Origin of the sequence: Halomonas sp. 3A7M (assembly GCF_014897875.1) — a bacterium.
GTDB lineage: Bacteria > Pseudomonadota > Gammaproteobacteria > Pseudomonadales > Halomonadaceae > Vreelandella.
In genome coordinates, this window is the sequence record NZ_JABUZD010000069.1 from 1 (window position 1) to 47,086 (window position 47,086).

The 47,086-nt window shown below is 51.9% G+C and carries 40 protein-coding genes; 27 read left to right on the plus strand and 13 right to left on the minus strand.

Translation table 11 applies throughout. The annotated features are described in order from the left end of the window. The 3 genes from INT19_RS06015 to INT19_RS06025 all read right to left on the minus strand — a co-directional run. Positions 1 to 874 (minus strand): DedA family protein (locus tag INT19_RS06015; protein ID WP_193060116.1); only part of this gene is annotated, 874 nt, incomplete at its 3' end. 27 nt (positions 875 to 901) lie between these two features. Beyond that, positions 902 to 1,834 carry a GGDEF domain-containing protein gene (locus INT19_RS06020; RefSeq protein WP_193060117.1) on the minus strand — a complete coding sequence of 311 codons (933 nt, stop codon included), beginning with the start codon at positions 1,832 to 1,834 and terminating at the stop codon, positions 902 to 904. After that, entirely contained in the window at positions 1,827 to 2,684 is an 858-nt protein-coding gene (locus INT19_RS06025; protein ID WP_193060118.1) for a hypothetical protein, read from the minus strand. The genes INT19_RS06020 and INT19_RS06025 overlap by 8 nt, the downstream gene beginning before the upstream one ends. Positions 2,685 to 2,870: 186 nt before the next feature. Between INT19_RS06025 and INT19_RS06030 the strand changes: the two genes are divergently transcribed. The 11 genes from INT19_RS06030 (at position 2,871) to lipB (ending at position 13,330) form a co-directional block, all read left to right on the plus strand. Beyond that, entirely contained in the window at positions 2,871 to 4,178 is a 1,308-nt protein-coding gene (locus INT19_RS06030) for a glutamate-5-semialdehyde dehydrogenase (RefSeq protein ID WP_193060119.1), read from the plus strand. Beyond that, positions 4,175 to 4,834: a nicotinate-nucleotide adenylyltransferase gene (gene nadD, locus INT19_RS06035; protein ID WP_193060120.1), complete on the plus strand. Its 660-nt coding sequence runs from the start codon at positions 4,175 to 4,177 to the stop codon at positions 4,832 to 4,834. Before INT19_RS06030 ends, nadD begins: the two co-directional genes overlap by 4 nt. 107 nt (positions 4,835 to 4,941) lie before the next feature. Then, positions 4,942 to 5,328 carry a ribosome silencing factor gene (gene rsfS, locus INT19_RS06040; RefSeq protein ID WP_038483599.1) on the plus strand — a complete coding sequence of 129 codons (387 nt, stop codon included), beginning with the start codon at positions 4,942 to 4,944 and terminating at the stop codon, positions 5,326 to 5,328. Beyond that, positions 5,325 to 5,792, plus strand: a complete 468-nt coding sequence (gene rlmH, locus INT19_RS06045) for a 23S rRNA (pseudouridine(1915)-N(3))-methyltransferase RlmH (protein WP_038483601.1) — start codon at positions 5,325 to 5,327, stop codon at positions 5,790 to 5,792. The genes rsfS and rlmH overlap by 4 nt, the downstream gene beginning before the upstream one ends. Positions 5,793 to 5,827: 35 nt before the next feature. Then, a complete protein-coding gene (gene mrdA / locus INT19_RS06050) occupies positions 5,828 to 7,735 on the plus strand; it encodes a penicillin-binding protein 2 (RefSeq protein ID WP_193060121.1) in 1,908 nt (635 codons plus the stop codon). Next, a complete protein-coding gene (gene rodA, locus INT19_RS06055; RefSeq protein WP_193060122.1) occupies positions 7,735 to 8,898 on the plus strand; it encodes a rod shape-determining protein RodA in 1,164 nt (387 codons plus the stop codon). The genes mrdA and rodA overlap by 1 nt, the downstream gene beginning before the upstream one ends. Before the next feature lie 47 nt (positions 8,899 to 8,945). Beyond that, positions 8,946 to 9,962, plus strand: coding sequence for a lytic murein transglycosylase B (gene mltB / locus INT19_RS06060; RefSeq protein ID WP_193060123.1), 1,017 nt, complete (start codon positions 8,946 to 8,948; stop codon positions 9,960 to 9,962). A gap of 2 nt (positions 9,963 to 9,964) precedes the next feature. Beyond that, complete coding sequence (locus tag INT19_RS06065) at positions 9,965 to 10,942, plus strand: septal ring lytic transglycosylase RlpA family protein (protein WP_193060124.1); 978 nt, start codon at positions 9,965 to 9,967, stop codon at positions 10,940 to 10,942. Positions 10,943 to 11,011: 69 nt separating this feature from the next. After that, positions 11,012 to 12,211 (plus strand): D-alanyl-D-alanine carboxypeptidase family protein, encoded by a 1,200-nt coding sequence (locus tag INT19_RS06070; protein ID WP_193060125.1) that lies wholly within the window; start codon positions 11,012 to 11,014, stop codon positions 12,209 to 12,211. Positions 12,212 to 12,356: 145 nt separating this feature from the next. Then, positions 12,357 to 12,668 (plus strand): HP0495 family protein, encoded by a 312-nt coding sequence (locus INT19_RS06075; RefSeq protein ID WP_089038102.1) that lies wholly within the window; start codon positions 12,357 to 12,359, stop codon positions 12,666 to 12,668. Further along, entirely contained in the window at positions 12,665 to 13,330 is a 666-nt protein-coding gene (lipB, locus tag INT19_RS06080; protein WP_193060126.1) for a lipoyl(octanoyl) transferase LipB, read from the plus strand. The genes INT19_RS06075 and lipB overlap by 4 nt, the downstream gene beginning before the upstream one ends. A gap of 101 nt (positions 13,331 to 13,431) precedes the next feature. Here lipB and lipA read toward each other — a convergent pair whose 3' ends face one another. Together lipA and INT19_RS06090 are read right to left on the minus strand one after the other, a co-directional pair. Further along, a complete protein-coding gene (gene lipA, locus INT19_RS06085; protein WP_193060127.1) occupies positions 13,432 to 14,490 on the minus strand; it encodes a lipoyl synthase in 1,059 nt (352 codons plus the stop codon). A gap of 248 nt (positions 14,491 to 14,738) precedes the next feature. Then, a complete protein-coding gene (locus tag INT19_RS06090; protein ID WP_193060128.1) occupies positions 14,739 to 15,725 on the minus strand; it encodes a LysR family transcriptional regulator in 987 nt (328 codons plus the stop codon). Positions 15,726 to 15,953: 228 nt separating this feature from the next. Here INT19_RS06090 and INT19_RS06095 point away from each other — a divergent pair, with 228 nt between their 5' ends. From INT19_RS06095 to INT19_RS06120, 6 genes are all read left to right on the plus strand, one after another. Next, positions 15,954 to 18,512: a DUF3141 domain-containing protein gene (locus tag INT19_RS06095; protein ID WP_193060129.1), complete on the plus strand. Its 2,559-nt coding sequence runs from the start codon at positions 15,954 to 15,956 to the stop codon at positions 18,510 to 18,512. A 303-nt stretch (positions 18,513 to 18,815) separates the two neighbouring features. After that, on the plus strand, positions 18,816 to 21,443 hold the full coding sequence (gene topA / locus INT19_RS06100) for a type I DNA topoisomerase (RefSeq protein WP_193060130.1): 2,628 nt from the start codon (positions 18,816 to 18,818) through the stop codon (positions 21,441 to 21,443). Beyond that, positions 21,440 to 21,901 (plus strand): DUF6586 family protein, encoded by a 462-nt coding sequence (locus INT19_RS06105; RefSeq protein WP_193060131.1) that lies wholly within the window; start codon positions 21,440 to 21,442, stop codon positions 21,899 to 21,901. Before topA ends, INT19_RS06105 begins: the two co-directional genes overlap by 4 nt. 53 nt (positions 21,902 to 21,954) lie before the next feature. After that, positions 21,955 to 22,419 (plus strand): 2-hydroxyacyl-CoA dehydratase, encoded by a 465-nt coding sequence (locus INT19_RS06110; RefSeq protein WP_193060132.1) that lies wholly within the window; start codon positions 21,955 to 21,957, stop codon positions 22,417 to 22,419. 173 nt (positions 22,420 to 22,592) lie between these two features. Further along, the gene (locus tag INT19_RS06115; RefSeq protein ID WP_193060133.1) at positions 22,593 to 23,225 is read left to right on the plus strand and encodes a L,D-transpeptidase family protein; all 633 of its coding nucleotides are present in this window, start codon (positions 22,593 to 22,595) and stop codon (positions 23,223 to 23,225) included. A gap of 222 nt (positions 23,226 to 23,447) precedes the next feature. Then, positions 23,448 to 23,711: an Lpp/OprI family alanine-zipper lipoprotein gene (locus INT19_RS06120; RefSeq protein WP_009723517.1), complete on the plus strand. Its 264-nt coding sequence runs from the start codon at positions 23,448 to 23,450 to the stop codon at positions 23,709 to 23,711. 89 nt (positions 23,712 to 23,800) lie between these two features. Here the strand turns inward: INT19_RS06120 and INT19_RS06125 are convergent, their stop codons facing one another. Continuing rightward, positions 23,801 to 24,928, minus strand: a complete 1,128-nt coding sequence (locus INT19_RS06125) for a L,D-transpeptidase family protein (protein ID WP_193060134.1) — start codon at positions 24,926 to 24,928, stop codon at positions 23,801 to 23,803. A 106-nt stretch (positions 24,929 to 25,034) separates the two neighbouring features. Then, entirely contained in the window at positions 25,035 to 28,484 is a 3,450-nt protein-coding gene (gene mfd, locus INT19_RS06130; RefSeq protein ID WP_193060135.1) for a transcription-repair coupling factor, read from the minus strand. A 254-nt stretch (positions 28,485 to 28,738) separates the two neighbouring features. On the opposite strand from mfd, the gene INT19_RS06135 reads away from it, so the two are divergent. The 9 genes from INT19_RS06135 (at position 28,739) to sthA (ending at position 38,448) form a co-directional block, all read left to right on the plus strand. Next, the gene (locus tag INT19_RS06135) at positions 28,739 to 30,193 is read left to right on the plus strand and encodes a glyceraldehyde-3-phosphate dehydrogenase (RefSeq protein ID WP_193060136.1); all 1,455 of its coding nucleotides are present in this window, start codon (positions 28,739 to 28,741) and stop codon (positions 30,191 to 30,193) included. A gap of 317 nt (positions 30,194 to 30,510) precedes the next feature. Continuing rightward, a complete protein-coding gene (locus tag INT19_RS06140; protein ID WP_038483635.1) occupies positions 30,511 to 31,860 on the plus strand; it encodes a Na(+)-translocating NADH-quinone reductase subunit A in 1,350 nt (449 codons plus the stop codon). Beyond that, a complete protein-coding gene (locus tag INT19_RS06145) occupies positions 31,860 to 33,086 on the plus strand; it encodes an NADH:ubiquinone reductase (Na(+)-transporting) subunit B (RefSeq protein WP_193060137.1) in 1,227 nt (408 codons plus the stop codon). Before INT19_RS06140 ends, INT19_RS06145 begins: the two co-directional genes overlap by 1 nt. After that, positions 33,086 to 33,907 (plus strand): Na(+)-translocating NADH-quinone reductase subunit C, encoded by an 822-nt coding sequence (locus INT19_RS06150; protein WP_089038115.1) that lies wholly within the window; start codon positions 33,086 to 33,088, stop codon positions 33,905 to 33,907. Before INT19_RS06145 ends, INT19_RS06150 begins: the two co-directional genes overlap by 1 nt. A 2-nt stretch (positions 33,908 to 33,909) precedes the next feature. Next, the gene (locus INT19_RS06155) at positions 33,910 to 34,578 is read left to right on the plus strand and encodes an NADH:ubiquinone reductase (Na(+)-transporting) subunit D (RefSeq protein WP_089038116.1); all 669 of its coding nucleotides are present in this window, start codon (positions 33,910 to 33,912) and stop codon (positions 34,576 to 34,578) included. Between the two features lies 1 nt (position 34,579). Then, positions 34,580 to 35,197: an NADH:ubiquinone reductase (Na(+)-transporting) subunit E gene (nqrE, locus tag INT19_RS06160; protein ID WP_009723509.1), complete on the plus strand. Its 618-nt coding sequence runs from the start codon at positions 34,580 to 34,582 to the stop codon at positions 35,195 to 35,197. 68 nt (positions 35,198 to 35,265) lie between these two features. Next, positions 35,266 to 36,498 carry an NADH:ubiquinone reductase (Na(+)-transporting) subunit F gene (gene nqrF, locus INT19_RS06165; RefSeq protein ID WP_193060138.1) on the plus strand — a complete coding sequence of 411 codons (1,233 nt, stop codon included), beginning with the start codon at positions 35,266 to 35,268 and terminating at the stop codon, positions 36,496 to 36,498. Positions 36,499 to 36,701: 203 nt separating this feature from the next. Then, a complete protein-coding gene (gene nqrM, locus INT19_RS06170) occupies positions 36,702 to 36,956 on the plus strand; it encodes a (Na+)-NQR maturation NqrM (RefSeq protein WP_009723507.1) in 255 nt (84 codons plus the stop codon). A 100-nt stretch (positions 36,957 to 37,056) separates the two neighbouring features. After that, positions 37,057 to 38,448 carry a Si-specific NAD(P)(+) transhydrogenase gene (gene sthA, locus INT19_RS06175; protein ID WP_038483647.1) on the plus strand — a complete coding sequence of 464 codons (1,392 nt, stop codon included), beginning with the start codon at positions 37,057 to 37,059 and terminating at the stop codon, positions 38,446 to 38,448. Positions 38,449 to 38,489: 41 nt separating this feature from the next. Here sthA and INT19_RS06180 read toward each other — a convergent pair whose 3' ends face one another. The 5 genes from INT19_RS06180 to leuS all read right to left on the minus strand — a co-directional run bounded on the left by INT19_RS06180 (position 38,490) and on the right by leuS (position 44,114). Further along, entirely contained in the window at positions 38,490 to 39,431 is a 942-nt protein-coding gene (locus INT19_RS06180; RefSeq protein ID WP_442311553.1) for a PA2778 family cysteine peptidase, read from the minus strand. Positions 39,432 to 39,441: 10 nt separating this feature from the next. Continuing rightward, positions 39,442 to 39,855, minus strand: a complete 414-nt coding sequence (locus tag INT19_RS06185; RefSeq protein ID WP_193060139.1) for a PA2779 family protein — start codon at positions 39,853 to 39,855, stop codon at positions 39,442 to 39,444. A 100-nt stretch (positions 39,856 to 39,955) separates the two neighbouring features. Beyond that, complete coding sequence (holA, locus tag INT19_RS06190; protein ID WP_193060140.1) at positions 39,956 to 41,023, minus strand: DNA polymerase III subunit delta; 1,068 nt, start codon at positions 41,021 to 41,023, stop codon at positions 39,956 to 39,958. Beyond that, a complete protein-coding gene (locus INT19_RS06195) occupies positions 41,020 to 41,532 on the minus strand; it encodes an LPS-assembly lipoprotein LptE (RefSeq protein WP_089038121.1) in 513 nt (170 codons plus the stop codon). Before INT19_RS06195 ends, holA begins: the two co-directional genes overlap by 4 nt. Continuing rightward, positions 41,529 to 44,114 carry a leucine--tRNA ligase gene (leuS, locus tag INT19_RS06200; RefSeq protein ID WP_193060141.1) on the minus strand — a complete coding sequence of 862 codons (2,586 nt, stop codon included), beginning with the start codon at positions 44,112 to 44,114 and terminating at the stop codon, positions 41,529 to 41,531. Before leuS ends, INT19_RS06195 begins: the two co-directional genes overlap by 4 nt. 164 nt (positions 44,115 to 44,278) lie before the next feature. Between leuS and INT19_RS06205 the strand changes: the two genes are divergently transcribed. Beyond that, the gene (locus INT19_RS06205) at positions 44,279 to 44,797 is read left to right on the plus strand and encodes a zinc ribbon-containing protein (protein WP_009723500.1); all 519 of its coding nucleotides are present in this window, start codon (positions 44,279 to 44,281) and stop codon (positions 44,795 to 44,797) included. A gap of 20 nt (positions 44,798 to 44,817) precedes the next feature. Here the strand turns inward: INT19_RS06205 and INT19_RS06210 are convergent, their stop codons facing one another. Continuing rightward, positions 44,818 to 46,131 carry a hypothetical protein gene (locus INT19_RS06210; RefSeq protein WP_193060142.1) on the minus strand — a complete coding sequence of 438 codons (1,314 nt, stop codon included), beginning with the start codon at positions 46,129 to 46,131 and terminating at the stop codon, positions 44,818 to 44,820. Positions 46,132 to 47,086 lie beyond the last annotated feature (955 nt).

Here is a 47,086-nt window from a genome sequence, read left to right on the forward strand (position 1 = left end):
GCGACGATATTGGCTGGATGAAATCTTTCATGCGTTTGCCCTGATTGGTTAACCAGCTAAACAGTCGCTGTGCTTGTAGGTCTATTGCCAGCGGGCCTTGATGATTGATTACTAGCAGAGTCCAGGCGGAGACACTTGCCAACGTGATCAAAAACAGCAGTAACGAGGCTAGCGGCACTTCATCATTAAGGCTCATTGAGAGCCACGACCGACGCATAAAGGGGATACGGCGAATAAGACGTGCTGTTGCCAAGTAGATGAAACCGTGGCGTCCAACCTGGGCTCTTCCCCAGGAAAAAATCACTGCAAGCACGATGATACAGGCGCTTAATGTAATGATTGCCGTTTCTATATTTGGGGGGAGGTTGAGGTGCTGTTGCCAGGTTCTTCCTAGTAAGTAGCCAGGCAACACATAAGCGGGAGCCCACAGGGCTGCGGAGGTGATATTGGCCCACAAAAAAGTGCGCTTTGGCATCCGCATCATACCTGCAATAAGCGGAATAATGGGGCGGACTGGACCTACAAACCGACCAATAAATACTGAATGGATACCATAACGGTTAAAAAAACGTACGCCGCGTTCCAGCCATTCTGGGTGCATGGATAAAGGCCAACGGTTAGTGACCTGTTCACGATGGTGATAGCCGAGCAGGTAGCTAATGCTATCCCCCAGAATGGCGCCTATTAACGCAGCACCGATTAGCCATGGCAGGGCAATGGCTTCATGCCCCGCCACGGACGAAGCGGCGGTAATTAACACAACACCAGGCACCAATAAGCCAACCAGCGCAAGGGATTCAAGCAGCGAAATCAGTGCAACCAACAGTAGTAACATAGCTGGCGAGAGTGACAGGGCAAAAAGCGCATCAGCCATGAAAAATACTGCTCCATTTAATCCGCATTAGGCGATAGATAATGCGTTTGCACGAGCTTCCAGGCGATTTATGTAGCGTTCAAAGCTCTCATTTCGGCATGGTAGGCAAACAGCAATACGGGTTTCTAACTGCCCCGTTTCTACTAGAACACGTTGTGATAGTGCGCGTTGAAGCCGCTCGCGCACCAACATAGCACCGCTCTCACTTGTGTCGGGCAGCACTAACCAGAACGTGGCGTTGCCTGCCCGGCCTAACAGATCGTGGTCGCGGCAACGGCTATTGACTTCGTTACAGAGCGCACCCAGCAGCGCCGTTTTTGCGCGTGAACCAAATTGCTCTTCCGCCATATCAAGTTGGGGTAAATGCATCACTAAGACTGCCAAGCGCTTGTTGAGCATTGCTGCGCGCAGAAACTCATTGTGAAGACGCTCTTTTAGCGTATCAATATGGTAAGCATTGCAATCATTGTCGTTTGGGTCTGTTGCCCTCAGCAATGCTCTCTGTCGTGCGTGCTCCCATGGTGGTAAGGCCATCAGCAGAATGAGAGCGGTATAAGCAATAACTGTCTCTGAGGATGCATCGCTGTGACGGGTTAGTAGCCACCATAGGGGGCTGGAAAATACCGTTAGTAAGAAAGCGCTCGATAGCGGTAGTAAAAAAAATGCAGCGGCCGTGGGCAGTCCGATCCAAATCGTAGAGGTGCTAGGATGATTATAGAAGGCGGCCAGGGTAATGACATAACTGCTACCCAGTAAAATAGCGCGGGGAATAACAGGCTTTAACGCCTGGCTGTAGTGCATTAACAACGCAGTAAGTAGCAGCAGTGTCACAAACATTGGCACTAAAAGGTCGTGATAATTGCCCATGCGATAAAGCCAGAATGTGTACCCTGCTACTAGGATCACACTCGCGGTGTAGGCAAAAGTCATCAGGTGTCTGTGCCGCAGTTGGTCAATCATTGTTACCTTCCCGTTGTTGAGGCGGGAGCTGAGCTAGCGCCTCGACGGATAGACCCGATAGCTCTATATCCATTAGTGGTAGGTGGTGGAAGTGCTGTGTTTCTGGGAGGCCTGCGCAGAGAAGCTTGCGGCGTTGGGCGGCTTCCTTTGGGTTATACGACAACATCAAGGCGGCAAGTGTCTGATTATTTAAGCGATAAACGTGTTCAAAGCTGTATATGAGGTTGCATAATTTTTGCCCCGACGACCAAAGCTGATGACGTTTTACTTGGATAATTAATAGCTCTGCATAGATGGCTTCACGTTCAGAGCGGGTTTGTTCGCGGCTCAGGTCTCTCAGCAGCTGTCCGCTTGGCCATAAATTTAACCCAGGGATTAGTCGAAGGCGTTTGCGAATGGAGCCGTTAATATCGATTAACTGGCACGCTTTTGCACTGGAAAGCACGCCTAGCGTGATCAATGCCGCCAACAGTAGCAGTGCTTCGGGTAAGCTAAGAAGAGGGGCAATGAATGACCAACTAATCAACGCAGCGCACGTATTGAACACGGCCACCCAGCGTTTCTGGGGCAGCATAAACATTGCCGCCCAAGCCCATATTAAAAAGCTATGGCGCTCTGGAGCCACGGCAATTAGCCCCAGCAGTAGCGCCCCGGTGAGCACTTGCCAAGGTAGGCCTTTAGAACGACGATGGCTAAAGTCGAGCAATAGCGCAGTAACAAAAAGCCAGCCTACAGACAACCAAAGTACTAGCGCAGCCGCTGGCTGCGCCATATATGTCCAGGACGCTAATGCTAACGCCGCTGCGAACAAGTTGGCTCTTAGTAGGCGTATTTTGTACTTGCTTTGCATGGTGGCTTACTATTCACCTTTAATTCAAGATTGCCCATGGAGCACTTTGACCAGGCGTGGGCGTCGAAATGTAATCATTAATAGCGTCAGTATAACGCCCTAATGGCGTAACATACTGCCAAACACCTAGTACCACTACCATAGAATGCAACTTGCCTTGCATACGCAATAAGACAGGGAGAAAGTATGAGCGGTTCAAACGCACGCCAAAACATAGCCCTACAGCAATTAGCTGCGGGGAATGTTCCCGCTTATATCCAGGTGCTCGGTCAAGGCGCTAGGGCAGCTGCCAGAGAGCTGCGTCGTGCTGATACGGGATTGAAAAATCGTGCGCTTGAAGCAATGGCATCGCGCCTGACGGCCTCTAGACAGTTAATACTGGAAGCTAATGCGCTTGATTTGCAGCGTGGCAAAGAAACTGGCCTAGACGCTGCACTGCTTGATCGTCTGGCGCTTAATGATGCGCGAATTGATGCCATGGTCGAAGGCCTTCACCAAGTGGCTGCGCTGCCAGATCCCGTTGGCGAAATTGACGATATGCGCTATCGCCCAAGCGGAATTCAAGTTGGCAAAATGCGCGTACCGCTAGGGGTTATTGGCATTATTTATGAATCTCGCCCGAACGTTACCCTTGAGGCAGCAAGCCTGTGCTTAAAATCGGGTAATGCTTGCTTGCTACGCGGCGGTTCTGAGGCCAGTGCGTCAAATGCGGCGATTAGCAGTTGTATCCAGGAGGGGCTAGCCGATGTTGGCTTGCCAGCTGAATCCGTACAAATTGTTGCCACCACCGATCGCGCTGCAGTGGGTGCGATGATAAGCATGCCCGAGTACGTCGACGTCATTATTCCAAGAGGTGGTAAGTCTCTGATCGAGCGCATTTCCCGCGAAGCAACGGTGCCGGTCATTAAACACCTCGATGGGGTTTGTCACGTTTACATCGACACTACAGCAGATCCCGCTAAAGCGCTGGCCATCGCGGTAAACGCGAAAACGCATCGCTATGGCACCTGCAATACGATGGAAACGCTGCTGGTGGATGCGCCGATTGCCGATATCGTGCTGCCAGAGTTGGCTCGTGCCTACGCCGAGCACCATGTAGAGCTACGTGGTTGCGAGCGTACACGAGCATTGCTGCCCCAAGCAGCGTTGGCCACAGAAGAAGACTGGGGCGCTGAGTACCTTGCGCCGATTTTAGCGATTAAAGTCGTCGATGGTATGGATGAGGCGATTCAGCATATCGAGCAATATGGCTCCCATCATACTGATGCCATTGTGACTCAAGACATCAGTCTAGCGAGACGCTTCATGGCTGAGGTCGACTCAAGCTCAGTCATCGTAAATGCCTCTACGCGCTTTGCTGATGGTTTTGAGTATGGACTGGGTGCGGAAATTGGTATCTCAACCGATAAGCTGCATGCGCGAGGGCCGGTTGGATTAGAAGGGCTTACAACGCAGAAATATGTGGTCTTTGGTGATGGGCAAATCAGGCAATGAGTTCAACACCCATGCGAATAGGCATGCTGGGGGGCACATTTGATCCTGTGCATCTGGGGCATTTGCGAAGCGCCGTTGAGGTTCGTGAAGCCCTTGGGCTTGATCGTTTGCACATGATTCCCGCACCTCAGCCGCCTCTGCGTGATACGCCTCAGGTGTCGCCGGAACAGCGTTTTGAGTTGTTAAGGCTAGGTATTAGCGACACGCCAGGTGTGATGGCTGATGATCGGGAGCTACGCCGTGAAGGGCCTTCTTATAGCGTGGATACGCTTGCTGAACTGCGGCAAGCGTATGGCGATAGCGCGAGTCTAGTGATGATTATTGGGTTCGATGCTTTTCTGCGGTTAGCCAAATGGCACAAAGCTAGTCAGATATTCTCTTTAGCACATCTCGTTGTGATCGCTCGACCTGGCTATAACGCGCGTTGGTCTGAGGAATTAAGGGAACTGGTGGGTAATCGTGAAGTCGATAGTGTAGATGAACTGATGCGAAGCCCTAATGGTAATGTTCTAACGCTGGCCTTGCCCTCCATGATGGCGATTTCGGCTACTTACATAAGAGAGCGTTTAGAAAAGGGCAAAAGCGTTCGTTATCTACTGCCTGAGGCCGTCGAGGAAGCCATTCTGCGGCATGGTTTCTATCATTCTGGTGAATAGCGCTGGCAGTCAGGAAAGAAGCCGTTACAATGGCCGGCTTATTGACTGAATATCACTGAGCTTGCTTTTGCTGAGCTTACGACAACAAGGGGTTGCCTTTAGGAGCCATGCACATCGATACACTTAAAAATCTAGCGGTTGATGCCCTAGAAGAACTTAAAGCACGAGATATTACGCAGTTAGATGTTTCAAAGCTGACTGAAGTTACTGATTTGATGCTAATCGCCAGTGGTACGTCTACTCGCCACGTGGCTGCCTTAGCGCAAAATGTTGTGGAAAAGGCCAAAGCGTCAGGCCTTGCGCCCCGAGGTGTTGAAGGTGGCGATAATGCTGACTGGGTATTGGTCGATTTAGGCGATGTGGTTGTCCATATTATGTTGCCTGAAGCCAGAGCCCTTTATGATCTTGAGCGCTTATGGGCAGACCTACCCAATGACGCTGGGGCTATTAGTGAATCGCTCAAACGGTTTGAAGAGCGAGCCACGATGTCATGAAGATCCGGCTGTTAGCGGTGGGCACCAAAATGCCTGCGTGGGTTGAGGAGGGCATTGAGACCTACCGCAAACGGCTGCCTCGAGACTTCTCGCTTGAAATTGAAGAGATTCCACTCGGTCAGCGTGGCAAAAATGCTGATATAGCTAAAGCGCGTGCGCAAGAGGCTCAGCGTATACGTGACAAGCTTCGTGGCGACGAGTATATCGTGGCACTTGAGGTTAAGGGTAAAACCTGGAGTACCGAGCAACTTGCTGACGAAGCCGACGCTTGGCGCATGTTGGGCAAAGATATTGTGTTGTTGGTGGGAGGACCTGATGGCTTGGAGCCATCCCTTTCAGCAATGGCTGATAAAGCGTGGTCTTTATCGCCTCTCACGTTGCCACACCCACTGGTACGCATCATGCTGGCTGAGCAACTTTACCGGGCGTGGACACTGCTAGTAGGTCATCCCTATCATCGATAATTGTTTTTTGTCTGATTTGAGAGTCATCGTTACCCATGCCTAAGCGCCATGACACGCTTAAAAACCCTGAGCAAGAATTGCGTATTTTTCGTGTCAGGGCGCTACTTGCCGTCTTAGTGGTGGTTGTTTTGACGGGATTGCTAACTGGACGATTAGCATACTTGCAGATCGTTCAGCACGATTTATACAGTACTCGCTCCGAAAAAAACCGTGTCCGTGTCGAACCGCTGCCCCCCAATCGGGGGTTGATTTATGACCGCAATGGCGTCCTCCTTGCCGAAAATCGCCCTACCTATAACCTCACGTTGGTACGCGAACGCGTTGATGATTTAGATGAAACGCTGGCGCTGTTAGTTGAGCTTCTAGACTTGCCCGAAGATGATATTGAAGCGTTCAATGTCCGTTCCCGGCAACGCCAACGCCCGTTTCAACCCGCGCTTTTAATGAGTGATTTGAGCGAAGACCAAATCGCACGGCTAGCGGTGAATCGACATCGTCTACCAGGGGTCGAAGTAGAGGCGCAACTGCTCCGTTACTATCCTGATGCCGAAATGATGGCCCATTCGCTGGGCTACGTAGGGCGCATCAACGCAGAAGAGCTGCAAACCCTAGATGCTGGGCGATATGCGGGAACACACTTTATTGGTAAGACGGGGATTGAGCGTTTTTACGAGACGGAACTGCACGGGCAGGCGGGGCTGCGTAAAGTTGAAACGAATGCGCGTGGGCGTGTACTTAGAGAGCTCGGTCGTACTGATCCGGTACCTGGGGAAAACCTTACTTTAACGCTTGATAAGTCAATGCAAATGCTGGCTTACGAGCTGTTAGATGGCCGGCGTGGATCTATCGTCGCGATCGTTCCTGGGACGGGTGAAATCCTCGCCATGGTCTCGACGCCTGGCTTTGATAGTAATCAGTTTGTGACGGGAATTGATGTCGCTTCTTATCGCGGCTTGCAGGAAAATATCGACCTCCCGCTGTTTAATCGAGCAATTCGTGGCCATTATCCGCCAGGTTCAACCATTAAACCTTTTTTGGCGCTTGCGGGGCTAGTCGAGGGTGTTATCACACCCGATAGCACGATTAATGATCCTGGTTTTTATCAGTTGCCCAACGACTCTCGTCGCTATCGTAATTGGCTGCGCTGGGGGCATGGACGAGTAGATATGGAGCGGTCTCTTGCCGTTTCAAACAATACTTATTACTACACCCTAGCCCATGATCTGGGTATCGATAATCTGCATGAACAAATGACCAATTTTGGCTTCGGCCAACGTGTTGCTCATGACGTGCAAGGCGAAAGCACCGGCCTGATGCCGTCTCGTGACTGGAAGCGGGCGCGTTTTAATCAGCCTTGGTATCCCGGTGAAACACTCTCTGTGGGAATCGGGCAGGGGTACTGGCAAGTAACTCCGTTACAACTGGCGAGTGCAACGGCTACATTGGCTAATCGCGGTCATTGGATAAAGCCACGTCTTGCGTTAGCAATAGGTGACGAGCCCTTAGCGCTGGATTTGCCGGATACGCTGCCCGATATTCAGTTGGATAATGACAGCTGGTGGGACCGTGTTTTCAGCGGCATGGAAAAAGTAATCAGCGGGAGAGAAGGCACGGCACGCCGCACAGGGGTGGGGCTAGAGTATCGTATGGGGGGTAAATCAGGCACTGCCCAAGTGTTCTCGCTTGGGCAAGATCAGCGTTACAACGCCGCAGAACTTGAGGAGCGCTTACGCGATCACGCTCTTTTTATGGCGTTTGCGCCCATCGACGATCCGCAAATTGCGGTCTCAGTTATTGTTGAAAATGCTGGGGGCGGGAGTACGCATGCCGCTCATTTGGCGCGTGCGATGACCGATGCATGGATATTAAGAGACGATGCGCCAGACGCTGAAGAAGTTAAAGAAGCATTGGAAGAAGATACTGCCAACGTGGAGGGCAACTAATGAGGTCATGGCAAACCCTCTCTCGCCCACTACGTCGTTATCCAGTACGCCCACCCGATAGCGGTATTGCTCGGCGCAAAAGCATCTGGGAGCGGATTCACCTTGACCCGTGGCTGTTAGGTTTGCTGCTGTTGCTGATGGGGGGTGGGCTATTAGTGCTTTATAGCGCTTCCGGGCAGCGTATTGATACCGTGATTGCGCAAGCGATACGTTTTGGTGTTGCTATCGCTGTTATGGTGGTTATTGCTCAATTATCGCCTTCCACGTTTCTGCGCTGGGCTCCCTTAGCTTACGGCTTGGGGTTAGCTATGTTGTTAGCAGTTGAAATAGCGGGTGATGTGGGGATGGGGGCAAAGCGGTGGCTTGAGATACCGGGTGTTATTCGATTTCAACCATCTGAAATGATGAAATTAGCGGTGCCACTGATGGTGGCTGCCTATCTGAACCGTTGCCAATTACCGCCACGTTTCAAGCATATTTTTGTATGCGCGGTGATCATCGGCTTGCCGGTGGTGCTTACGGCTATTCAACCGGATCTTGGGACGTCGCTTTTAGTGGCCAGCGCGGCGGTGATTGTTGTGCTTTTGGCAGGTTTATCCTGGCGTCTAATTGGTTTAATTGGTGCCTTAATTGCGGCAGGACTACCTGTTCTATGGATGAATATGCACAACTATCAGCGTCAACGGGTTTTAACGTTCCTGGATCCGGATAGCGACCCCTTAGGGGCGGGTTGGAATATTATTCAATCAACAACCGCGATAGGTAGCGGTGGCTTATGGGGGAAGGGCTGGCTTGAGGGTACTCAGTCTCAATTAGAATTCCTGCCTGAGCGCCATACGGATTTTATTATTGCCGTGCTAGGTGAAGAGTTTGGCCTAGTGGGAATGCTGGTACTGTTATCCCTGTATGTCATGATTGTGGGGCGAGGTCTTTGGCTGGCAGCCTCTGCTCAGGACACCTTCGGGCGACTTTTTGCAGGCAGTATTATCCTGACGTTTTTTATATATGTGTTTGTCAATGTCGGCATGGTAAGTGGTATTTTGCCCGTTGTTGGCGTACCGCTGCCGCTAGTGAGCTATGGCGGGACTTCCAGCGTGACCTTGCTGGCAGGGTTCGGTATTCTCATGTCAATACATGCCCATCGGCGGTTGTTGCCGCGCTAGTATCGAATGGATAAGTAGCGGTGCTTTTTCACAGGAGTGGTTAGTTAATGAAATGGGCCCGAAATAAAGCAGGCGGCTGCATGGCAGCTATGTTATTGGCGTGCTCTTACACGGTTGCATGGGCTGACGACGCGTCGCCTTTTGATCCGCAGCAGCACGAAGGTACGCAACAGCTAGTTGACGAGTTAGCAGAACAAGGCATTCCTCGGCAATGGCTAACAGATGCCTTGAATCAAGCCAGCTTTAACCAATCTGTTTTGGACGCGATGGAAGGTGCGGCTGAACGCCGCTTACGTTGGTATGAGTATCGAGATATATTCTTAACTCAGCAACGTATTGAGGAGGGAGCCGAGTTCATCAGTGAGTATGAGGATGCGTTTGCTCGGGCTGAGGACGTGTATGGTGTCCCACCAGAGATCATTGCTGCCATTATTGGTGTTGAAACCTATTACGGTAAGCATAAAGGTCGCCACCTCGTATTAGACTCATTAGCAACATTAGCCTTCAACCATCCTGTTCGTGGTGGCTTTTTTCGCGGCGAACTGGCGGCTTTTTTGAAAATCGCTCATGAGCAAGGCGTTGAGGTTGACGAGCTGTATGGTTCGTATGCTGGCGCAATGGGGTATCCCCAGTTTATTCCCACAAGTTATCAAGCCTATGCCGTCGATTTTGACGATGATGGTAAACGAGATTTATGGGAGAATCCGGTCGATGCTATTGGCAGTGTGGCGAACTATTTTGCTGTACATGGTTGGCAGCGTGATGGGGCAATTTATCATGAGGCCGATGGCCCTGATTCAGCGCCTGATACGCTTCCTATTAACCAAACCAGTAAGCCTGAAGTGACTGTGTCTGAAGCGATTGAAGCTGGCATTGAACCACAGAGTGCACTGGATTCAGAGCTGCTTGTGGTGCCTTTAAGGCTCGAGCTTGCTGATGATAGTATCCAATATCGCTTGGGGGAATATAACTTTTACGTTATTACCCGCTATAACCACAGCCATCTCTATGCAATGGCAGTGACAGAACTGTCAGAGGCGATTGCACGGCAGGTTGAGGGCTAAATATGAGAACAGTGCTGTCTGAGGCTCGTGGCATAGGTGGTGCGGTGATCATCATGGCGTTGGTTAGCGGCTGTGCCAGCCATGAAGCTCAACAAAATAGCGCTAAGCAGCCCGCTAGTAAGCCTGCTGAAAGTGCGAGCGGGGCGCTCAGCAGTGGAGCAAGTAGTGGCGGTGCATCGTCGTCCGGGGAGCGCTATGCAATGACGGGCGACGCCTATCCATTAGAGCCGCCGGATGTGAGCAAGGTGCCAAACGCTGAGCCTCGCATAGAGCCGCCATCGCGTTCCGGTAATCGCTCCACTTATGAAGTGTGGGGGGAAACCTATCATGTGCTGCCGGATGCGGCGGGCTACGTGAAGCAAGGGACGGCCTCCTGGTATGGTGAAAAGTTTCATGGCTATGCCACATCAAACGGTGAGATTTATGACATGTATAAAATGTCTGCGGCTCACCGTACGTTGCCACTGCCAACATTTGCTCGTGTCACCAGTTTAGACAGCGGTCAATCTGTTATCGTGCGCGTCAATGATAGGGGGCCTTTTCATAGCGACCGTGAAATAGATCTTTCCTATGCAGCGGCTGCACGGCTAGGCTTTTTAGATAATGGTACTGGCGCCGTCCGGGTTGAGGCTATCGAGCCTGAGCAATGGCTGGCTCAGCAAGGTAGAAGTAGCCAGCCAGTTGATGAGGTATCTTTGGCATCTTCTACTGTGAATGAACGGTCTGTTCGAGATGCTGCTGTTCAGCAGCCAGTGGCAGCAGATGATGCTATTTATCTACAAATTGCGGCATTGGGCAGTGAAGAAGGAGCCCAGCAGCTGCAGCAACGTCTGGTCAGTGAACTCCCGCATAACGTACGGGTGATGAGTGATGCTGACGTGCATCGTGTGCAAGTTGGGCCAGTGAGTCCTAAGCAGGAAAACCAAGCACGTGAAGAACTCCGTCGGGCGGGCTTCCCACAAGCGTTTATCGTGAGATAGTTCTCCCCAATTATTAGCTAAATTAAACGTGCTTCGTTGACGTTTTTTCTTTGTTGTGAGAAGTAAGAAATGAATGTATTGATGTCTATTCGCCGTACCGCAGGGCTTTGCTTGTTTGCGGTTTTTGCCGTGGTGTCTTCGCCGGTCATGGCCCAGGTGATACCACAGCCGCAGACGATTATTCCTTCCGCTCCTCAGCTGGCGGCGAGCTCATGGATTCTGATGGATGCCAACAGCGGTCGCATTCTTGCTGAACATAATTCTGATGAACGCTTACCACCAGCCAGCCTGACTAAACTCATGACCGCCTATCTGGTCGAGCGTGAGTTAGATCGCGGTACAATTAGCTTGACGGATATGGTCAATATCAGTGAGAAAGCTTGGCGTACCGGCGGTTCCAAGATGTTCATTGAGGTAGGCGATCAAGTCTCGGTCAATGATTTGCTGCATGGCATCATTATTGTATCGGGTAACGATGCTAGCGTGGCAATGGCAGAGCACCTAGCGGGTGGCGAAGCGCCATTTGCCGATTTGATGAATCAGCATGCTACGCGCTTAGGAATGCACAATACTAATTTCCAAAATCCGACAGGTCTTCCTGGCGATAATCACTACTCCACCGCTCACGATATGGCGTTGTTGGCACAGCATATTATTAACGATTACCCTGAGCACTTTACTATTTACTCTCAGCGCAACTTCGCGTTTGGTGGCATCGACCAGCCAAACCGTAACCGCTTGCTATGGCGCGACCCGAGTGTCGATGGTTTGAAAACCGGTTGGACAACTGAGGCGGGCTACTGTCTTGTCTCTTCGGCCGAGCGTGATGGCATGCGGCTAATTTCGGTCGTGATGGGCACTAATTCAGAAGAGGCAAGAGCGCAGGAAACGCAAAAGCTACTCAGCTACGGCTTCCGCTTCTATGAAACGATGAAGCTCTATGAGCGTGGTGCAGTGCTTGCAACGCCGCGCGTTTGGGGGGGAGATATCAATGAACTGCGTGTTGGCGTTGACGGTGAAGTATTTATGACGCTTCCGCGCAACCGTAATGAAGAGTTGCGTGCTCGCTTGAACCTGGATAGCGATCTTCAAGCGCCGATTGCCGTGGGTGATGATGTCGGTACGCTAGAAGTATATTTAGGTGAGGAAATGGTCGGTGAACGCCAGCTAGTGGCGCTAGAAAATGTTGAAGAGGGTGGCTTGTTCAAGCGCCTATTTGACCAAGTAAGGCGTTTCTTCAGTGGTTTGATCAGTAACTTCATCGATTAATTAGTAATTTCACCGCTTAGTAGCAGCGAGTGGGCTTAAGCGCAGAATTTTTAGTCTTTTGCGCTTAAGCTACTAATCTTATAAGGCTGTACTGCACTCGTACCCTGAGCAGAAGTATCTATATATTCCCGTGTAAAGGCGAGCTATGAAAAAAGGCGCGAAAAATGGGCTAAGAGATTTACGTCAGCCTGAAGTAAACGAGCCACCTAAAATCACTTTTCCCTGTGATTACTCATTGAAAGTGGTTGGCGATGCCGCTGAGGATTTTCCAGCCTGCGTGTGCCAAGTGATAGTTAAACATTCCCCAGATTTTGATGAGACGTCACTGCAAGTCGTCGACAGCCGTAACGGCCGTTTTCAATCTGTGCGTGTCACTATTGTGGCCACTGGCGAACAGCAATTACGCCAGCTGTTCGATGATCTGAAGGCGACAGGTCGCGTACACATGGTGGTATGACCTTGGCTAGTCAACCTATTGAGCTGCATCAGCTTGGCCATCGTGCCTACTTGCCGGTGTGGAGCGCGATGCGCGAACTCACCGACACGCGGGACGAGACAACGCCTGATCAATTCTGGCTAGTTGAGCACGACCCCGTTTTTACTCAGGGCCAGGCGGGTAAGCCAGAGCATGTGTTAATGCCAGGTGATATCCCTGTCGTGAAAACGGATCGTGGGGGGCAGGTAACCTACCATGGCCCAGGCCAAATTGTCTTATATCCATTGCTGGACGTTCGCCGTGGCAAGATTGGTGTTCGTGAGTTAGTAACTGCGCTAGAAAACTCAGTGATTGACGTACTTGCTCTCTATGACGTGTCTGCCTGGGCGAAGCCAGATGCACCTGGCGTCTATGTTGATACGCAACAGGGCGAAGCGAAAATTGCCTCGCTAGGGTTACGAATTCGGCGGGGCGCAAGCTATCACGGGGTTGCGCTAAACGTAGATGGTGACTTATCCCCCTTCGGGCGCATCAATCCCTGTGGCTATGCGGGTATGCAGGTAACGCGATTGGCTGATTTAGTGGCGCTGCCTGTCGCTCACCAGGTGGGGAGTCAACTAGCGTCTGCACTGGCCCAGCGGTTGGATCGGCAGTTGGTGGATGTGTCGTTTATCCAATCATGAGCGATCTGCACGCAAGGCACTGTTGGAACTGAGTTAGCTGTGCCAATTGCGTGCAGATAGTTAGTGAGAATAGTAAGTGAAAGGCAACTAGCCTAGACGGTTTATCCGACGTTAAACGCAGGAATGCGGTTAGCGTCAGGCTCATGACCAGGAACCGCAGCAGGCGACGCGAGACCAAGATTGTTTTTCTCAAATACACGGTCAGCGCGATAGCTAGAGCGAACCAGCGGCCCGGACGGCACTTCCATAAAGCCTTTTTCAAGGCCAAGCACGCGATAGCGATCAAACTCTTCTGGGGTGACCCAGCGCTCTACGGCTAGATGGTTTTTAGTTGGGCGCAAATACTGTCCGAGCGTCACGATATCAACGCCAATCTCTCTCAGGTCATCAAAGGTTTTAAGAATCTCTTCGTCTGTCTCACCTAATCCAAGCATCAAGCTTGTTTTGGTAATTATGTCTGGTCGATACTGTTTGGCATGCGCTAAGACATTCAGCGTTTTGCGATAACCTGCACGTGGGTCGCGTACTTTGCTGGTTAGTCGCTCTACCGTCTCTACGTTCTGTGCAAACACTTCCAAGCCCGAATCAACTACCCGCTCAATGGCGGCTTTATCAGCGTCAAAATCGGGTGTTAGAGCTTCTACAACCACTTCCGGCGTGCGGGATTTGATAGCTTTAATGCAGTTGGCATAGTGCGTAGCGCCACCGTCGTCCAGATCGTCTCGGTCAACGGAGGTCAATACGATGTAGCGCAGCCCCATCAACTCGACTGATTTTGCCGTGTTTTCCGGCTCATCTAGATCCAGCCAGCCTTTCGGGTTGCCTGTGTCTACGGCACAGAATCGGCAGGCGCGTGTGCATACAGACCCCATTAACATAATGGTGGCGGTGCCATTGCTCCAGCATTCGCCCATGTTAGGGCAGTGTGACTCTGCACAAACAGTGCTAAGACGGTGCGTAGAGACATTCTTTTTGACGGCTTCGAAGCGTTCGCCCCCAGGGATCTGTGCGCGCAACCATTTAGGTTTACGGTCAAGACTGGGAGACGCTTCATCTGACGCCGTTTTGCGCTGTTTCATGCCGTCTTTAATGACCGACATGCCATACTCATTGCGGAATTTCTCGCCGCTAGGGACGCGCGTTGTGGGGTTATTGCTCATAGGAAAGAGCCTCTCTACTGTGCGGCAGGCAATGCCCAAACGTCGTGGCGTCTAACCATATGCTGTGGCGATGGCGTTTAAATGCCATGGCGTTGACAGTTGGATCGCCTGCGCGAATACATGCCAAACCCTGAAGATTCTGAATGATACGTAGGTAGTAGACTAATGTAACATATCTGTTGGTTAACAAGACACTAAGCGCCCTTCATCGAACCGCCAAACAGACAGTCCAGCCAATCGGCAGCCCACTATAGTGACAGTAAAGGTAGGCAGGAAACGCCGTGGCTAGGCAGCGGGCTAGAGGGGGCTTGGAAATACCGACGAAAGTCTGGCAGGTGTTCCCGTGTAAAGCGTAAAAATAGATCAGCGACTGGTGTCGGAAAATGATCGCGACGATACACCGTGCACCACGAGCGCCGAATGGGGAAGTTAGGTAAGGGGAGCGCGGATAGCAGCCCTTGCTCTAGTTCAAGTTGAACCGCCAAACGGGGCAAAACGGCAACGCCTAAATGGGCCATAACGCCTTGTTTAATTGCTTCATTAGTGCCTAATTCAATGCGGTGGGGAAGGCCGACTTCTTGGTCAACAGCCAGTTGCTCAAATGCGATACGTACCCCAGAACCTGGTTCACGCATCAATACATAATGGCGCGCAAAGTCGGCTAATGTGGGTGCTTCCATGTGAAGTAGTGGGTGGTCTGGCCATACGAGAGCGATGAGTTCATTTTCAAGAATGGGCATGACTACCAGGTCGTCGTCTTCAGGCACCATGGCCATAATCACGACATCATCTTTTTGTTCTGCCAGCCTTTCCAGCGCTTGACTGCGGTTGCATACCTTTAGACGAATGCGTACGTCGGGGTAGCGTGCTCGAAACCGTGCCAGTAAATAAGGCACCACATATTGGGCTGAGGAGACTGCCGCGATGTTCAGCTCACCGCTAATGCTGCCATTAATCTCCGAGAGATTCATTTGCAGTCTAGAGAGCTGTCCGAAAATTTCGCGTGTGGAGAGCGCTAGGGTATCCGCGGCAGGTAGCACGTGAAGGGTTTTACCGGCATATTTAAACAGCGGCTGACCAAGAGCGAGTTCTAACTGACGAATTTGTGCGCTAACCGCAGGTTGGGTAAGTCCTAGCTGCTCGGCTGCGCGAGAGTAGGAGTGCTGGCGGTGAACGGCCTGGAATACCTGTAATTGTCGGAAGGTCAAACGGTTGAGTAGTGTAAGGGATGACATAACAACCTCTAGGTATACACCCTCCGAAGATAGAAAGTGCCACAAAACAAAAAGTCTCAGCATTACGCTGGAAATGCTACCACCGATGATGTGCGGCGTCTTTATGACAACAATGATGAATTTGCAAAGGTAAGCATCGACGTTATGCAGCGAGTGGCCTAAACTATATTGCATTGCAGCATCAACGCTTCGGGACGGATGCTTTGCATCAACCCAATGGGAGAATTTATGAACTTTCTCGCTCATCCTTTGTTGCCTGGCAGCGCGCTGAAAAGCCTGTGGCCAGGAGCGTCTGATCAAATGGCTCCATTACCGGTCGGCGAGGCCTTTGCTAGCATGGTAGATCCGTTCGGATTCGGACGGGCTGCAGCGGGCTATTGGCGCGACAGTATTGAGCGTAGCGTCCTGTATTGGGATGTTATGCGCGAACGCGGAAATCAATATCTTGAGCATATGGAGCAAACCAAGCCGAACGTGCTTGGATTTGATACAGAGGTGCTCATGGATGGACGCACGCTTCCCCATCCAACCAATTATGAGCTGCTGAGAGTTCTTCCCCCCAGCCATATTCAGATTGACCCTGAGAAACGACCGTTTGTTGTCGTGGACCCCAGGGCAGGTCATGGCCCTGGTATCGGCGGGTTCAAGCCTGATAGCGAGCTTGGGGTTGCTCTAAAGGCTGGTCACCCTTGCTATTTTATTGGTTTTTTGCCTTTTCCTGAACCGGGGCAAACCGTTGAGGATGTGGTAGAAGCGGAAATTGCGTTTTTGCGTCATGTTATCGCTCTGCACCCAGAAACAGCTGAAAAACCAATGGTGGTGGGGAACTGTCAGGCGGGTTGGCAAATAATGATGGCTGCAGCACTTGAGCCGGATGTGTTCGGTCCGATTCTTATTGCCGGTGCGCCGCTTTCTTACTGGGCTGGGGAACACGGTAAAGCGCCTATGCGCTATACCGGTGGTATGACCGGTGGAAGCTGGATTACTGCTTTAACGAGTGACATTGGTAACGGTCTGTTTGATGGTGCTTGGCTAGTGCAGAACTTCGAGCGTCTCAACCCAGCCAATACCTACTGGAAAAAGCAGTACCATCTGTATGACAACATCGATACCGAATCCAAACGCTATTTAGAGTTCGAGCGCTGGTGGGGCGGTCACGTTGTTTTAGGTGGCCAAGAGATCCAATATATTGTCGATAACCTTTTTGTTGGTAATCGTCTCTCGACGGCTCAGCTAGTGACTCGCGATGGCCGCCGTATTGATCTTCGCAATGTGCGCTCACCTGTTGTCGTATTCTGCTCGCGTGGTGACGACATAACGCCGCCGCCTCAGGCGCTGGGTTGGATTCGTGATTTATACGAAGGCGAAGAAGATATCATCGCCAACGAGCAGACGATCGTGTACTGCATGCACGACACAACAGGGCACTTAGGGATTTTTGTTTCCGGTAGTGTGTCGCGCAAAGAGCATGCTGAGTTCACGGCCAACATGGACTATATCGATGTTATGCCGCCCGGACTGTATGAGACAACGGTCTCGCATGCCAGCGAGCGAGATGATGCGGAGTTGCTTGAGCGTGATTATTTGCTTGAGTTCACATCGCGTAACTTTGAGGAGCTGGATCAGGATGTAATGCATATCCCAGAGGATGATCGTCGGTTTGCAACGGTTGCACGTATTTCTGAGATCAATCTTGGTTTCTATCGGTTATACGTTCAACCCTGGGTGCAGGCCATGATGACGCCAGAAGCGGCACGCTGGATTCGTCGTATGCATCCTATCCGGTTAGGCTACAAGCTTCTATCTGATCGTAATCCGCTGACAGTTCCGCTGCCGGTGATGGCTGAAGCGGTACGCAGCAATCGTCAGCAAGTGGGTCAAGATAATGTTTTCAAAGCACTAGAAACGATGTGCTCCGATCAAATCGTCGCTAATCTCAATGCCGTGCGAGATTTGCGCGATAGCACGACGGAAAGGCTGTTTATGGACATTTACGGACAGCCTCTATTGCAAGCAGCGGTAGGTTTGCATGGCGATGCGCATGTGCATCGTCGTCGTCCTGGAGCCGAGCCAGAGCATCAGCGTTTTGTTGAAAACCGCAAAAATGAGCTGCGCAATAAAATAGCCCAGGGTGGCGCTCACGAAGCAGTCATGCGCTCAGTTATCTATGTGTTAGGCGGAGCCCCAGCAACAGATGAGCGCAATTTCAAACGGTTACGTGCTTCCCGTGCTGAGCTAGAGCCTAGTTCAACGTTGAGTGAATTTAAGCGTTTGGTGCGCGATCAGTTCTTTATCCTGAAATTAGATCGTGAGCGAGCGCTATCGTCATTGCCTGAGCTGTTAAAAGGGCAAAGCAGCAGTGACATCGACGGATATATTGAGCACCTTATGCATGTGTTCGCCGCGAGCGGTGAATTATCCGAGCACGCAGCAGAGCGTTTTGAACAGGTGAAGACGCTATTTGATCAAGCGAGGCCGCCGAAAGCCGCTCAACCAAAAGCTACTCAGCCAAAAGCCGTGAGCGCACCCGCTACTGACACTAAGCAAGCAGGTGACCAAGGGGCGGCTATTGATACGCAAACCGCTGCAAGCTCTCCAGCTGAAAGCGTGGTGACAGAAGCTGAAAGCGTGTCGACAGAGACAGTATCGGCGGAAAAGGAGGCTACCCAACGCGCATCTACCGAAACGGTGCCTGCTACTAATAATGTAGCAGCAGATGCAGCTAAAGAAGCAAGCAAGCCTCAGCCAAGAGCGGCGTCGCGTAGGAAACCACCGCGCAAGCGCTAAGTGTTGTAGCGTTTGTCTACGCCCCTGTTTTGATACAGGGGCGTTTTTTTGTTTCCGTATTTTGGGTTGCCGTCTGCGTATTGGCAGTCTAGTGTCTAGCTACTTCATTATGAAAAATAGTACGGATAGACACCTTGCGCTTCAGCATTAGTTTGTTACTTATGCGTCGGTTGTTACTGGCGATTGTTGCGGGCCTGGGGTAGGGTAGGCGCATTTTTCTCATGGTCGTCAAGTGGTAACAACAGGCGACAACGTATTCAGAGCATGGGCGATAGCGCCTGAGCATTAGGAAAGTGGAGTACTATGGGCAAGTCACTGGTCATCGTCGAGTCGCCTGCGAAAGCGAAGACGATCAATAAGTATCTCGGCAACGATTTCATCGTAAAGTCGAGCGTGGGTCACATCCGTGACCTGCCGACCAGCGGCTCAGGTAAGGCAGCCTCCGACCCGAAGGAGCGCGCTCGCCAGGCTGCGGCAACACGCAAGATGTCGGCGGAAGAGAAAGCGGAGTACAAAAAGCGTAAGGCCCATGATCAGTTAATTCGGCGGATGGGCATCGACCCGGATAACGGCTGGGAAGCGCGCTATGAGGTGCTCCCGGGTAAGGAAAAAGTCGTCGCTGAATTAAAGAAGCTGGCTGAAAAAGCTGATGCTGTTTATCTCGCAACGGATTTGGACCGCGAAGGGGAAGCAATTGCCTGGCATTTGCGCGAGACGATTGGTGGTGATAACAGTCGCTATAAGCGCGTTGTATTTAATGAAATAACCAAAAATGCCATTCAGGATGCGTTTAAGTCGCCAGGGGCGCTAAATATTCCCCGAGTGGAAGCGCAGCAGGCGCGCCGCTTCTTGGACCGCGTTGTTGGTTTTATGCTTTCACCGTTGCTGTGGGCCAAGATTGCCAGGGGCTTATCAGCAGGTCGTGTTCAATCTGTCGCGGTTCGCCTGATCGTTGAGCGTGAACGAGAAATTCGTGCGTTTATTCCTGAGGAGTTTTGGGATGTGCATGCAGATCTCGCTTCCCCGGATGGCGAGCTGGTTAGATTTGCGTTGGTGCGTCAGGATGGTAAGCCCTTCCGTCCTACCTCCGAAAAGGACACGCTTGCACGCATTGAGCAACTGCGCAAAGCCAAGCTTGCGATTACCTCCCGTGAAGACAAACCGACGAGCTCTAAGCCTACCGCGCCGTTTATTACCTCAACATTGCAGCAGGCTGCCAGTGGCCGGTTAGGGTTCTCTGTTAAGAAAACCATGACCATGGCTCAGCGTCTCTATGAGGCCGGTTACATTACCTATATGCGTACCGACTCCACCAATCTTTCAAAGGATGCGGTAGAGAGTGTTCGCTCGTTTATTGGTGATGAGTACGGAGCACGCTATTTACCAGACTCTGCTAACCGTTACAGCAGCAAGGAGAGCGCCCAAGAAGCCCACGAGGCGATCAGGCCCTCTAGCGTTGAGCGCAAGGCCAGTGACCTCTCTGGAATGGAGCGTGATGCAGAGCGTCTCTACGAGCTGATTTGGCGTCAATTTGTGGCCTGTCAGATGACGCCTGCTGAGTACCTTTCCAGCACGCTGAGTGTTGAGGTTGATGGCTACGACTTGCGCGCCAAAGGGCGAGTGCTCAAGTTTGATGGTTACACGCGGGTGATGAAGCCATCGGGTAAAAATGAAGACCAAAGCCTGCCTGACTTGCCGAAGGGCACGGCGATGGCGCTTGAAAAGCTTGATCCCCAGCAGCACTTTACTAAACCGGCCCCGCGTTATACGGAAGCCAGCTTAGTAAAAGAGCTCGAGAAGCAGGGCATTGGCCGTCCTTCTACCTATGCTGCCATCATTTCCACGATTCAGGATCGTGGCTATGTAAAGCTTGAAAATCGCCGCTTCTACGCCGAAAAGCTGGGTGATATTGTCACCGAACGGCTGAAAGAGTCTTTCCCCGATTTGATGGATTATTCGTTCACGGCTCGAATGGAAGATAGCCTGGATGAAGTTGCGGAAGGTGAGCGTAACTGGCAAGCCTTGCTGGATGCTTTTTATGGCGAATTCAGCCAAGAGCTTAGCAAAGCCGAAAGCGACGAAGGAATGCGCCCTAATCAGCCGGTTCCTACCGATATTGACTGCCCAAGTTGCGGTCGCAAAATGCAAATTCGGACGGCTTCTACCGGTGTGTTCTTGGGTTGCAGTGGTTATAACTTGCCGCCCAAAGAGCGCTGTAAAACCACCATTGATTTAATTCCTGGTGAAGAAGCTGTTGCCGAAGATGCAGGCGAAGAAGCAGAAACCAACGCACTCCGTGCCAAGCGTCGTTGCCAGAAGTGCGGAACGGCCATGGATAACTATCTCATCGATGAGGGCCGCAAACTGCATATTTGCGGCAATAGCCCTGATTGTGATGGTTATGAGGTGGAAGCGGGCAAGTTCAAAATCAAAGGCTACGACGGCCCCATTATCGAATGCGATAAGTGTGGTTCTGAGATGCAGCTTAAGTCAGGTCGATTTGGCAAATATTTCGGCTGCACCAACAGCGAGTGTAAAAACACCCGCAAGTTGCTTCGTAGTGGTGAAGTGGCACCGCCCAAGATGGACCCCATTCCGATGCCGGAACTGGCCTGCCAAAAGGTAGAGGATCACTACGTACTGCGCGATGGTGCCAGCGGCTTGTTCTTAGCGGCCAGCAAGTTCCCTAAAAACCGTGAAACTCGTCCACCGCTGGTAAAAGAGTTAAAAGCCCACGCCGACGAACTACCGGAAAAGTATCACTTTATCTTAAAGGCGCCCAGCGAAGACCCGGATGGCCGTCCTGCGCAAATTCGCTATTCACGGAAAAATAAAGAGCAGTACGTGATGACCGATGAAGAAGGCAAAGCAACCGGCTGGAAAGCCACGTTTGAGGCGGGTAAATGGCACGTGGAGGATAAGCGCAAGTGAGCCCACGTTCTCGTACCAACCAACTGCTTTATCAAGCTGAGCTTTTGGTTGGCCTTCCAACAGGTAATGACGAACATACTCAAGCTCGTCAAATGGCGATTGAAGAGAGCGCCTTGGCGCTCTTTGAGCTGGCATTAAACTCGCTGCTCAAAGAAGTGACCGAGCATGCGCGTCTTAACGAACATGGCTGGCAAGTGCTCCTTAATGAGAAGGGGCCTGCCGTTGCTGAGCTGCAGCGCTTAAGAGATATGTTGCAGCAGCCGGATAGCTGGTTGCACTGGCTGGTAGGGCAAATTGAGAAACTGCACAGTGACGAGGGGGCTAGTAAACGCGCAGTGCAGAACCCCTCAATGATCGCTGTCGGCAGCCAAGTGAGTGTTGCTGAGCAGCTGTTAACTAACCTTCATGCTGCAAAACGTGACATTGCAGCGCTACGTGAAACTAGCCAAGAGTGGTAATTATAACGTCAAACGTATTGCCTAGAGAGAGTGAGTCGCAAGAGGAGATATAGATGCGCTATAACCAAGTCAAAGACTTCGTTGAATGGGCCGCGGATTATCATGGGCGCATGGCGCGCCAGTATCGTGCCGCAGCCGATTCAAGTGACCATCAACGTCTTGCCATGGCGTTAACGTATTTAGCCGACAGCGAGCTCCGGATGAAGACTGGGCTAGAGGCGCTTTTTAGTGATGGCTTTAATCATAAAGAAGTGTTGGAAATATGGTTTGATGATCCTAATGACTTTCCTCAGCCTCCAGTGCTTGAGGCGCTTGCGCAACAAACGATAGCAGACTCAATTGATGAACTAACTCGCGTAGCGGTTGAGTCGCATCGCAAGCTGCAGGACCTCTATGAGCACCGTGCATCACGGGCAAAAATAGAGCCAGAGGAAACTTTTTTTAACGCTTTGGCAGAGGGACATCATGCTGAAGCGCGTAAGCTAGTAGCGAGTATGCAAGAATTCGAAGATCTCTAGGCGGGTATTTGAAGTGATTTAGCTACCGTTTAATAAGGGCGCGGTTGCCATATTGGCGCGCTGGCTTGTTATTTGGCTTTTTGAAAGCACTGACATTTGGTGTGAGAATAAGGTATAACAACCGCCACAAATGCTTTGTTGGCTGGTGATGCTGGCCTATATAGAGAACGATAATGATGCCTGTAAACCGTCGCCGTTTTTTAGCGTTGGCGCTGGGCTGGCCTGCTGTGGCCAGTGCAGCGACTTCCGGTAGCTTAAATAATTATGAGCCCACAGATCTGGTTGAGACGCTGCTTTCGCGTGCGAGTATCCCGCGTCACAGCAATGAACTATGGGTGTTAATTGATGATAAAGACGCCACGTTGAGTGTCTACCGTGGTAATGCGTTGGTTGAGCACTACGCGCCCATATCCCTTGGGCGAGGTGGGGCGAAAACCCAGCGGGTTCGCGGTGATAACGTGACACCGCTCGGCGAGTTTCGAATTAATCGATTTAATTACGAAAGTCAGTGGCATATCTTTATTGGTATCGATTATCCTACGCCACCTCATGCGAGGATGGCGCTCGAAAAAGGCATTTACTCCCAAGCGGATTATGATGCTTATTTTGATCACTATCAGCGCCACGGCTCACCACCGCAGAATACGGCATTAGGCGGTGCCATTGGTATACATGGTATTGGTGAGGGTGATCCAGATATTCATGGCCGGTTCCATTGGACTCAGGGTTGTGTTGCTGTCACCAACGAGCAAATTGAGCGCGTTGCGTCGCTGGTAGGTGTTGGCACTCGCGTAGTGATCCGATAGGCTATGCTGTTGAAGGAAGTTAAAGGTTTTAAATACGTGGCTATAGACAACCGCTGTGGTCTATTATAAAACAGCGTTTGACTTGCGTGCATTGGTGTAATGCCATGGTACAAGTCGCTGTAAAGAACCTGCACCGCAGGTAGACAAAATTGAGCTAACGCTTTAGCCTTAAATTTGTCATACCCTTAACGTTGTACCCAAGGAAGACTCAAGGAGAACATTATGACTCTGAAGACTGCTCTGAAGATGACTGCCGCTGCCGCTTCACTGGCAATCCTGGCTGGCTGTGCTTCTACCAGCGCCCTGGAAGAAGTTCGCATGACTGCTGAATCTGCACAGGCTGATGCCGCAGAGGCACGCAGCATGGCTTCACAAGCAATGAACACTGCTAACCAAGCTCAGCGCGATGCGCAAGCTGCTCTGCAGATGTCTCAGCAGAACCGTGAAGAAATGAACCGCATGTTCCAGCGTTCCATGCAGAAGTAATTCTGCCTGGGCTCTAAGTGTTAAAACTTAGGGTTGCTGTAGATGTAAAAAAACCCCGCCTCGGCGGGGTTTTTTTATTTTGACTAAGGTTATGCCTCTTCCTCGGCTTGTGTCGCTGTTGTGAGCTCAATTTCTTCGAATAATCCATCAAGCTCCACAGGCTCTTCTTCAGCAGGGGCTGGTGCTGGTGCTTGAGGGCCATACAGCGCTATAAGGCGACCATCCGGATTTTCTACAGCTAGTTTTACCTGGGCATAGTCAACTTCTGCTTGGTCTTCAGCCAGTTCGCTTACTCGTTCGATGGCATTAAGCAGTGGCTCAAAATCGCCAACGTTTTCTTCAAGCTGAGGGTAAGACTGCACAAACAGTGTGCCGTCCGCTGCCCAGCCTGCTTTAAACGGTGCATCCATCAAGTTGACTTGAGTGCCGGTAGGCATGCGCTCGTAGAGCGATTTGATATCTTCGGGGAACATGCGGATGCAGCCGCGGCTGACCCGCATGCCCACGCCTTCAGGGCGGTTGGTACCATGAATCAGGTAGCTAGGCATCGCCAGCAATATAGCGTGACGACCCAGTGGGTTGTTGGGGCCAGCAGGCACAATAGACGGGGCTGGCTCGCCACGTGCAGCTGCTTCACGACGCATAGAGGCTGGCGGCGCCCAGGCAGGATCTTTTACCTTTACGGTCGTGCGGGTAATGCCGACCGGTGTGGCAAATTCCTCACGGCCAACACTGACAGGGTAGGTTTCAACAATGCCGGGGTTGTCAGCCGGATAATAATAGAGTCGCAGTTCAGACAAATTTACGACCACGCCTTCGCGGGGTGCAGGCGGTAAAATATAGCGCGCAGGTATAACGATTTCTGTGCCTTCCCCAGGTACCCACATGCTGACGCCTGGGTTGGCCATACGAATTTCTTCGTAGCCAATGTTATGGCGTCGCGCGATATCGATGAGTGTGTCTTCAGGATCTTCTACGACGACGGTGTAGTGTTCTCCAATAATGTCGCCTTCTTCAGGAAGACGAAAATGGCCGCGGGGTAGTTCTCTTTGCTCAGCGAGCTGGTCAGCGCTGGTAAGCGCCTCTTCTGTAGCAGGGGCTGAGCCTTCAGCTGTATCGGCTGAGGGCTGTGCATAAATAGGGGTAGAGAGGCTTGCTGTAAGTAAGACAGCTAAGCTCGTTGGGCCCCAGGCGTTATATAGCTTACGAATGTTCATGGTGGTTCCTAATTAATTTATGCGCCACATTGCTGCAAACTAGCATTGTCATGGGCGGCAGTTAGAGGGCCGTGCGTAGGGCTTTCATACAAGTTTGCCCCAAGGTTCACGCCGCCGCTACTTTTTGATTGAGTGTTGTAAGCAGAGCTTCGACTTTATCAAAACGCTGTTCGGTAGTTTCCATTGGGAATTCAAACCGTAAAGTGTCTGAGCCATCCAGTCGGTAGTGCTGTGGCGATTTTTGAATGAGTGTCACAAGTGTTAATGGATCGACCTGGGTAGAGCCGTTGAAAAGTACTCGTCCACGGTTTTCACCGGCTTCAATGCGCGCGACACCTAGTTGTTCAGCGCGGTGGCGAAGCCTAGTCTGGCGTATCAGGTTCTTCAAGGGCTGAGGAAGGAGTCCAAAGCGATCAATAAGCTCGACTTGTAGCTCCTTAAGCTCAGCGTCGCTCTGGGTGTTGGCGATACGTTTATACATCACCAGGCGCTGTTGTACGTCGTGAATATAGTCATCTGGAATCAATGCTGGCAGATTGAGACTAATCTCGACACCGGTGTTGAAGGGGGCGTCAATATTAGGCGTTTTGCCCGCACGAATAGCCTTCACCGCGCGATCCAGCATTTCCATGTAAAGCGTGTAGCCGATGGTTTCCATTTGGCCGCTCTGCTCGTCGCCCAGGAGCTCGCCTGCGCCACGTATCTCCATGTCGTGACTTGCTAAGGTGAAACCAGCACCGAGATCATCAGAGGCGCTAATCGCTTCCAGGCGCTTTACGGCATCTCGTGTCATTGCCTTGGGGGGCGGCGTTAGTAGGTAAGCATATGCTTGGTGGTGGCTGCGTCCAACGCGGCCACGCAGTTGGTGTAGCTGGGCCAAGCCAAACTTATCGGCGCGCTCAATCAGAATCGTGTTGGCGCTGGGCACGTCAATGCCCGTTTCGATAATGGTAGAGCACACCAGTACATTGAAGCGACGATGATAGAAGTCTGACATGACTCGCTCAAGGCTGCGCTCGGGTAATTGGCCGTGAGCAACAGCAACCCGTGCCTCTGGCACCAGTTCGCGAATCTGTTCGGCAGCATTTTCAATCGTTTTGACTTCATTGTGCAAAAAGTAGACTTGTCCGCCGCGTAATATTTCACGTAGCAGGGCTTCTTTAATGACGCTGCTGTCTCGCTGTTGCACAAACGTTTTGACCGATAAGCGCCGTGCTGGTGGGGTGGCAATAATCGAAAGATCTCGGATACCGCTCATGGCCATATTCAAGGTGCGCGGAATCGGTGTTGCCGTTAGCGTCAGAATGTCGACTTCGGCGCGCAGCGTTTTGAGTTTCTCTTTCTGTGCGACCCCAAAGCGGTGCTCTTCGTCGATGATTAAAAGCCCCATTTTGGGCAGCTCAACGCTTTTAGACAGCAGCTTATGGGTGCCGATTACGATGTCGGTTTGGCCATTTTTGATGCTTTCCAAGGTTTGCGTCATTTCCTTGCCGCCTGTGAAGCGTGAAATAAGACTAATATTCACAGCGGTGTCGGCAAAGCGGTCGCGGAAGTTTTCAAAGTGCTGGCGAGCTAACAGCGTGGTGGGCACAAGCACCACTACTTGGCGACCAGTTTGAACGGCCAGGAATGCAGCGCGCATGGCGACTTCGGTCTTGCCAAAGCCTACATCGCCACAAACGACGCGATCCATTGGCTGAGGAGAGATCATGTCGCTTATAACTGCTTCAATGGCTGCCTGCTGGTCAGGGGTTTCTTCAAATGGGAAGCTGGCAGAGAAGCGAACGTATTCATCGCCCGGCGTATCATAAATGAAGCCTTTCTGAGCCTCCCGCCGGGCGTAGATGTCGAGTAGCTCAGCGGCAGTGTCGCGGATTTTCTCAGCCGCTTTACGGCGTGCCTTTTCCCACTGATCTGAGCCTAACCGATGCAGCGGAGCGAGTTCGTCATCAGCGCCGCTATAGCGAGAAATAAGATGCAGGCTATCGACCGGGACATAGAGCTTGGCACCGTCGGCATATGAAAGCGCCAGGAATTCGTTAGCTTGACCGCCAGCTTCAAGGGTTTCCAACCCCAAGTAGCGGCCGACGCCATGTGCTTGGTGAACAACTGGTGCGCCTTCTCGTAACTCAGATAAATGGCGCACGGCCAATTCGTTGTCGTCGGTGGCTTTTTCTCGCCGCCGGCTCTGGCGCACGACATCGCCAAAGAGTTCGGTCTCGCTGATCACCGCGACATTCGGTTCGGTAAGCCACAAGCCGCTGCCTACCAAGCTTTCAGTAATGGCTATGCGGTCAGGGCTGCTTAAAAAGTCTTGGAAGCTATCAATATGGGGCAGGCTTAATTTGAGCGGCGCCAACACTTCTTCTAACGCTTCTCTGCGTCCCCGTGACTCGGCAACAAACAGTACCCGCGTAGCTTGCTGCGCATCCAGAAAGGTAGCCAGTTCGTTAAGGGGTTGCTTGGCGCGAGCGTTAATTGCCAGCGAGGGTAGCGCTTGGGCTTTCGGCGCCAGGGCATGGCGTTGCGTGTTGTCTTCGGTTAGTTCGATTCGGGGGCGAGCTTTGATCGCCGAAAAAACGTCATTAACGGGAATGAACGCGCGAAGCGGTGGTAAAAGGGGGCGTGTTGGGTCAACACCCAAATTCTCGTAGCGTGATTCAATAGACTGCCAGTGTTGCTCAGCTGCTTCGAATACACCTGGCAACAGTGCTACACGGGTGTCATCGGTAACGTGCTCAAATAAAGAAGCGGTTTCGTCGAAGAACAGTGGCAAATATTGTTCCAAGCCCGGGGAGGGGATGGCTTTCAGTGCGTCGTTATAGAGAGGGCACTGGCGCGGATCAACATCAAAAAGCGTTTCAAACTGTTCCCGGAAGCAAGCAGTGGCGCTGCGGCTGAGTGAGTACTCATGAGCTGGGAGTAGCTCAATCACATCGACTTTATGGGTAGAGCGCTGATTGCCAGGGTCGAAATGGCGTAATGTATCGATTTCGTCATCAAACAAATCGATACGAATTGGCTCATCCATACCCATGGCGAAAAGGTCGATGATTGCGCCGCGCATGGCGTATTCGCCAGGCTCGTAGACCGTTTCTACGGCACGATAACCTGCCCGCGATAGCGATTCGCGAAATGTTTCCCGATTTAGTTTGGCGCCCGCTTTTAGCGTCATCACGCGCCCAGCGATGTATGATACGGGGGGCAAGCGCTGCATCAGCGTATTGATTGGCACCAGCACAATGCCGCGTACGCCATCCTGCAGTAAGCGCAGCGTGCGTAGGCGTGACGAGATAATATCCTGGTGCGGGGAGAAGCTGTCATAAGGCAGCGTTTCCCAATCTGGAAAAGGCAGGACGGGAACATTGCTATAGAATGCCAGATCCTGTTCCAGGCGCTGTGCGCTGGCAGTATTCGGCGTAATAACCAATAATGGTGCGCTTAACGCGACCTGAGCCAGCGCCAGGGCAGTTGCACTGCCCGGCGGCGCTGTTAGGTAGAGCGTGTCGCGAATCCCTTTGGGCTGGGGCGGTTCGAGCAGAGAAAAAGAGGACATAGTCACGGTATCGTTTTGCGCTGAAACGGAATCTGGATCATACACGATCAGTACTTTCAGGCAGAGGCCTGCGCAAAGCAACCACTAGTAGTTAAGTAAGCCTTGTGGTTTCGATACACTATTGTGGTTTGTAGTCAATCCGCTTTTTCTGTAATACCCCTACATGTTGTGCGACTATCCATTCATTGCGGCATGTTGGTAAGCCCAGGATAATGTTCTAAGAAATTTCTTTTCACTACCCAATGAGGCCGCACGTGAGTCAGCAAGCTCTCGAAAACGTTTTTCAGGAATGGCAAAGCAACGAAGCTCTGGCTGAGCAAATGATTCCACTGGTGGGCCAGCTGTATCGCCAAAACAATGTTGTCGCCACTATGTTCGGTCGCTCCCTGATTAAGCGGTCAGTCATTCGCATCCTCAAAGATCACCGCTTTGTACGCAAAATTGAAGGCACTGAGCTATCTGTTGAAGATACGTTCCCCATCGTAAAAGCGATGAGCGAGATGAACCTCGGGCCTGCTCATGTTGACGTTGGTAAGCTGGCCGTTAACTTTAAGCGCCAGGGTGGTAGTGATCTTGATGCTTTCCTGCGTGAAGAGCTTGCTGAAATTATTGATGGCTTTCAGCCGAATGGCAGTAAAGGCGAGCCTCAAGATGTAGTGCTTTACGGCTTTGGCCGTATTGGTCGTTTGCTGGCGCGAGTAATGGTCGAAAAAGCGGGCGGCGGTAATCTGTTGCGCTTGCGGGCCATTGTTGTGCGTGGCCGCGGCGATGTGGCAAAAGACCTTGAGAAGCGTGCCAGCCTACTGCGTCGTGATTCGGTACATGGGCCTTTCGATGGCACGATTACCGTCGACGTTGAAGCGCGTACACTGATTGTCAATGGTAATGTGATTCAGGTTATTTACGCCGATTCACCGAGTGAAATTGATTACACTGCCTACGGTATTGACAACGCTGTGATTGTTGATAACACCGGTATCTGGCGCGACGAGGCTGGCTTGGGTCAGCATCTTGAGTGCAAGGGTGCTAAGAAAGCATTGTTAACGGCTCCCGGCAAAGGCGATATCAAAAATATCGTATTCGGCATTAATCATGAAACGATTGGCGATAATGACCGTATTGTGTCGGCAGCGTCCTGTACTACCAACGCCATTGTGCCAGTGCTAAAAGCGCTAAATGATGAATATGGCGTAGTGACGGGGCATGTAGAGACCGTGCACGCCTACACCAACGACCAAAACCTAATCGACAATTACCACAAAGGCGACCGTCGTGGACGTAGTGCGGCGCTGAATATGGTATTGACCGAAACAGGTGCAGCAAAAGCGGTCGCAAAAGCGCTACCTGAACTTGAAGGTAAGCTCACAGGTAACGCCATTCGCGTTCCTACGCCCAATGTTTCTATGGCTATTTTGAATTTAACCTTGGAAAAGGGCACTGATGCAGAGGCGTTGAACGATTACCTGCGTCGCGTATCGATTGATTCCTCCTACCAGAAGCAGATTGACTTCGTTGATTCAGCAGAAGTTGTATCGTCTGACTTTGTTGGCAATCGTCATGCGGGTATTGTCGATGCTAAAGCCACCATCGCAAACGGTAACCACGCCGTCGTTTATGTGTGGTATGACAATGAATTTGGCTATAGCTGCCAAGTTATTCGTATTCTTCAGCATATGTCTAATGTGAAGTTTTTGAAGCTGCCGCATTAAGCCGTTTGAGCATTAATGGCGTTTAAGCAGCAGTTAATGCGCTTTTAACCGCTAAGTTGTACCAAAAGCCACCTCCGGGTGGCTTTTTTGGTGTTGAAAGCGAGATCAGCTCAAGCGTCTATAGCACTTTAGGAGGCTGTCAGGGATGTGGTCATTGGCCGCGCTTATCTTTATAATACGATGGATTTTTCGGGGTGGTTCAAGCGTGCTTGAGCCTGACTGGTAACAATCTGAACAGACAATAAAAATTTACTGAACAGAAATAAGCATTCGAACCCCTTACCTTCGTATATCCGATCCATCAACTGGGCGAGACTATGATCGAAGTCAAAAAAGGCCTGGATCTCCCCATCACGGGAGCGCCCGAGCAGCGTATTGAAGATGCGCGGCCTGTGCGCCACGTGGCAATCCTGGGCACCGACTACGTTGGCATGAAGCCGACGATGGAAGTTCAGGAAGGGGATAAGGTCAAACTGGGCCAATTACTCTTCACCGATAAGAAAATTGATGGTGTACGCTTTACAGCGCCCGCCAGCGGTGAAGTAGTTGCTATTAACCGTGGCGAAAAGAGACGTCTGCTGTCTGTCGTTATTAAAGTCGATGAAAATGAAGAAGCGATGACATTTGCTTCTCATGATCGTGACGCTTTAGGGCAGCTTGAACGTCAATCTGTTGTTGATCAACTGGTTGAGTCAGGGCTTTGGACTGCTTTGCGCACCCGGCCTTTCTCTCGCACGCCAGCTATCGACAGCACACCTACCGATATTTTTGTTACTGCTGTGGATACTCATCCACTTAGCGCTGACCCTGCGGTAGTGATCAACGAAAACTCCCAAGCATTTGAAGACGGCCTCAAGGTGCTAACCCGCCTGACCGAGGGCAACGTTTTTCTGTGTACGGGTGCTAATGCTTCCATTCCTGGTGGTAATGTCAGCGGCGTAAAGACTGAGAGCTTTGCTGGCCCGCATCCGGCAGGTTTGGTAGGAACGCATATTCATTATCTTTCACCGGTAGCCCTGCACAAAAAAGTGTGGCACATCGGTTATCAGGATGTGATTGCGTTCGGCAAGCTGTTTGTAGAAGGCAAACTTGATACGAGCCGTATCATTGCTGTCGGCGGCCCGCGTGCTGAAAATCCTCGTTTATTGCGCACCCGTATTGGTGCCAGTACGGAGGAGCTCTTAGCAGGTGAGGTCATCAAACCCGATGACACCCGTGTTATTTCAGGTTCTGTGTTCTCTGGTGCCTCTGCTGAAGGGAGTCTGACTTACTTGGGGCGTTTCCATAACCAAGTAAGTTTGCTCGAGGAAGGTAACAAGCGCACCTTCTTGGGATGGATGTCTACGGGCGCTAATCGGCACTCAGTCATGGGCATTTACATTTCTAAGATTAAAGGCCTGAGCAATTATGCACCAACCACGTCAACCAATGGCTCTGAACGTGCCATGGTGCCGATCGGTGCGTATGAAGCCATTATGCCTCTGGATGTTATGCCAACACAGCTGCTGCGCACGCTGATCGTGGGTGACATTGAAGTTGCCATGCAACTTGGGTGTCTTGAGTTAGACGAAGAGGATTTGGCACTGTGTACCTATGTTTGCCCAGGCAAATACGAGTACGGCCCTATCCTGCGTGACAATCTCACCATGATCGAGAAAGAGGCCTGATGATGGGTATTCGACAAACACTCGATAATCTCGAGCCGCACTTCCATAAAGGTGGTAAGTACGAAAAGTTCTACCCGCTCTACGAAGCGGTAGATACTATTTTCTACTCGCCCCCCAGTGTTGCAAAAACCACCGCCCACGTGCGTGACGGTATCGATCTAAAGCGCATCATGATCACCGTTTGGCTGTGTACTTTCCCGGCGATGTTCTTCGGTATGTGGAACGCTGGCTGGCAGGCCAACACCGCTATTGATGCAGGCTATGCATCAATGAACGGATGGCGTGAAGCGATCATGATGACCCTGGCGGGTGGACATGACCCCAGCAGCTTATGGGCTAACTTTGTCCTCGGTGCGACCTACTTCTTGCCGATCTATCTTGTCACGTTTGTGGTGGGTGGTTTTTGGGAAGTACTGTTCGCAATCAAACGTGGTCATGAGGTTAACGAAGGTTTCTTCGTAACGTCGGTACTGTTTGCGCTGATTCTGCCGGCGACTATTCCGCTTTGGCAGGTTGCTCTGGGTATCACCTTTGGTGTGGTAATCGGTAAAGAGATCTTCGGCGGCACGGGTAAAAACTTCTTGAACCCCGCGCTTACTGGCCGTGCGTTCCTTTACTTCGCCTATCCAGCGCAAATCTCAGGGGATGCCGTATGGGTCGCCGCAGATGGCTATACTGGTGCAACTGCGCTCTCCATGGCGTTCCAAGACGGTATGACTGCGCTGACTGATACCATGAGCTGGTGGGATGCTTTCCTTGGCTTTATCCCTGGTTCAGTGGGTGAGGTCTCGACACTGGCGATCTTCATTGGTGCGGCAGTACTGCTGTGGACGCGTATTGCATCATGGCGAATCATGCTGGGTGTTCTTCTGGGCATGATCGCCACCAGTACGCTGTTTAATCTGATTGGTTCTGACAGCAACCCCATGTTTGCAATGCCCTGGTACTGGCATTTGGTGATTGGTGGCTTCGCTTTCGGCATGGTGTTTATGGCAACGGACCCGGTGTCTGCTTCCATGACTAACCAGGGGCGCTTGGTGTTTGGTGCGTTGATCGGTGTGATGACCGTCCTGATCCGTGTGGTAAACCCCGCCTTTCCTGAGGGCATCATGCTGGCCATTCTGTTCGCTAACTTATTTGCGCCGCTGATTGACCACATGTTCGTCCAGGCCAATATTAAACGCCGTCTCAAGCGGACTGGCGTAGCGGCCGAGGAGAATGCCTAATGGCACAAGGTAACAACTCCATCAAAAAGATCCTAACCGTAGCGTTTTCGCTGTGTATCGTGTGCTCGGTAATCGTTTCGACGGCTGCCGTTGCGCTGCGACCTATGCAGCAGCTCAACCAGGAATTGGATCGTAAAACCAACATTCTTAACGTGGCGGGTCTCTATGAGCCGGGCATGGATGTTGAGGAAGCGTTCAGCACGCAAATTACCGCACGTGTAGTTGAGCTGGATACCGGTGAGTACACCGATCAATTCGACCCAGCTACCTTCGATGGTTTCGAAGCCTCGAGTGATCCTGCAACGGGTCGTACGCTATCCGGTGATCGCGACATTGCAGGTCTGTCTCGTGTTGAAAACTTCGCGACTGTTTATCTTGTCGGTGATGCTGAAAACCCCGAGCAGATTGTTCTGCCCATTCGTGGTCAAGGACTCTGGGGCCGCATGATGGGCTTCCTCGCGGTTGAAGGCGACGGTAACACCATCGTCAGTATCACTTACTACGACCATAGCGAAACGCCTGGTCTCGGTGCTGAGGTAAATAATCCGCGTTGGCAAGCTCAATGGGAAGGTAAGAAGATTTACGATGAAGAGGGCGACCTCTCACCGGAAATCCACCTGACCAAAGGCGGCGCAAGCAACGAGTACGAAGTTGATGCGCTTTCTGGTGCAACGCTAACCAGTAACGGCGTGACCAACATGCTGCAGTTCTGGTTCAGCGAAGAGGCTTTCGCTCCGTATTTGGCCAACTTCCGTAGTGGTACTGAACCAGAAGATGCCGAAGACACCGATACCGACTTCGACGACGTTGAGGGGGCTTGATCATGGCGGATGTAAATGCAAAAAGCGTTTTAACGGCGCCGATTTTTAAGAACAACCCCATTGCACTACAAATTTTGGGGATCTGTTCTGCTCTAGCGGTTACGACCAGCATGAGTGTATCGCTGGTAATGGCGCTAGCGGTTACTTTTGTAACGGCCTTTTCGAACTTGTTCGTATCGTTGATCCGGAACCATATTCCGTCTTCGATCCGTATCATTGTTCAAATGACCATTATTGCGTCGCTGGTTATTGTGGTTGACCAGATCCTCAAAGCTTACGCTTACGAAATGTCTAAGCAGCTGTCAGTCTTTGTGGGCCTGATCATCACCAACTGTATCGTAATGGGCCGTGCGGAAGGTTTTGCGATGTCCAATACGCCGAGCATGTCGTTCCTTGACGGTATCGGTAACGGCTTGGGCTACGGCTTAATCCTAATGATCGTTGGCTTCTTCCGTGAGTTGCTGGGTGCTGGCAGTATCTTTGGCTTTACCGTCCTACCAACAGTGCAAAATGGTGGTTGGTATGTGCCCAATGGTCTGCTGCTCCTGCCGCCCTCTGCCTTCTTTATTATCGGTTTGCTGATCTGGGTTTTACGTTCAGTCAATCCTGAGCAGGTAGAAGAGAACGAGTTCAAAATGAAGCACAACACCAAGCCGAAGGAGGCCGTGTAACATGGAACACTATCTAAGCCTTTTCGTTGCTTCGGTTTTTGTTGAAAACTTGGCGCTGGCCTTCTTCTTAGGGATGTGTACATTCCTGGCGGTATCTAAGAAGGTTTCCGCTGCATTTGGCCTCGGGATTGCCGTTATTGTCGTACTGACAATCTCGGTTCCGGTCAACAATCTAGTGTTCAACCTGCTGCTGGCTGAAGGCGCTTTGTCTTGGACTGGCATAAGCGGTGCTGAAAACATCGATCTTTCATTCCTGGGTCTTCTGAGCTACATCGGCGTTATTGCCGCACTGGTTCAGATTCTGGAAATGTTCCTCGATAAATATGTTCCTGCGCTATACAACGCGCTGGGCGTATTCCTGCCGCTGATTACCGTTAACTGCGCCATCCTAGGTGGCGTACTGTTCATGGTTGAGCGTAACTACAACTTCGGTGAATCCGTAATCTACGGTTTCGGTTCTGGTGTTGGCTGGGCGCTTGCGATTACAGCGTTGGCTGGTATCCGTGAAAAGCTGAAGTATAGCGACGTGCCTGGCGGTCTTCAGGGTCTTGGCATCACGTTTATTACCGTTGGCTTAATGTCGTTGGGCTTCATGTCCTTCTCAGGCATTCAGCTTTAATCGGAGCCGGTTTTCTCGGCAGCTCAGGCTGCCGAGGTACAGAAAACCTTCAGCAATAGGAAACCGACATGGTTGATACATCTGTCATCTTGCTCGGTGTTGTCATGTTCACGGTCATCGTTATTAGCTTAACGGCGATCATTCTGGCAGCGCGCAGCAAGCTAGTGAGTAGCGGGGACGTGACGATTGAAGTCAACGGCGACCCCGAGCACACCCTGCAGACTCAGGCTGGTGGTAAGCTTCTTAACACCTTAGCTGCAAACGGAATCTTTCTTTCCTCTGCCTGTGGTGGCGGCGGTTCTTGCGCCCAGTGTAAGTGCCGAGTAGAAGAGGGCGGCGGCTCCATTTTGCCGACGGAAGAATCTCACTTCACTATGCGTGAGAAGAAAGAAGGCTGGCGTCTGTCTTGTCAGGTTCCTGTGAAGCAGGACATGAAAGTAGAAGTGCCTGAAGAAGTCTTCGGCGTTAAGAAGTGGGAGTGTGAAGTTACCGCGAACCCCAACGTTGCGACCTTCATTAAAGAGTTGAACCTGAAGCTGCCCGAAGGTGAGGAAGTTGCCTTCCGTGCCGGTGGTTATGTACAGCTGGTAGCGCCGCCTTACGATATTAAGTTCTCCGATTTTGACATCGAAGAAGAGTATCGTGGCGATTGGGAAAAATTTGATATGTTCAAAGTTTCCCATAAGAATAACGAGGAAGTTATCCGCGCTTACTCTATGGCTAACTACCCGGATGAAAAAGGCCTCCTCAAGTTCAATATTCGTATCGCGACGCCGCCTCCGGGTACAAGCCACCCGCCGGGCCTTATGTCGACCTACGTCTTCAATTTGAAGCCGGGCGACAAAGTGACCGTTATGGGGCCGTTTGGCGAGTTCTTTGCCAAAGACACTGATGCCGAAATGATCTTTGTTGGTGGTGGTGCGGGTATGGCGCCAATGCGTAGCCACATTTTCGATCAGCTCAAACGCTTGAAGTCAGATCGTAAAATTACTTTCTGGTACGGTGCGCGCTCTTGGCGTGAGACCTTCTACAACGAAGAGTATGATCAGCTAGCCGAAGAGTTCCCGAACTTTAAGTGGCACTTGGCGCTTTCTGATCCGCAGCCAGAAGATAATTGGGAAGGGCCGACAGGCTTCATCCACAACGTATTGTACGAAAACTATCTGAAGGACCACCCAGCTCCGGAAGATTGTGAGTACTACATGTGTGGGCCGCCCATGATGAACGCGTCTGTTATCAAGCTATTGCTCGATATGGGCGTGGAGCCGGAAAACATCCTGCTGGATGACTTCGGCGGTTAACAACGTGATTGTGTAAGTTGCCTTCGGGCATGAGCGGGGCTGGCCTTTTGGTCAGCCCCGTTTGTATGTGAATGGTTGAAAAACGATGAGTTGCCTGATCATTTTGAAGTGGCTGAGGTACAATAGGCATTAAAATTCTACGGCACTTAACGACATGACCGTTGTCGGCAGGTGAGCAGTTAATGTAATGCTGGGAGGTGAACATGACAATCTGGCTACTGGTATTTGGTTTTATGGCACTGGTAATGACGGCAATGGCCGTTGGCGTCTTAATGGGCCGCAAACCTATTGCGGGTTCCTGTGGCGGATTAAATCAGTTAGGCCTAAAAGAAGGCTGTGACATCTGCGGCGGTAAAGATGAGGTTTGCGAAGAAGAAAACCGCAAGCGTGGAAGTGTACGTCGGCGTAGCGATGAAAGCCGTGGAGCTGACCTAGGTTATGACGCAACGCGTCGTTAATCTAGCCACTGGCTGCTCAGACGCTCGCTTACCGCGAGCGTTTATGTAAATGCCATTGTTGAGAGCGCTTTTAAGTCAGGAATAAGGAGATCCAAGTCGTATGGCCGTTCACAATTACGATGTTGTGGTGATAGGTACTGGCCCCGCTGGGGAAAGCGCTGCTATTAACGCCGCAAAGCATGGCAAGCGAGTGGCGATTATTGAAAAGCAGGCCCAGGTGGGGGGTAACTGCACCCATTGGGGCACGATCCCTTCAAAAGCGCTGCGCCATCAGGTCAAACAGATCATGGCGTTCAATACCAACCGCATGTTCCGCGATATCGGTGAACCCCGCTGGTTTTCTTTCCCTAAAGTGATGGAGCGCTCGCGTGGCACCATCGATAAACAGGTCGAAATGCGCACAACGTTTTACGCGCGCAACCGCATTGATCTGTTTCATGGAGTGGCGCGTTTTAAAGATGAGCATACCGTGGTGGTGCGAGACCGGCAGGAAGGCGTGGAAGAGCTGGTAGCCAAGAAAATTGTTATTTCTACCGGCTCTCGGCCTTATCGTCCGGCGGATATTAACTTTCGTCATCCACGTATTTACTGCTCTGATACGATCCTCAGCCTTTCCCATACCCCGCGGACACTGGTGATCTTTGGGGCAGGTGTTATCGGTTGCGAGTACGCCTCTATCTTTTCGGGTCTTGGTGTTAAGGTTGATTTAATCAACAACCGCGATAGCCTGCTGTCATTTTTGGATGATGAGATCAGTGATGCGCTTTCCTACCATCTGCGTAAACACGGTGTGCTGATCCGCCATAACGAAGACTATAAAAGTGTCGAAGGTGATGAAGCCGGCGTAACCGTAAATCTGAAGTCGGGCAAGAAGATTCGCGCCGATGCATTTCTTTGGGCGAATGGCCGTACCGGTAATACCGATAGCCTTGGACTTGAGAATATTGGCTTAGAGGCAAACGGTCGAGGCCAGCTTAGCGTTGATGAGCACTACCGCACCGCGATTCCGCATATTTACGCTGCAGGCGATGTGATTGGTTGGCCGAGTCTTGCCAGTGCTGCCTACGACCAGGGATTAAACTCCTGTAACGAGCTACTGGAAAAAGAGTATCGCTTTGTTAGTGATGTCCCCACCGGGATCTACACTATTCCTGAAATCAGCTCTTTCGGCCCCAACGAGCGTGAGCTGACCGAAGCCAAAGTGCCCTACGAAGTGGGTAAGGCATTCTTTAAAGATACTGCTCGTGCGCAAATCACCGGCGATACAGTGGGAATGCTGAAGATTTTGTTCCACCAAGACACGCTGGAGATTCTGGGTATCCATTGCTTTGGTGACCAAGCGTCGGAAATTCTACACATCGGCCAAGCCATTATGCAGCAGGAAGGGGATGCGAATACGGTGAAGTACTTCATCAATACGACCTTCAATTACCCCACCATGGCCGAAGCGTACCGGGTGGCGGCGCAAAATGGCTTAAACCGAGTGTTTTAAAATGTTTTAAGTAGGGGGGCTATGTCCCCCATATTCACGCCTCACAAACCATCCAGCAGTTGCTGAGCGCGTGGTTGCCAGTCACCGTCTAAGGCGGCAGCCTGAGTGAGTGCTTCCCGCGCACCCTCGCTATTTTCCTGCTGAAGCCTGATTATGGCGACATTGAGCCATGCAGCGCCCATGGCAGGGTCAAGCTGTGTGGCTGATTCGAAGGCTTCTAGCGCTGCTTGAGGTTGTTGATCGGCGTATAGCGCATTGCCAAGTGCAAATTGACCTAGCGGATTGGCAGGGAAGCGTTCTACAAAGGCTTGCCAACTGGAAAGTGTTGCTACAGGCCCATGCTGCTCCTCGTAAGCGCTAATGGCTTCCAGTGCATTGCGGGCGGTAACGCCTTCGGGCAGGCTTCCTGGTTCGCTAACCACAAACCCCCAGCGCTCACTGCGTGCCCAGGTGGCATCAAAGCGGCTAAACGACATCGTATGTCGTTCGATTTCGCCACTACGTAAAATCAGCGTTTGATTAGGTAAATCAAAACCAATGGCCACCGCGTAGTGCCACATCGGGAAAGCTGGCAAGGCGAGGTTTTGCATCACCACTACAGGGTCACCTGCTTCCAAATGGCCGAGCAATGCATCCATGGTGCCACGAACGGGAATCGCCAACTGCTTATAACGGCGCACAGTGGCTAGCATTTCAGGCTGAACGCTACCTTCTCGCCCAGGCAGAAATACCTGTGGGATTAACTGCTCAAGCCCTGCATCTACCCCCTGGTGATTGAGCACCATTGCCAGTGTTGCTGGGCCACACTGATACGCCGTCTGGGCGTAAAACGGTACTTCGGTCAGCTCAGTTTGCGGTGCTAGGCTAGCTTTAGTGCTTTCTAGCAGCACCGGGCTTCTGGCGCAGCCGCTAAGCAGAGTGGGCAGCAGTAGGGCAAGCAGTAAAACGCCCGCAAAGCGGGCGTTTAAAAGGTGTTTCATCATGGCAGTCAAATCAGCGAGTGAACGGATAAACATCGGTCAGGCCGAGAATGTCTGTCACTAGTAGGATAACGAATACCGCAAACAGGGCGCCAATCACGCCGGCGCCGGCGGGCAGCTGTTCGAGTTGTTCGGCCATTTGCTGCGCTTCTGCATCGCTTAGTGCGGCAACGCGGGCTTCAACGTCATCTAGATCGACACCCTGCTTGAGCAGCTCTTCTTGCACATCTGCACGGGCGAGAATTTCATTGATACGCTCGCGGTCAGCACCTGCGCGGTCGCCTGCTAAAACAGATTGGGTAGAGACTAAGTCTGTAGAGGTAGCGTCCATACTCTGCGGGGCTGTGGGCGCAGCGGCAACAGGTAGGCTGGTAATGACTAACGCAGCGATCAGTAAGCTTGAGAGATAAGCACGCACTTTTTTCATTGTCTTCATCCTTAGACGTATCGGGGAGCAAGGTAATTTGTAACCTGAATCAATAGTATAGAAATAAACCGTACTGGATTTAAGGCGAAAACGAAAAGTGCTAATTATTTGCACTAATGCGGTAGGTCCAAGGGGATTCAGCTAACAGCCCTTTACCGCCCGCCATGGTCATGGCTAGGTCATGAAGCCCTGGCCATAAGGGCACCGCAGAAGCCCCTTTCACAGCAAGATCTAACCGTTGGGCCATCAGCAGGAGTTTGTGTAAACGTTTCATTGATAGGCGACTGATCGCTTTTTGGTAAGCGGGGCGGCGTTTATCAAAAATCATTGGTTTCTGAGTTTTACACGCGTGCTCAAAGCTTTGTCCCTGATCCAAATGCTGGTGCAGCGAAAGCAGGGTGCGTAGCTCGCGACTGAGTGCCCAAAGCACGATGGGAGCTTCAACCCCTTCACTGCGCAGCCCGTTAACGATACGCGAGGCCCGGCTTGGCTCTCCTTTTAAACAGGCATCCGCAAGGTTAAACACATCAAAGCGGGTGCTGTCTTCCACGCCTTGGGCAATGCTTTCAACATTAAGGCGAGTATTAGGTGGATGAATCAGCGCGAGTTTTTGCAGCTCTTGATCAGCGGCCAACAGATTACCTTCGGTGCGCTCACCCAATAAACGAGCCGCTTCTAGGTCAATTTGCAAACCATGCAGCGATGCGCGATCCCGCAGCCAGTAGCCTAATCGCGAAGCATCAACGGGCCATACAGGTACAAATAAACCGTGTTTATCGAGTGCTTTAAACCAAGCGCTTTTTTGTTGCTTGGCGTCTAGCTTGCCCATGCTAATCAGCAGCAAGTCGTCACTGCCATCCATCAATTCCGCATACTGTGCCAGTGCTTTACTGCCATCTTGGCCAAGTTTGTGTGTCCCCAGCCGCAGTTCCAGAAGCTTATTAGAGGCGAATAAAGAGAGGTTGCTGGCGGTTTCCAGCAGTCGGCCCCAGGCAAAGTTAGGCTCTACATCAAGCACTTCCCGCTCTTCAACACCCGCTTGCCGCGCGGCTGAGCGCACGGCATCACAGGCATCACGATGTTGCAGTGGCTCATCACCGGCAACAATCACCACCTTAGGCAATTTTTTTGCTAAGGCTGCGGGAAGCTGATCCGAAAATACCTTCACTGAATGGCCTCAAGGTTCGCCAGTCTTTCGACAATGCGCTCAGCCAGTTGTCGCGTTAGCGTTTGTTCCGCTTCTTGAAAGAGGGTTTCGCGATTGAGCAGGTCATCATCGCTGACCCGAATGCGTGTATCGGTCGTTATCGTTGCATTATTAAGCACATAAGCATTGTCCTCTCGCTGCTGTACGGAGAGAGACGTGCTTAGCGTTAGCTCATGTTCTTGGCTGGCACGCCCTTCGCTGCCAATACGGCGTTGGCGAAGCGTCGGTGAGCCCAGCGTGACCCGCCAGGGGGCGCCATCAGAAACCTCGCTGCTTTGCTGCAGTAACCGGATGCGTAGCTGTTGGGCCAAGGCACTTTTGTCGTCGCCCTCTAGTGACAGGGCCGGCAGGCGCGGCATTGAATCTAAACCGCGCAAGCGAAACCCGCAGCCGCTGAGCAGCACCGCCGCTGAGGCGGCGATGCTGGTAGCGAGGAAACGACGGCGTGTAACGTGTTGGGATGGTTTCATCCACTCACCACAATGTTAACCAGCTTGCCGGGTACAACGATGACTTTCCGAACCGTTTTACCTTCCAGATGGCGCTGGACGTTTTCGTTCTCCATCGCCAGTTGCTCGATGGCGGCTTTATCTGCGCTGGCCGGGGCTTCTAGGCGCGCGCGCAGCTTTCCGTTCACTTGCACGACGAGTTCGATACTGTCGCGGGTGAGCGCGGCTTCATCCACCTTCGGCCACTGGGCTTCAATGGCAGGCTGGTCATAGCCTAATTGCTGCCACAGCGTGTGGCACAAGTGCGGTGTAATGGGTGCCAGCAGCAACACGCATGTCTCAAGCGCTTCGCGACTGACAGCCAGGCCGAGCGCGGACGTATCGTCGAACTTGGCCACTGCGTTAGAGAGTTCCATTACCGCGGCAATGGCGGTATTAAAGGTGGTGCGCCGGCCAATATCATCACTGGCTTTCTTGATTGTCTCGTGGGTCTTACGACGCAGTGCTTTTTGGTCGTCGTTTAACGCATCAACCGTCAATTCGCCCGGTGTACCAGCCGCAAGGTGCTCGGTCACCTGACGCCAAGTCCGTTTCAAGAAACGGTGCGCACCTTCAACGCCGGAATCCGACCACTCCAGCGACTGCTCGGGCGGTGCGGCAAACATCATAAACAGGCGGACGGTATCGGCACCAAACTTGTCGATCATCGACTGAGGATCAACACCGTTGTTTTTCGATTTAGACATCTTCTCGATGCCGCCCATCTCTACCGGCAGGCCATCGCTGATCAGAACAGCGCTTAATGGGCGGCCTTTCTCGTCGCGTTTAACGTCCACATCAGCGGGGTTAAACCACTCCTTGCCACCATTATCTTTCAAGCGGTAGAAGGTTTCTGCGATAACCATGCCCTGGGTGAGCAGTTGCTGGAACGGCTCATCGGAATCCAGCATGCCGAAATCGCGCAGCAGTTTGTGGAAGAAGCGGGCGTAGAGCAGGTGCAGGATCGCGTGCTCGATACCGCCGATATACAGATCCACGGGCAGCCAGTAATTGGCGCGCTCGTCCAACATTGCTTCGTGGTTATCCGCGCAGCAGAAGCGGGCGAAGTACCAGGACGATTCCATAAAGGTATCGAAGGTATCGGTTTCGCGCACCCAACCATCGCCCAGTTCAGAAAACTCGGGCATCTTCTTCAGCGGCGAGCCGGAAGCATCAACGGTGACTTCCATGGGCAGTGCAACCGGCAGTTCATCATCAGAGAGCGGCACAGTTTGGCCTTCCGGGCCGTATTTCACAGGAATTGGCGCACCCCAATAACGCTGGCGAGCAATCCCCCAGTCGCGCAGACGGTAATTGGTTTTTACTTCACCACGGCCAAGCGCAGTCAGCTTCGCGGCAATCGCATCAAACGCCGCCTGGAATTCCAGGCCATCGAATTCGCCTGAGTTAATCAGCGTACCGTGCTCAACATAAGCACCTTCGGAAATATCCGGCTGGTTGCCGTTGGCATCGGCGACCACGGGCTTGAGTTCTACGCCGTACTTGGTCGCAAATTCCCAGTCGCGCTGGTCGTGGGCGGGTACCGCCATAACTGCGCCAGTACCAAACTCCATTAATACGAAGTTGGCCACAAAGACCGGCACTTCATCACCGGTGAGCGGGTGAATAGCTTTGTGCCCAGTGAGCATGCCCAGCTTTTCTTTGGTAGCCATTTCGGCTTCCGACGTGCCGCCTTTGGCGCACTCGTCACAAAACGCCGCCAGTTCGCTGTTTTGTGCGGCCGCCTGCTTGGCCAGTGGGTGATCAGCGGCGACGGCCACGTAGGTGACACCCAGCAGCGTATCCGGGCGGGTGGTATACACCGCCAGCGGCTCGCAGGCGCTGCCATCTTTCGCCTGAATATCAAAGGTCATCTCAACGCCACGGGATTTACCAATCCAGTTGCGCTGCATGGTTTTGACCTGCTCGGGCCACTCGACATTATCAAGATCTGCCAGCAGTTCATCGGCGTAGTCGGTAATTTTCAAGAACCACAGCGGGATCTCTTTTCGCTCTACCGGTGCACCAGAACGCCAGCCGCAGCCGTCAATCACCTGCTCGTTAGCCAGTACCGTTTGGTCAACCGGGTCCCAGTTCACCGTGGACATTTTCTTATAGACCAAGCCTTTTTCGACCAGCTTGGTAAAGAACCACTGCTCCCAGCGGTAATAGCTGGTATCGCAGGTAGCGAATTCGCGGCTCCAGTCGTAGGCAAAGCCAAGTGCCTTCAACTGGTTACGCATGTAATCAATGTTTTGATAGGTCCACTTCGCAGGCGGCACCTGATTTTGAATGGCGGCATTTTCCGCAGGCATACCGAACGCATCCCAGCCCATAGGCTGCATGACATTTTTACCCTGCATACGCTGGAAACGGGACACAACGTCGCCGATAGTGTAGTTACGCACGTGACCCATATGCAGCTTGCCGCTGGGGTAGGGGAACATGGAGAGGCAGTAGAACTTTTCGCGGTTGGCGTCTTCTACTGCTTTGAAGCACTGGTGTTTGTCCCAGTACTGCTGGGCGTCACGTTCAATCTCACGGGGGCTATAATGTGCGTCCATCGGTGTTTTCAATGCCTTGGGGTAATTCGCCCCTAAAAGGGCGTAAAGTGAATAATGGATGACGGCTGTCAGATAAGTAGCGTCGATTGTATCCTATGCAGGTGTATCCTTGAACGGTTAGCCGATGATAGGCCGCACCTTGGGTCGACAAAAGGAGAGGTACCATGGAACAACATAACGATCACCGTTTGCGTGAAGGCTACGAGCGCCTGCTTGAACGCATGCAGGATGGAGCCAACGACCTTACCTGGGATAATTTACAAAAGGATTTGGACGACGCCGTTGCCTTTGAGGCGGAGTTAGAAGAGTACACCAAAGACGAGCTAGCACTGCTGCGTGCCTGGGTAGAGCGTGACCTGAAAGATATGCGCTACTACATGGCAGATACCGGTAAGCAGGTTGCTAGCTGGTTGGGCATTGATATCGACAGCCTTTCACGACGAGTGGCGGAATCGCTGCTTTCAATCGCCGACCGCAGCGTGGTGGAACGCGAACGCTTCGAAGATGACCTGGAAGCCGCCCGTGCCGACTACTGCGAAGGTGAAGTCGCCGCGCCGGGCCTGATGGCGTGCGTACACTGCGATGCCCAGGTGATGCTAGAAAGCGTCTCGCGCCTGGAGCCATGCCACCAGTGTGGCCACCGCTATTTCTACCGCTTTCCCAGTAAAATCGTCGAAACCTAAGAGGCTAGCGCACTCATCACTTAATTGACCCAGATGCTCAGGCCTGCGATCGCACCCAGCGAGAGCAGGCTCATCATGGCGGCATACAGTAAATTGTTTTTCATCATGCGGTAGCCGCTGATTCCGTAGCGCCCCTGCAGCGAAAGGTTAATGCCAGATAACGGCCCAACGCTGGTACCCACCGCCCAAGCGCTGAGTGCAACAAAGGCAAACAGCGTTTGCTCACCGCTTGCTAAATTCAAAATAGATGCCAGCACGGAAACGCCAATGATCGGGTGTAACCCCGCCAGCGCACTCAGCGTAATCGCCGCAAAGCTCACCATGGCTTGCCACATGCCAAAGGTAGTAAATAGCGTCCAGTCGTCACCTGCTGCGGCCGCTACCAGGGTAGAAAGCCCCAGCGTTAATAAGCCCGCTGCTAAAAACAGCGAAATTTCCCCACGCATGGCGGGTAGCCGTATGGTGGTGTGTTGGCGAATGCGCCGCAGGGTATAGCGCGAACCTTCCCGCAGGTTGCTCAGCACCGCTACCACTGGCAGTAAAAAGGTAATGATACTGACAATGGTGAGCGACGGCGTCAGCCAAAAGTGAAACAGCATCACCAGTGCTGCCATGCTCGCCGGCATTAACAGGCTGCGTGGCGAAAGTGAAAAGCCGTCGATCTCGGTTAAATCAAATCGACGCCTCAACTCTAGGGTGGTTAATAGCCCCGATAGCATAGCCAACGGAAACCCAACCAGCGCAATCTGGCCGTACTGAACTTCGGGCGCCAAGGCAATCACCACCGCCATAGAGGCAAAGAAGGGCGACCACAATGCCGCACTTGAAAGCCCGCGATTCAATGCCAACAGCTGGGGCATGGTTAACGGAGAGCGCCTAGCTAAGCGGTCGCCCACCATAAAGATCGTCGAAAGATTCAGAATAGTGCCGAGAAAGTGCACCCCCAGCCACGTGCGCAGCACGCCATCTGCACCGGTCACCCGTTTGCCCGGTGGGCGCTTATTACCCTGGGTGCCAATCAACGAAATAAAGCTAACGCCCACCAGCATCGTGGCCACAAACACATTGCCCTGAAGCATGGCAGGCCAATTTACATTGGCACCATACATCACCCGCGCCACTACCAGCATCAGCACCCCAAGGGTAATTAATATCCCCGCCTGAATGCGCGAACGGCGCGGGATATCCCGCCACAGCAGCGCCACCGCCACCCACAGCACATAGCTCACCGCCTGCGCCGTCGGTATCACGCCGATAAAGCCAATAATTTGAGCGAACAGCCCAAGCAGAATCAAAACACCCGCCACCCGCTGCCGCATCGTTGTCTCTTGCATCTCAATCCCTTGCTGGTTGAGTTAGCAGGCTAATCGGGTTTTCAACAATTGGCTAGTAGAAGGCGCGGGAAGCTTCGCATAAACGTAACAATAAGTGCATTCATGTAGTGCGGTGCGTGCTGCTGCCCATAGGCCTCGAATTATTGTGGGAGGGCGCTTCAGCGCGCGATGATAATGCCGCCAACACTAGCCGCGCCGTTATAACCAATCAAAGCAACTTGTAGCGCGCGGTAACGAATATCGCGAGGAAAGAGTGAATGAGTCACCCGCGAAAGGACTTTGCCATGTCGAAGAAAACTGAGTAATGTCAAAAATAGATAGTTTGCTTAACGTAGTATCAGACAAGAAAAACACAGACGGTCGCCAGCGGAGCGTGTTAATGCAGCCCAGTTGTACCGGGGCGGTAGCGTGTCTTTTTTTAACTAGCCGAAAGGGCTGCGGTAGCACTAAATCGTACCTGAGTGACGTCATCAAGTGCGTATTCCTGGACTAATGAGCTAGAACACGCTGTTATGCCCAAAGTATTTTAGGTCAGAGTATGTCAATAGAATCTATCGTGGAAACAACTTGGCCTGAGATCTTGAAGCTGCAAGCAGAAGTCTACCATTTGGTTGAACCAGAGAGCCTAGAGGTGTTGCAGGATAAGTGGCTGAGATCGCTAGGTAGTTGTTTTATTTATAGAGATGATGAGCAACTAATGGGATATTTGTTAGCGCATTCTTGGAACAGTAAGATGCCACCGAAATTGTTCAACAAGTATTGAGGAGGTGCTATGTCATTCGAAGAGTTACGATCTGAAGTGCATGACACTTACATGGAAAACTATGTTGCTGGATTTAAGAGTAACGACGTTACGTTAATCGATAAGATGGTTAAGTATCCAATTGCGTACATAAAAAATGGTTCAGTGACCTGAATTCAACTAATAAGTGCAGCACCTGCGGTTTCTAGTGCT

Excerpts from the sequence above, each read along its gene's own strand:
- INT19_RS06020 (WP_193060117.1), bottom strand. The coding sequence starts at position 1,834 with ATGATTGACCAACTGCGGCACAGACACCTGATGACTTTTGCCTACACC.
- INT19_RS06025 (WP_193060118.1), bottom strand. The coding sequence starts at position 2,684 with ATGCAAAGCAAGTACAAAATACGCCTACTAAGAGCCAACTTGTTCGCA.
- INT19_RS06030 (WP_193060119.1), top strand. The coding sequence starts at position 2,871 with ATGAGCGGTTCAAACGCACGCCAAAACATAGCCCTACAGCAATTAGCT.
- nadD (WP_193060120.1), top strand. The coding sequence starts at position 4,175 with ATGAGTTCAACACCCATGCGAATAGGCATGCTGGGGGGCACATTTGAT.
- rsfS (WP_038483599.1), top strand. The coding sequence starts at position 4,942 with ATGCACATCGATACACTTAAAAATCTAGCGGTTGATGCCCTAGAAGAA.
- rlmH (WP_038483601.1), top strand. The coding sequence starts at position 5,325 with ATGAAGATCCGGCTGTTAGCGGTGGGCACCAAAATGCCTGCGTGGGTT.
- mrdA (WP_193060121.1), top strand. The coding sequence starts at position 5,828 with ATGCCTAAGCGCCATGACACGCTTAAAAACCCTGAGCAAGAATTGCGT.
- rodA (WP_193060122.1), top strand. The coding sequence starts at position 7,735 with ATGAGGTCATGGCAAACCCTCTCTCGCCCACTACGTCGTTATCCAGTA.
- mltB (WP_193060123.1), top strand. The coding sequence starts at position 8,946 with ATGAAATGGGCCCGAAATAAAGCAGGCGGCTGCATGGCAGCTATGTTA.
- INT19_RS06065 (WP_193060124.1), top strand. The coding sequence starts at position 9,965 with ATGAGAACAGTGCTGTCTGAGGCTCGTGGCATAGGTGGTGCGGTGATC.
- INT19_RS06070 (WP_193060125.1), top strand. The coding sequence starts at position 11,012 with ATGAATGTATTGATGTCTATTCGCCGTACCGCAGGGCTTTGCTTGTTT.
- INT19_RS06075 (WP_089038102.1), top strand. The coding sequence starts at position 12,357 with ATGAAAAAAGGCGCGAAAAATGGGCTAAGAGATTTACGTCAGCCTGAA.
- lipB (WP_193060126.1), top strand. The coding sequence starts at position 12,665 with ATGACCTTGGCTAGTCAACCTATTGAGCTGCATCAGCTTGGCCATCGT.
- lipA (WP_193060127.1), bottom strand. The coding sequence starts at position 14,490 with ATGAGCAATAACCCCACAACGCGCGTCCCTAGCGGCGAGAAATTCCGC.
- INT19_RS06090 (WP_193060128.1), bottom strand. The coding sequence starts at position 15,725 with ATGTCATCCCTTACACTACTCAACCGTTTGACCTTCCGACAATTACAG.
- INT19_RS06095 (WP_193060129.1), top strand. The coding sequence starts at position 15,954 with ATGAACTTTCTCGCTCATCCTTTGTTGCCTGGCAGCGCGCTGAAAAGC.
- topA (WP_193060130.1), top strand. The coding sequence starts at position 18,816 with ATGGGCAAGTCACTGGTCATCGTCGAGTCGCCTGCGAAAGCGAAGACG.
- INT19_RS06110 (WP_193060132.1), top strand. The coding sequence starts at position 21,955 with ATGCGCTATAACCAAGTCAAAGACTTCGTTGAATGGGCCGCGGATTAT.
- INT19_RS06115 (WP_193060133.1), top strand. The coding sequence starts at position 22,593 with ATGATGCCTGTAAACCGTCGCCGTTTTTTAGCGTTGGCGCTGGGCTGG.
- INT19_RS06120 (WP_009723517.1), top strand. The coding sequence starts at position 23,448 with ATGACTCTGAAGACTGCTCTGAAGATGACTGCCGCTGCCGCTTCACTG.
- INT19_RS06125 (WP_193060134.1), bottom strand. The coding sequence starts at position 24,928 with ATGAACATTCGTAAGCTATATAACGCCTGGGGCCCAACGAGCTTAGCT.
- mfd (WP_193060135.1), bottom strand. The coding sequence starts at position 28,484 with ATGTCCTCTTTTTCTCTGCTCGAACCGCCCCAGCCCAAAGGGATTCGC.
- INT19_RS06140 (WP_038483635.1), top strand. The coding sequence starts at position 30,511 with ATGATCGAAGTCAAAAAAGGCCTGGATCTCCCCATCACGGGAGCGCCC.
- INT19_RS06145 (WP_193060137.1), top strand. The coding sequence starts at position 31,860 with ATGATGGGTATTCGACAAACACTCGATAATCTCGAGCCGCACTTCCAT.
- INT19_RS06150 (WP_089038115.1), top strand. The coding sequence starts at position 33,086 with ATGGCACAAGGTAACAACTCCATCAAAAAGATCCTAACCGTAGCGTTT.
- INT19_RS06155 (WP_089038116.1), top strand. The coding sequence starts at position 33,910 with ATGGCGGATGTAAATGCAAAAAGCGTTTTAACGGCGCCGATTTTTAAG.
- nqrE (WP_009723509.1), top strand. The coding sequence starts at position 34,580 with ATGGAACACTATCTAAGCCTTTTCGTTGCTTCGGTTTTTGTTGAAAAC.
- nqrF (WP_193060138.1), top strand. The coding sequence starts at position 35,266 with ATGGTTGATACATCTGTCATCTTGCTCGGTGTTGTCATGTTCACGGTC.
- nqrM (WP_009723507.1), top strand. The coding sequence starts at position 36,702 with ATGACAATCTGGCTACTGGTATTTGGTTTTATGGCACTGGTAATGACG.
- sthA (WP_038483647.1), top strand. The coding sequence starts at position 37,057 with ATGGCCGTTCACAATTACGATGTTGTGGTGATAGGTACTGGCCCCGCT.
- INT19_RS06180 (WP_442311553.1), bottom strand. The coding sequence starts at position 39,431 with ATGATGAAACACCTTTTAAACGCCCGCTTTGCGGGCGTTTTACTGCTT.
- INT19_RS06185 (WP_193060139.1), bottom strand. The coding sequence starts at position 39,855 with ATGAAAAAAGTGCGTGCTTATCTCTCAAGCTTACTGATCGCTGCGTTA.
- INT19_RS06195 (WP_089038121.1), bottom strand. The coding sequence starts at position 41,532 with ATGAAACCATCCCAACACGTTACACGCCGTCGTTTCCTCGCTACCAGC.
- leuS (WP_193060141.1), bottom strand. The coding sequence starts at position 44,114 with ATGGACGCACATTATAGCCCCCGTGAGATTGAACGTGACGCCCAGCAG.
- INT19_RS06205 (WP_009723500.1), top strand. The coding sequence starts at position 44,279 with ATGGAACAACATAACGATCACCGTTTGCGTGAAGGCTACGAGCGCCTG.
- INT19_RS06210 (WP_193060142.1), bottom strand. The coding sequence starts at position 46,131 with ATGCAAGAGACAACGATGCGGCAGCGGGTGGCGGGTGTTTTGATTCTG.